We start from the raw sequence: 57,671 nt of genomic DNA, 5'->3' as shown, positions 1-57,671 counted from the left end.
TAGACGCTATGAAAATTTCAAGTCGAAACAGGAGTGGAATGAATTCAAAATAAACTCAACGAAGGCCCTTCAGCTGGCAGAACCGATTGTCCGAAAACACCAAGTGAAGCTAGCTGTAGAGAATCATAAGGATTGGACAGCTGCCGAACTCGCTCAGCTCATTCAAAGCTTTGGCAGCGAATGGGTGGGAGTGACCTTGGACTTTGGGAATAATGTGTCCCTGCTCGAAGAACCGATGCAAGTGATCCGGACCTTGGCTCCTTTTACGTTTTCCACCCATGTGAAAGATATGGGAGTAAAAGCATACTCGGATGGATTTCTGCTATCTGAGGTGCCACTGGGGACTGGAATTGTAGATTTAAAAGAAGCCGTAACCTTGTGCCAAAAGTATAATCCTGCCGTGACTTTCAGTCTGGAAATGATTACCCGAGATCCTTTGCAAATCCCTTGTTTGGAAGAAAGCTATTGGACAACCTTTGAAAATTCATCCGCACAGGATCTGGCAAAAATCCTGAGGTTGGTACGTGACGAACCTTATCCCGGGGCACTTCCTGAAGTCAAAAACCTCAACGCTGAAGAAAAACTCGCCTTCGAAGAGGAGAATGTGGTCAAATGCCTTGCCTTTTCGAAAAGTGAACTCCTGTAGAAATTCAATGTAAGTGGTGAGAAGTAAGTGGTGAGTAGGAGCCATGGACTTTACTAACTACTTACGACTTACTCTTTACCATATTTACAAATTCAAAAAACAAAACCATGTCCCAATTCGACCTCTCCCAACTCCCCGGAATCGCTCTTTTTTCACTCAAAGGCAAATCAGCCATCATCACCGGAGGCACCAAAGGCCTTGGTTTGGCCATGGCTGCCGGACTGGCCTCAGCTGGTGCCAATGTAATGCTGGTGAGTCGCAAGGCTTCCGATGGGGATGCCGCAGCTGCTGAGATTGCCGCTCAATATGGTGTCAAAGCCATGACTTTTGCCGCTGATGTGGTAGACAAATCCGCCATGGAAGCAATGGCAAAAACAGCTTTCGAGGCTTTTGGATCAATCGACATTCTGATTAATTCAGCAGGAATCAATATCCGTGGTGCAATCGATGAGTTGAGCTATGAAGACTTCACCAAAGTAATGGACGTAAATGTCACCGGAACCTGGTTGGCCAATCGCGCGGTGACTCCCTATATGAAGGAGAAAAACAAAGGCGCAATCATCAATCTTGCGAGTACATTAGGCTTGGTGGGGCTTTCTAACCGAACCCCTTACGCCTCGAGCAAGGGAGCGGTGGTGCAGATGACCCGGGCTTTGGCTTTGGAATTGGCACCTTGGAATATTACCGTAAATGCGATTTGTCCAGGGCCATTTTTGACTGAGATGAATCTTCCGATTGCGGATACAGAGGAAGGGAAAAAGTTCGTAGTTGGTGCGACTGCCTTGGGTCGTTGGGGAGAACTGAAAGAAATTCAGGGTGCTGCGATTTTTCTGGCATCAGATGCGGGGACTTACCTCGTTGGATCGATGCTGACTGTGGATGGGGGATGGACAGCGAGGTAGGCGATTTACGATTTGCGAATTTTGAATTACGAGACTTGGCATCGGAAATCAACTATTTCTCTAAAACCTTCGATTAAAATATCGAACATCGAATCTTGAACATCGAATGATGAAGTGGGGTCCACATCGGTCATCTGACAACGGTCAAAAATGTCGAACATCGAATCTTGAATTTCGAATGATGAAGTAGGTCTCAAATCGGTCCTCGGACACCCGACATCGGACGTTTTACCCAATCACCAAAGTCAAAACAAAAATCAATGAAATCGCAGTCACTCCGGCGATTAAGGTTCCCAAGCTGTGTGACATATTGCCCTGCTTGATACTCATACCAGAGAGTTGGGTGACCACCCAAAACCCGCTGTCATTAGCGTGGGAAATGCAGAGCGAGCCAGCTCCGATGGCGAGTGCAGTAAAGACTTTCATCGTTTCCGAATCAAGTCCCAGTGGCCCCAGAATAGGGGCAATAATGGAGGCCGTTGTGATCATGGCAACCGTGGTAGACCCTTGAGCTGTCTTTAGTGCAAAAGCTATCAAAAAAGGCAGAAATATGCCCCAATTCGCATCACTCATGTTTGAAGTAACCAGGTCGCCAACTCCTGAATTTTGGAGCATTTTCCCAAATACCGCACCCGCTCCGGTAATCAAAATAACCGGGGCAGCAAGCAGAATTGATTCCCCAATCCAACCGGAGGAGGATAGAAGTTTGCGGTCAAACTTTTTCGGCAAAGTGAAGGACAAAATCGCACCGATCAACAAGGCAATGACCGGAGAACCTATGAATTGAATGGCTTTGGTAAACCCGCTTTCCCCAAAAGGCTTGGTAGGATAATTTGCGATAGAGGCCAGGATAATCAGGATCAGCGGAATGATCACCGGAAGCAGCGAATTGAAAAATGTTGGGAGTTCTTTCTTTTCCAATATTTTTTCATCTGCGATTAGTTGTGGTTCTAGCGGAATCGTGACCACAAACTTGTTGACAAAGAAATAAAGCGGGATAAGTGTAGTCAGAGAAACAATCATTCCCCAAAATATCACCTGACCTAAATCCGCTCCCAAAATTCCCGCAGTGGCAATCGGTCCGGGAGTCGGAGGGACCAATGCGTGACTTGCCATAGCCCCAAGTGAAAGAGCCACAATTGTTGCTGCGTAGGAAATTTTACTTTTTGAAGCTAAGGATTTGGCGATCGGATTCATCATGATGATCGTGCTGTCACCAAAGACCGGAATCGACAAAATCCATCCACTCAGCATCAGGGATAGGTTGACAAATTTCTCTCCGATCCATTTCAGAATCCGGTCTGCAATGACGATGGCACCACCTGTTTTTTCAAGAAAAGTCCCCATGATTACTCCCAAAAGAATCAAAAGGCCCACGCTTCCCATCACCCCGCCAAATCCTTCAGAAATTGATTTGACGATAAGGTCTGTCGGCATTCGCATCATCAGCCCGTAAATAATTGCCCCTACAAAAAGTGCCAGAAATGGATGAATGTCATATTTAACAATGGCAAGTAGGATCAAGGCCAAAGCGACCAGGATAATCAGAAGTGTCAGCATTTTGGGTTTTTGTTAGGTTGAAAAGAGTGAGCAGGAACAATCCTTGTCCTCCGGCCTTAAAAATTAGAGAAAAATGCAGAAAACCCAACGGTTTTGGGGAATTATAGGATAAATGGTTCTGCTACTCCATTTTATCCGGATTTTCAGACCTGCCAGGTTTTTGAAAACCTGGCAGGTCTTCGTCCCTAAAAGTTACCTCTCTATTGGCGCTCAATGTACATCACAGCAGAATCTTCGATGTATTTGGCAGGATTGTAAGAGGCGTAAAATTTATTTTTCAGAGTTTTCAAGGAATTGTTTAGCCCGTTGATTTGGGTGGTGAATTCTGCAGGGAATCGGGTACTGTCTGAATATACCGAAATGATGTTTTCATATTGATCCATGTTGACCAGCATTCGGGAAGTAAGCTGTCCAAACCGGAGCCGGAGTGACTGAACCTTGAACATGTAGGTTTCCACCTGACCCAGCCATTTCCCTTTGGTACTTTGAGAGCTTTCGAGTAGGGTGATTTTATCGGAAATCGCCCTTCTGCATTCATTTTTGAAGGTTTCCCGGTCTATATCCAAAGTGGCATTCATGTATTTTCTTTTATACTCCAGCATACTGATGCCATAGTAGTTCATTTGGTCTTCGAGCAGGGCGGCATTCTCTTTTTGAAGCTGTTCAAGTTCCTTGTTGATTTGTGCCCATTCGTGATCGATGATTGCTTTTTGATGTTCAAACTGGCTGGTGACATTCAGGAGTTTGAGCATGGCAGGAGTTTTTTCGCTCAGGTCTTTTTCTTTTTTGCCGATCGATGTTATCAAAGCAGTAATTCCGGAAGAGGCAGTAGCTACCATAGTTCCGTAGAGGGGTACATTGCTTCCAACTGCGCTTATCAAATTCAATGAACTGTTGATCACTTCCATCATTTGATCATCTTTTCCCTGTCGGTTGTACCAGTTGTCGTAGTCTTTTTTCCAGGCGTTAAAGGTGTTGTAATTCTGGATTTTACCAATGTTTCCCAGTTGGGTATAAAAGGTCTGTGAGGAAACAAACAGGTCAAGCGGTTGAATGTCCCGTTGGATGCTGAGTAACTCTGTGAATGCAAGTTGCCCGTTGAGATTGATTTTCGTTTTTGGACCTTCTTCAAGGAATTTCAGTCGGTTATCCAACGCTATTTGAAGTTTTTCGAGGTCATTGATTTTTTCCTTGTCAGTTTGAGTGCGATTATCTGCTGCGGCAAGTTTATCCGTCAGGCGATTGACTTCTTCTTCGTTTCGCTTCAGCTTCTCATTAAGTTCTTTTAACTGTTTGTCACGCTCGGTTTTGATCTGCTCGGATATGGAGGTAGTGTCTTGCACTTGTCCAATCGCGGAAAAAGAAAATATTAAGAATAAAATGAAGAGGATAGAAAGGGCCTTTGTGTTCATAGAAGAGGTGAAAGGTGGGATTGCGTCTCGGGTTATTGCTAATTAATCGACTTCTTACAATTTCTATGCGAATCTTTTATCCTTGGGTTAAAGTCGGATTTTCTATTAAATTCATCGCGCGGCTTCGATAAATGGCTGATGATAAATTGAAACCACCCACCAATAACCCCAACCTATGCGCAATTTTCTCTCTATCCTCTTTTTGATTTTTTTATTCTGGTCTTGTGGACCAAAAGAAAAATCAGATGCCCACTTTGTCGTATTACCAAGCCCATCTTCTTTTGAAATCACCGGAAAATCAAAACTGGCCAGTTCAGACCTTGAGTCGGTTTTTCTGGTCGCAAAAGATCATTTTACCTCTGGAAAATCGCTTTCCGATTTTCAAAATGACCAGATCTCTTTTGCTCTAGAACCTGAACTTGAAGTCAAATCTGAAGGATATGTACTGGAGATTACTGATCGAAAAGTGGAAATCAAGTCCTCAAATGACGCCGGACTTTGGTATGGACTGATGACTTTGGGTCAGTTGCTGGAAGATGCAAAAGATCAAAATGTCCCGCTTCCCTTATGTACTATCTCAGACGAACCCGCATTAGCTTACCGTGCGGTTCATCTCGATGTGAAACATCATTTGGAGAAAAAGGAATACTACTATGAGTTGATGGATCGCTTTGCTGCGCAAAAAATCAATGCGGTGATTGTGGAAATCGAAGACAAGCTGAAATATGAACTTCAGCCTAAAGTGGGTTCTTCCGATGGGTTTACAATCGCTGAATGGAAAGAAATCAGTGATTATGCTATGGCTCGAAATATCCGGATCAGTCCCTTGGTGCAGGGTTTGGGGCATGCTTCATTTATCCTAAAACACAAGGAGTACGAACCTTTGCGTGATGATCCGAAAAGCGATTGGGCTTTTAATCCCCTGAATGAAGAAACGTACAAGGTTCAATTCGACCTCTATGAAGATGCACTGAGGGCATTTCCCTATGCCAATTACCTGCATGTAGGAGGAGATGAAGTACATACCACAGGAAGAAACTCCGGGAATTCCCCCTTGGAACTCCAATTGATCTGGCTTAATCGGGTAAGCGAATATGCTTCGCAAAAAGGTCTGACTCCAATCTTCTGGGATGATATGCCTTTACAAAATGCCGGCGTATATCGGTCCATTTACAATAGTAAACTAACGGCTGTGCAAGTAGATAGCATTTGGGCTGTTAATGAGCCCAACTTGAATAAATACATTGACATTTTTCCTAAAAACTGTGTGTACATGCGCTGGAACTATGACATGCCGGAATCTCCGGGAAATATAAGGGCGATCAAATGGTTTTCAGATAATGGGTTTAATGTCATGGGTGCCACTGCAGGACAAACGCGCTGGAATCTCATGCCACTGGACCAAAGTAACACCAACAACATTCGGGATTTTGCTTTGATCTCTATTCGGAATAAGGCTGATGGCTTGTTACTAACGCTTTGGGATGATGATTCTCCACATTTCGAGTTGTATCAGCGAGGGATTTCCATTTTTGCTGAATACACCTGGGCAGGGGAAAAAAGATCTAGCGATGAACTCCATCAGGCTTATCGTCAAAGAGCGTATGGGCCTGCATTGGCATCTGCAGAATATGAATTTATCAATTCACTGGAAGGACCTGTGGCGGATTGGAAAAATCTGCTGTTGGATATCAAAAAAGATCGAAATCGACTCCGAAAACTGGAAAATCCAATTGATCAGGCAGTAATTCCCTTTCCAAATTTGGATTCTGCGGGGGCTTGGAGCCAAAAACACCAAGACAAAATTACCAAAGCTGAGGCAAGCAGGCTTCAGGTCGATGAAGTTTTACGGCAAATTCAATCAGCAAAAGAATCCGCCCTTCGCAATACGTATCAACTTGAAGTATATGAGCAGGTGGCCCAGGTAATTCAGTTTTCCAATCGGGCGATCTTGACACTCGCTGAATATGACGAGCCAAGTGGAGAGAAGCGAACTCAAGCTCAGGCCAAACTCGCGGGAATGGAGGAGGAGTGGGCTTCTATCCAATCCAAAGTGGAAGAAGTTTATGGCAAAACCCGACAGCTCAATAAACCTGTCGACTACATTTTGGATCAGGACCACCATGTACACTTAGCCAATCAGGCACTGAAGTTTTCTGATTGGCAGTTTTATGTGGAGGGATTGTTTTTAGAGAAGGTGAAGGGGTTGGAGAAGTAATGTTCCTCGGCGGGTTCCTCGGGATTTGCAATCCCGAGGTGAAGTTTTAGGATTTTCAATCCGATTATACGCGTTCCTCGGAATTTGCAATTCCGAGGCCTTTTCATAGGATTTGTAATCCGTTTTTTCATTAATTTAAATTGATTTTTAACTCAATCTTTTTCATCATGGCTTTTGAATATTCAATCAAAGATCAAGGAGCTGTTCACTTTGTAACATTTACCGTAAGAAGATGGGTTGATGTTTTTACAAGATCGACTTATTCTGATCTATTTATTGACAGTTTGAGGTATTGTCAAGAAAAGAAGGGATTGGAAATATTTGCTTGGGTTATTATGAGTAACCATTCCCATCTCATTCTAAGGGCTAAAAATGAAAACTTAAGTGACATCATCAGGGACTTTAAAAAGTATACTGCCAAAATAATATTCAAGGCAATCTGTGATAATCCTCTTGAAAGCAGAAAGCATTGGCTAAAGATGCTATTGACTTTTGAAGAAAAAATTTGGTTTTGGGAAGAAGGATATCATGGAGAAGAAATTTATAGTCTTGAATTTTTCGAGCAAAAATTAAATTACATTCATTTGAATCCTGTCAGGGCTAATATTGTGGAGAAAGAGGAAGAATTCCTCTATAGCAGTGCGGGTGACTTATTTGGGACACGAAAAGGCAGATTAGAATTAAGCCAATTTGGATAATTTCTTATAATTTTCATTTGTGTTGCTCGGGACGTTCCTCGGAATTTGCAATTCCGAGGTAGTGTTATAGGATTTCAAATCCGTCTACTAACAAGGGGATTACAAATCCCCAAACAGTGCTTCAGGATTGCAAATCCTGAAGAACGGCGAACCTCGGGATTCCAAATCCCGAGAATCTGTTATAGGATTTTCAATCCGACTTAATCATAAGGAATATTGTATTTTAAATTCCTAAGGTGTTTGCCTAGTTTTCGAGTATCAAAAAAGACCGGAAATATTCCCTTCTGAATCGATGTCGACATTTTCGGACGAGGGAGTTCCGGGCAGTCCAGGCATGCGCAACATATCTCCTGCGATCGGAATGATGAATCCAGCACCGGCTGCAATTTCAAACTCCCGAATTTTGATATCAAAATTTTCCGGTCGCCCGATTTTCTTCTCATCATCACTGAGACTTTTCTGCGTTTTAGCAATGCAAATCGGCAGATTTCCATAGCCTAATTCCTCAAAACGGTTGAGTTGTGCTTTGGCAGGATTGGTCAAAATAATATTCCTGGCGCCATAAATCGTCCGGCATACTTTTTCGAGTTTGATAAGAATCGGATCAGACAATTCATAAGTTGGATTAAATTCTGCCAGAGTTTCTTCAGCAGCTTCCGCGACCAAGTGTGCTAAGTCTATACAACCTTCCCCACCTTTGGCCCAACCGAAGCTCAAGGCTGCCCGCACCCCCAAGTGTTTGCAGTGATTGAGCAAGCTCTCCAGCTCAGCTTCAGTATCGGTGGTGAATGCATTGATGGAGACGATTACCGGCAAGCCAAAACTCTTCAAACTTTCGATATGTCTTTCAAGGTTTGCAAAGCCTTTTTCCAAAGTCGCAACATCCTCCTCGGTCAATTCCGCCAAGGGTTTTCCCCCATGGTATTTGAGCGCACGGATCGTAGCTACCAATACCACCACTTTCGGAGAGATTCCTGCTTCCCGGCACTTGATGTTGAAAAATTTCTCTGCTCCGAGGTCTGAGCCAAATCCTGCTTCTGTTACCACAAAATCACTTAAACTCATCCCGGTTTTGGTCGCGAGGATCGAATTGGTGCCCTGAGCGATATTTGCAAATGGTCCACCGTGTAGGATGGCAGGATTATTCTCCAGTGTTTGAACGAGGTTGGGTTTGATTGCTTCTTTCATCAAAGTTGCCATCGCTCCTTCTGCATGCAAGTCATGTGCAAAAACAGGACTGCCGTCGAATTTATCTCCCAAATAGATCCTCCCGAATCTGGCTTTGAGATCATCCAGACTTTTGCTCATGCAGAGGATCGCCATCACTTCACTTGCGGCTGTGATGTTGAATCCGGTTTCTCGGAGTATTCCCCCCGAATTACCGCCCAAGCCAGTGATAATATTGCGCAGTGCCCGGTCATTCATATCCATCGCACGCTTCCAGAGGACCTTACGTGGATCGATATTCAGACTTCTCTTTTTACTTTGAATGTTATTGTCAATTAGTGCCGAAAGCAGGTTGTTTGCCTTTTCGATTGCATGGAAATCCCCGGTAAAATGGAGGTTGATATCCTCCATCGGTATGACCTGACTCCAACCTCCGCCCGCTGCTCCTCCTTTCATTCCAAACACTGGTCCGAGACTTGGTTCACGCAATACAGCTGTGGTCTTTTTCCCGATTTTATTCATTGCATCTACCAAGCCAATCGTGGTAGTGGTTTTTCCTTCCCCTGCGGGAGTCGGTGAAATGGCGGTGACCAATATCAGACTACTTTGGTCAATCCGGGATTCATCAATTAAATGGGAAGGAAGTTTAGCTTTGTACTTTCCATAATACTCAAGGTCATCTTCGGCAATATTCAGTTTGGAGCCTATTTCTTTAATATGGAGCGGTTTTACGCAAGTGGCGATTTGAAGGTCAGTCATTGGGTTTAAATCGGAAATTTGGGGTGATTGTTTTGTGGAACGAAAATAGCATTGTTAGGCCAAATGCTCAGGTAATATTTTCTTACAATCAAGTGTGGTTGACGTCATATCCTGTGGGCGAATTATGAGTCATTTATCAAATTCAAACAGGCCTCTAGGTGGCAGTCAGATGCTAGTCGGATGATGTAACCTTTGAAAATTCAATAAAAAAGTGAGTGGAAAAGAATCGGAGCAGCTTGTCCGGGATAACAAATTTTCAAGCAGAACAACAATAGGTAGATTCTTAGGATAATCATACTTCTAAAGATCCTGCTTTTCAGCACTACCTTCCTCAGAATTTTCAATTTCGAAGAGGAGTTTTAGGGTTTTCAATCTGTTTTATAGTTGAGAAAGGGGGGATTACAAATCCCCCCTAACTGGCTTTCATGATTGCAAATCATGCAGAATTATAGGACGGTTGTAGCCATACTACTCGCTCCTCAAGCCATTCACAGTATTCCCGAATGCTGCTCGCAGGGCCTGGAGACCAACCACTGTAAGGGTAACCAACAAGGCTAGCAGGATAACCGAAAAGAAATTCCCCAACCCCATGGGTGCCCTGTAGGCAAAGTTTTGGAGCCATTCTTTGCCAAAATACCAAGCCACAGGTATTGCCAAAACTGAAGCAATGACTACCAGAAGCATAAATTCTTTGGATAGGGTGTAGACTATTTGAGTCACATTTGCTCCTAAGACTTTTCTGATGCTCATTTCCTTTGCCCGAGATTCTATCATGAAAGAAACCAAGCCCAGCAATCCAATCAGCGAAATCAGAAGTGTAAGTCCCGCAAACAGCCTGAACATTTTTGACATGCGCAATTCTGCCTGGTAAAGTCTTTCAAAGTCTTCATTGAGGAAAAAGTATTTGAAGTCCGTTTCGAAAAAGTCAGTCTTCCATTTTTGGTTTAGCGCTTCCAGAATGGAGGAGGTTTGTCCCGGTTCAAAGCGCAGTGACAACCAATAGGAGTAATCAGGTGCCCAATCCATAGCAATGCCATGAATGGATCGCTGTAAGCCTAACTGGTGGTAGTCCCTGACGACACCGATTACAGTTCCCTGGGGGGTGGTGGAAGGGGAAACGATACGCTGACCCAAAGCTTCTTCGGGACTGTCCCATCCAAATTGTTTGACAGCCCTTTCGTTTAATACCAGGCCCTCTGTTCGGTCTGTTTCCCGCTCAGGATCGAAAAACCTTCCCGCCACCAAGTTTAATTTTAAGGTACTCAGGTAGTCTTCATCAACGGACAGAAATTCGACAGACACCGGGTTTTCCGCCTCTCTTCCTTCAGGATAGGCAATCTGTCCCACCCATCCAGGTCTTCCGGGAATCCCGTTGGAATATGTGACATCCAGAATGCCTGAAATACCGTTCAGTTCATTTTTGAGGCTTTCAATTCGATTTTTGGAAAGCCGTGAAGCATTGATCACCAAAATTTCATCCTTGGCAAACCCCAGCTCTTTTTGCTGCATAAAGTCCAACTGATTAAGTACAACGAGCGTCCCCAGTGCCAGTGAAACTGAGATAAAAAACTGAAACACCACGAGCCCTTTTCTTAAATTGATTCCGGTACTGCCGGGATTAAATTTACCCTTAAGAATCTTTACCGGCTGGAGGGATGATAGGTGCATGGACGGATAATACCCCGCCAATAAGCTGATAATCAAAAGTAAAGCCGTGATGCCAATCAGGATTTCAGGCTTTAGCAGGCTTTCCAAGGTGTAAGTTTTATTGACTAAGTCATTGAATACCGCCATCATGGTATTTGACAGCAGGATAGCAATCACCAATCCGATCACTGTCAGTACAAAAGCTTCCGTCATAAACTGCGTGATCAGTGCCATTCGGGATGACCCAACTACCTTTCTCAGTCCTACCTCTTTGAAGCGGTCGACGGAACGAGCAGTGGACAGGTTGACGAAATTGATACAGGCTATCAGGATGGTGAACAGACAAACGCCTAACACCATATATACTCTGTCTATGCTACCTATCGGCCCAAATCTGTTTCCGGCTTGTGATTTCAAGTAAATGTCCTCCATGGGTTCAAAAAACAAGAAGGCCTCAGAACCCCAAGAACGCATCATATCTCCTACTTTATCCATGTAGAGGGTTTTCGCTTTTTTCTTGAAAGCTTCCTGATCCACCCCCTCTCTGAGTAGGAGGTAGTTGCCCATATTAATATTACTCCATCCTTTTTCGGAGTAATCTGTTACTCCAGTCATGACATTAAAAGTGGCTTGAGAGAGTAAAAGGTCAAACTGTATATGTGAATTCTGTGGTACATTTTTAACTACAGCACCCACGGTGACAGGGATGCTGTCACCCATGAAAAACTCTTTATTTAACCCATCTTCACCTTTAAAAAGTTTAGCCTCAAATTCCTCAGTGATTACTGCGAAATAGGGTTTTTCCAAAGCAGAACTCACATCACCCTTGGCAGTCTCAAAGGAAAATACCTCAAAAAATTCCTTACTGGTGTAAAGCATTCTGGGAGTAAAGTTTTCATTGTCAGAGGTCACGTCCATTCTTGGCCAACCAATGGTATAGACCACTTTCTCAACTTCCGGAAATTCAGCTTCCAGCACCTGACCTACAGGCCAGCCATTATCGTTATTGTAAGCTTCCGAACCAGATTTCAGATCTACAAAAACTGTATTGACCCGGTAAATTCGGTCTGCCCGTTCATGAAACTTGTCGAATGAAAATTCATCCAAGGAATAGACCAACATAAAAATCCCTCCAGTCAAGCCCAAGGCCAGACTAAGGATATTGATAATTGAAAAAGCTTTCCGCTTTTGCAGATTTCTAAAGGCGATTTTGAAATAATTTTTCAGCATTGCAGTATGAATTGGTTAAAAGTGATGAGGTGAATGAGTTTCTGTATCCTATAGCGTAATTAATCTTATTGCTACTTTGATTTTACGCTTGGTTAGATACAGAGCTAATTTCTAGATCTCATTAAGTTTGGTTCTGCAATTTCTCTCCTAATCCTGTGCCATCAAAAATGCCTTAATTCATTCAATTTGGCGGTTTTGAAGTTTTATATCCTCTATTTCCCGAACAATTTTGCTCGATATCGGACAAATAAGTACCTATGTAGGCATGCACTTTATCAAATCTCTTTTACCAATCTGTAATGCACTTTTACCAGTCCAGAATCATAATTCCCGCAAGATGCAATGGGTAACAGTTGCTCTGGTCTTCCATTTTGAAAAAGTGGGATACCGTTCCCTAATAAAATTGGAATTATAGAAATAATGAGTTCATCAACCAGTTTGTCTTTTAGTAGTTCATTGACGATTTGTCCACCGCCATCACAAAATATGGATTTTCCGGGCTGACTTTTCAATTGTTGGACAAGGGCTTTTAGGGACCCATTATAAAATTTGGTTTTGCCTTTAACCGGATTTTCTGTTCGGGTGATGATATAGGCGTCCTTGTCAGCATGGGGAAATTCAGACACTTGATTCATAACCCAATCATAGGTTCTTCTACCCATGATCACTGTGTCTACTGTTTGTATAAAATCGCTGTAGCCGTAGTCTTCTCCATCTTTCTCGACCAGAGAAAGAAAGCTGAGGTCATCCTGAGGCTTGGCTATATAGCCATCCAAGCTGCAGGAAATGTAGATAATCAATTTTCGGTCTGCATTCATAGTAAGGATAGTTTATTGAGTCAACTAATTATTCCGATACCGCAGTCTCGTTTGTAATTAATCTTCTTTTCCATCCAGTAATTCCATGGCTCTTCTGATCCAGTCTTCATTGTCCTCGATATAGATCTGGGGTGGAATTCCCACAAATTCATATTTTCTGGCATCTTCATATCTAGTGGTGCTCATATTCAGCCGGTATCCCATTGGGGTTATTACAGGAAAAACATTTCCATAACCCTTGTACCCACCGGAATTCTGACCGAGTGTAATCACTTTGCTGTTTTGGTTGGCGAGTAAAATTAGATTCTCGCAGGTACTGGCACAACCTCTGTCTATCAGAAGCACGATTTTTTGTGGAAGACCCGGTAATTTTTCCGTGTCGGTAAATGTTTTCATGTAATTTTTATCTTCGCCAAGGAGGTTGGTAAACGTATAGCTTTTAGCTCCTAAGTTTACTCTCCTTTCATGTCCCAAGTCATCAATGGAGTCGAACATTGGCACAAAGACTCTGCTGGGAGAGTTCTCAAATTTTTGCACCAGCTTACCAAAATTTGTAATTGTCTCTAAACCATAGCTCAAAGAATCAGCTTGCATTTCCTGTAGAAATTCCTTGTAAATCCGATAATTATCCTCGGTTACATAAAGTTGGGGAAGCTCAGTATAGATGGTGTCAGTATACATCAATGGCATCAAACCACTTAGCAAAGCATCACTTCCGCCCCCATTACCCCGGACATCAATGATCAATTTGGGAAGACTCAGGATGTCTTCCTGATGGGCCAGGAGAACTGAATCAAACATTGATTTTAAATAGCCTTCAAAAGTTTTGATAGAGAGATATCCTACATCCTCCTTAATTTTTTTAAAGTCAAAAGGGCCTTTGGCTTGATTATTTATGGCTGTTTGAGCTTCATTTTGGGTACTTTCCAGGCCCTTCTTTACCCAAGAACCGAGCTTTCTTCCATCATAAATTACTGCTTCAGTATTTAGGCCATAGTACTTATAGTAGTAAAAACCCTTAAAACTGTTTTCTCCTGTCTGCTTTAATTCAAACTTCACCTGACCGGGTTGCCACAGTTTGGATTTGGAATCCAGGATAATACCGTAATAATCTCTGAAGGCATTTTGGTTTTTGACCAAGGCCACTTTGTACGAACCATCAGAGCTTTGATAAATTCCTTCAATTTCATTGGAAGTTGCTGTAGCAAGAGATTTTTCCAGAGCTGCGAGATCCAAATCGACCCGTTCTCTTTTTTGAAAATGGGGAGACCTCAAAAACTCCTGAAAAGCAGCTTCATCGGATTCATCGAAAATATAGCCGGGGTCATTGATTTGGGTATGATTGTCTTTGAAAAAATTCAGATATCGTTGGAGGTAAATCAGACAATGGTCGTCTATGGAATCATCAGAGATCTCAGATTTTATTTTCTGCACAAATGATTCATAATCTCCTCTGTTAGCCTCATTCACATTGTCATTGAATGCAGCAAAGTTCGTTTCTATATAACCTTGGAGAAATTGAAATTCACTTAAGCAAGCACATTTCTCTAGCCCTTGTGAAAAGGAGGAATTAGAGAAAATACAAAAGAATAGCATGGATAGGATCCATTGTTTTTTCCCGGCCAAAATAGATTTCCTCGAGGTGGTAATGGAGAATTCTTTTCTATGAGTTTTCATTTGTTTCACCAGTTTAACCCGGATTTTGCATTAGGTTTCGTTATGAGGGCGGTAATTGCAATAAAATCAGGCTGTTTGGAGGCTGAGGCATAGCACCGCTATGGTGAAGTCGAAAGCAGCAACGTAGTGACTGATTTTGAAGCAATTAATGCCCGCAATAGAATTGCTAATGCATAATGCGGGTTTAATTTAAAACTGATGGATTTTTTCCTCCATTGGTTGCATGAAGCTGTTTTTTCAATTCCTGGACCTTCCCGCTTGCTACTCGGTAATTGAATTGCAGAAATAAACTGCTAGCCATGCAACCATTTTTTATCCCGATCCATCATGGGTTAAAATCAAAAACTGTTTAATCCGATGGCTAGAAAAATTTTAATCTTAAACGCACTTGTATTTTCCCTGCTTTTATTTTCCTGTGAGGATAAAAGAGAAATCTTGCCGGTAGAGAAGACCGCTTCAGTAGCTTTCAGTATTCCGTCTGCCAGTATTCCTGAAAATGCAACACAAGGCTTGGAGATCAAGCTTTCCCTAAGTGTACCTGCCTCAGGTGATGGGGCAGTTGACTTGCAGTTGTTGGGAGGTAAATCCAATTCCAGATTTGTTACTCAACCTGCTTTTGATGCAAATTTCAAATTGAGACTTCCCGTATCCAAAGGCACCACAGAGCTTTCTTTCAAAGTGATCCCGGTAGATGATCATTTGTACAACGGTACAGCGGAATTTAGAATTGAACTTGTAAATGTCGTGGGGGACTTGGTAAAAGGCAGTAATAAGTTTATGGATCTCAGCATCATCGACAATGAATTGTCGGGAAAGTTGAAGTATTTCGAGACCACCGGTATGGGTTCTTACCGACAGGAATTTGAATATTCTCATCTGGGAAAAATCAATCGTGTGGCTTGGCAATCCAACCTGAATCTTGCTCTTGCAGGCCAATACCAGTACCTCTATAATGACTTGGGCAATATTGTCCGGATCAATACAGTTCCAGACCAGTCTCAGCAAATCTTTTTCTACGAGGGAGGGAAATTGAGACGGAGTGAAAAATCCAATTCCAATGACTTCACAGAGTATGATGTGTATAGTTTTGATGGCAACAATTACCTAACAGGTATTGAGTCGTTTCGAAGGATTCCGGGTGGAAGTGACCAATTGACATCCACTACTGTATTTAGCTATTTCAGCAGTGGAAGCGTACATACCATCACTACTTATGCATTTGAAGCCCCGGTCAGTTACAGGGTAATCAAAAAGGTCACTTATGAGGATTACATTCAAAAATCAAATCCACTACCATATTATCAGGATATTCCGGGTTTACCGATCCAACATTATCTTCCTCAAAGGATGATTGTGGAGGAGCACGGAACCACCTTTACCTACCAATTTGAGTATCAGTTTGACGGCAATAACCAAGTAAAGAAAAGGATAACAACAGGTCCGAGCGGAGTAGAGACGACCCAATTCCATTATTATTAAGTTGAGGGAAACGTTTAAATAGAATTACTGCTTAAATCAATCTGATCGGGGTCAAAAATTTTCCCGAATCAAGATTCCAGCCAAAAACCACATAAACATGTGATTCGACGTGCTTTATGAGAAAAATATGGGCTCCAGTTTGTACTTTTAGCCACATACATGAAGTCGACAGTTACTTGCTTTTGTGTTTTTTGGCTGGCTTTTACTTTGGAGGCCAATGCTCAGCGATACTTTAACCGATTGACGGTTCAGGACGGGCTTGCATCCAACAATGTCTATTCCATTTGGCAAGACAAAAAAGGGTACATCTGGATCGGGAGCAGCAACGGTCTTCAACGATTTGACGGTAAATTTTTTCTCTATTTCGAGATTCGTAAACCCAATCATTTACCCGCCAACCCAGTCCACCAAATCATGGAGGATAGGGAAGGGAATATGTGGATCAGGTATGGAAATGACTATGGTATATTCAATCCTGCGGATCTGAGTTTTAAAAAAATCCCATTTGAAAAGCCCCAGGATGGGTCACTTGGGGAAAGATTATGGATTGATAGCAAAGGGAATGTATTCATCGTTTTTGTCAGGAAGAAAATCCTCTATTACGATAAGGTAAAAGGGGTGTTTACAGAAGAAAATTCTCCGATCAAATTGCCTGATGGATATCGTTCCAATTCCATATTTGAAGACACAAAGACAGGATTTTACTGGATTGGCTGCGAAGAAGGAGTAGCCGTGTTTGATCCCAAAACCAAGGAGATATACCATGCTGACAATAAGCCACTGAATCTCCCCAACCTGAATAATACTACGATTAAACAGGCCACAATGTATTTTATTGACAGTGAAAGGAACCATTGGATGGTTTATTGGGATAAAGATCAAAATTTCATATCCTACAGCGAAAAAACAAAACAATACATCCAGTCTGCCGGAGATCTGAAAAACCAATCTCCGGAATACCGGGAGGTGAATAATGCCTTTGAGACCAATTCGGGAGAACTTTGGTTCTATGGAGTCAACAGTCTCTACGTGTCCAAATCAATTATTCATGAATCCTTTGATTTTCTGAGGGATAAATTCTTGAAATACAGTGAAATCTATCAGATGTACGAGGATAGGGAAGGGGGAATATGGTTGGCATCCGATGAGGGGATTTACCATTATGCCGATAATTTTCCCGATATCACCTATGGCTTCTATCCAGATGGAGATCCAAAACATACGTTTTTGGATATTGAGGAAATCCAAACCAATAAGGAACCCCAATTCTGGGTAGCAAGCTGGGGAAGGGGAATAGTGGTTTTGGATAATAAGTTCAAAGAGTTGTCTTCTCGAAAAATTCAGGAAAAAATAAAAGAAAAGTCGGAGACACAGCAAGCATGGACTTTACTGCAGGAAAGAAGGAGTAAAAAGGTATGGGTGGGTGCTCAATTAGGCTGGATTCATATCATCAATCCTGACAACCAGGAGACAAAATTGTACAATTTCCCAATATTTAAAAACTCAACTATTAGGAGCATTTCCCAGGATGTAAAAGGAAATATCTGGTTTACCACGCAACGTGGAGATTTGATTCGTTACCAAGCCGATCAGCCCATTGAAAATGCCTCTTTCCAGCTGATACGGGAATTTAAGGGCTTTGCTGTTGATCACTTAGTAGACAATCAAAATAGGGTATGGGTTTGTACTAGCAATAGCGGAGTATTTTGCCTGGATGCCGATACAGGTGAAGTCCTCAAGCATCTAAATGACAGCATCCTTTCCTCCAACAAACAGGAAAGAATCACCCAGCTGAATGACAGCATTTTTTTCTTTGGCCATTACCTTTTGAATGCCTATAACGATAAGAGTGGCGAAAACAGAATCCTTTCCTATTCAGACGGGATGATCAGCAATGAGATTCTCAAAATGCTGGTTGACAAGGACGGATTCTTATGGATTTATACCCCAAGTGGAATCTGTAGGTATAATTACTATCAAAATTCATTCACACCCTATGGTCAAAAAGACGGCCTTGGTTTGTTGGAATTGGATGGATATGGAGGCTTGGTGACCCAAGATGGTAAGCTGATTTTCACAGGATACAGTTCCTTGGTTTCGTTTAACCCCAGTCAGTTCAACAGTTCTATTAAACCGGACCGGCCATCCTTGACCAGTATCAAACTGTTTGATAACTTTTTGTTTGTGGATTCTTTGAATACTGATGCCAAACGGACCTTTCGGCATGATCAAAATGCCTTTACCTTTTTCTTCAGTTCCCTCAGTTATGCCAATCAGGATAAACTCAAATACTTTTATCGCCTATCAGATATAGATCAGGAATGGAGATCCGGTGGCCAAAACAGTATGGCTGTTTATTCTTTATTGCCTCCGGGACGCTATACACTAGAATACAGGAGTGAAAATGAAGAAGGCATTTCCTCACCAATCGGCTCATTTGTTTTTAGAATAACCCCTCCTTATTACGAGGCATGGTGGTTTAGAACACTGTTGGCAATTTTGGTCATTGCCACTGTAGTTCTGATCTACAAATTGAATTTGAATAGAATCATGGCCGTCGTTCAAATCAGAAACAGAGTAGCAAGAGACCTCCATGATGATATGGGGTCTACTTTGAGTACGATCAATATCCTGAGTGCCATGGCCAAGACTAAGCTAAATACCGATCCTGTCAAAACCAGTGAGTATATTTCCAAAATCTCGGACAACAGCCAGCGAATGATGGAGGCAATGGATGATATCGTATGGAATATCAAGCCTCAAAATGACAGCATGGAAAAGGTAATTGCCAGGATGCGGGAATTTGCCACCAATGCCATGGAAGCTAAGGACATTGATTTCAGATTTGATGTGGATGAAGATATCTACAAAATCAAACTCCCGATGGATGCCAGGCGTGACTTATTTTTGGTGTTTAAGGAATCTGTAAACAACATGGTGAAGTACTCAAAATGCAGCCGTGCTTTTATCCACTTCTCTTTGAGGAAAGGCATGCTGCAAATGCGGGTTAGAGATTATGGACAAGGCTTTGACATGGAGCAGGCTGATTCAGGTAATGGACTAAGCAACATGAAAAAAAGAGCAGAAAGTCTGGGGGGTGAATTGAGCATCACCTCCGAAAAAGGGGAGGGGACGGCCGTGGTTTTGGAAATCAGGGTATAAATTTAGAAAGGAATTATTGGCAGCAGAGGAGAGGTCATTTGGAAATCGGAGTTCAAAGTCTTTCGACTTAATTCTAACTTAATTGATTCCAATAAAACCACTCTAATATGTGATTGAGGCGCTTTTGTGACACATTTATATTTGAAATAAAAATTTCAAAAATGATTAAACTTTTGATATACGAGGATAATCCACAGTTGAGAGAAGGCTTGACTATGTTGATTGATGGGAGTGATGGTTTCCAAGTGTTAGGAGCTTTTAAAAACTGCTCCAACATCGCTTTTGAAGTGGGTTCGTACAAACCTGATGTGATTCTGATGGACATTGACATGCCGGTGGTCAACGGGATCGAAGGACTCAAAATTGTCAGGCAGATCAATACCGAAATCAGCATCTTGATGCTGACCGTTTTTGATGACCATAAAAATATTTTTGAAGCACTTCAGAATGGTGCAAATGGGTACATTTTAAAGAAAACTCCTCCAGCCAAATTACTGGAATACATACAGGAAGCGGCTACAGGTGGCGCTCCCATGACTGCCTCGGTAGCTGCCCAGGTTTTGAAGATGTTTTCGCTCATTAACATTCCGGCTGATAATGATTATAACCTAACCGAGCGGGAAAAGCAGGTTTTGCAACTATTAGTCAAAGGATATTCTTATAAAATGATTGCCTCGGAAATATTCATTGCAATGGACACTGTACGAAGCCACATCAAAAAGATCTATGAGAAACTGCACGTGAATTCAAAGTCTGAGGCAGTGGCCAAGGCCTTTAGGGATAGGATTGTCTAAAGTAGGATCAGCCTGTATTTCTGACTTTACAGGTTTTTGAAAATCCCGAAGGGGCTTATTGTATTAGCTGGAGAATACAAAAACAGCAAACATGCTAACCAGGGAAATCGCTTTTAAAATCTATGTCACCCCTTTGGGGTTTTATTACATGCATGCCCTATCTATTCTATAATAATTTCAGTCATACTGGCTTTCAAATCCCGAAGGGATGAAAAGATTATAGCTATAGACGTGTTTATCAGGTAAGATAACCCCAAAGGGGTGACATCATTTTTATCGAAAGTGGTAAAAGCGATTTCCCTGACATGCTAACTAGTTAAAGCGAGATTTTCATAATAAGAGTTAGTCTAGTTGGGGATAAGCATAGCTATTACAGATGATTGGAAAGTATAAAGTTGAATGGCATTCACTCCATCATAACTATTTTAACCAGCATAATTTACCTCAAAGTCGCCTTAACTTTGACCTTTTTGCCCAATCTGTTATTGTAAATAATTCCTTCCAGTGAATTGATGTAGGAACCCATATCATCCAATTCTGATACTTCAACAACCTTAAATTCCTTTCCTAATCCGTCTGCATAAATTTTTATTTTGTTCTTGGCATTTTTCAGTGCAGCTTCAAAAAGCTCGGTTTGAAGGGTCTCAATTTGAGCCAAATCTATATAAGTTCCGCTAGAATTGATAAAACCCGGGATTTTTTGCTTTTCGACAATTTCTGCTAGCTCGCTAATGTCCTTTCCTTTTTTTAGGATTATACCATAGGCGATCGAATAAATTAATTTTTTACCCTTGCTCTCCCCACCTTCTTCCTGATGAACATTTTGATACTGGAGTTTCGGCGCAAATTCAGAAAGTTTTCCATGTTCGATCAGTTCTTTAAAATCCTGTAACTGATTTGCATCACCAATAAAATTGATGGTGACAGCTAATTGATTGGTGATAATTTCTTTTTCTGAAATTCCAATCATTTCAATAGTTTCCGGTGAATCATTGAGCCTACAGGATGAAATAAGGATACTTGAGGCCAAAACAATTAAGATCGACTTTTTCATAAATTTTTGAAGAGTATAAGATTCATTTTAAAACAAACCCAAATTGAATCTTGAAATAGAATTTCAATTTGATTCCTTACAAACCAGGATCAATTTCTGCCTTTCGTTCAATGTAAATGGGCAAGTTGTATTGCACGAGATCAGGACTGGCTTTTTGAATTGAATGTTACAGGTTATATCTCAAAATCACACCAATATGTGATGCTCAAACTTTTTCCACCTTAGCATGCAACCTCAACCAAGCATATTCCATCTTTCCTAAAATTCGACAACAGGAACTCGAGCATGGTCCCGTACTTGGTAAAACACCAAGATGCCCCGATAGCTATCAGGGAAACATGCGAGATTACATGTGGCCTCTCAAAAACAAATTATAATCGTATGAAAAAATTAGTGCTATCCACCTTGTTTCTATCCTTCCTTTTTGCTGCGCAATCTTATTCTCAATCCTTGTTGCCGGCCCTCGAAGAAATGCCAATGTCCCAAGATGCGTATCTCAATCTCAAAGACGGACAACGGATTAACGGCAAAATAATTTACACCGTCAGCGGAAGAGGGGTCAATAAAGTTGCCATTAGGGATGACAATGGAAACAAGCATGAATACAAGTCACCTCAAATTGAAGAATTTGGGATTTTCTCCAATGGCCTGGTGAAAATGCAGTACTTGAATGAGAGTGCTTCTTCCATCAAGGCAATGTTCAAAACTGAAAGAAGTGCGGTCAAGCTCAATGATTATGTGGTTTTCAGAAATGCAACAATGAAAGGTGGAAAAGAACTGTTGTTACAATTATTGAACCCTCATTTTGATGAAAGGATTCAGGTTTACCACTCGGTAAATTCCCGAAAAACTACGCCACTGAGAAAAGGCGCTATCACCCTGACAGGTGAAATGCAACGAGCCTATCTGGTATCTAAGGACGGATTGCCTGTGGTCAAAGTCAAAAAGGGAAGTTATAAAAAGTCATTTCGGGGCTTTTTCGCAGATTGCCCAAATATGTTGACTGTCAAAAATCCGAAATTCAGGGATTTCGGCAAGCATATATATTACTACACCGAAAACTGCGGGGATGAACTTCCGGAATATTTTTGGGAAGATTGAATAACCTGATTATACGCTATTCTCCCAGTAAGCAAATTTAACAACTCATTTGGGCCGGATGTCGGGTGTCCGATGTCCGATGAAGCCTAACATTTGGTGTTTTTGGGTAATTTTTACTCTATTCAAATGCTACTGGCAGGATTCTGTAGATCCATATAAAATAATTTCTTAAGAAATATTTATCCAAGGAACAATTTACAATCCCTCAACCTTTTATCGCCGAACTCATCTGTGAATAACAATATTCCCAAATTCTTTCTTTTTTCACTGGTTGTACTAATACCCCTTTCGCTTTTCCTGTATTATTTGAAGAAAGAGGCGATGCCTTTTATTTACATGGAGGGAAAGGCATTGGGTGTTTTTTATTCCCTTTCTTTTCAGGGCGTTGCCCATTTTGAAAAAAGTCTGGATTCAATGATCAATGAATTTGACTTGGCACTGAATTACAACAGGCCGGATTCGGAAATCTCCAGATTCAACAGGAATGGGTATGTAGAATTCAGGACTCCATTTCTTTATCAGGTGCTTGAAGAATCCCGGAAATATTCTGATTCCTACAATGGGGCTGTAAGCCACATGATGCTGCCGCTGATTTTAGCCTGGGGACAGGATTTTGCCAATAAGCGCCTGATGACTGAAGATCGAATCACCGAATTGATATCCCTTTGCCAACCCGAGAATATTGAAATAAACCGTCAGTTTGCCAAAGCAAAAAAAGAAGGGGTCATGATCAACTTGAGTTACATCGACAAAGGATATCTGATTGATTTGCTGGCAGAATATTTACTCAAAAACGGTATCAGGAATTTTCAGATTGAATTTGGAACCGATGCTATTTCTTACGGTAAAAACCCCAAAAACAATGACCATAGATTGGTGACCATTCATCCTGAAGGTTCCGGTGAGTCTAAAAGTATCATTAAAGAAACAAGGCTCAGAAACAGCGCCTACAGCAGCAGCGGCAATTTCGAGAAGTTTTACGTGGACGAAAGGGGATTCAAGCATTCCCATCTCCTGGATCCCCGCACGGGAAAACCGATCGACAACAAAATCCTGTCTGCTCATGTCAAGGCTCCTACCTGTACCAAGGCAGATGCTTTGGCTACTATCTGTATGATCTTGAGCTTGGAGGAATCCCAAAGAATCATTACGTCTGATCCCACTCTGGAGGCCTTGATTGTATATAATGACAGGGGTAAATTGAACACTTGGAGGTCCAAGGGTTTTGATTTTACGAATTAGTTGGAGTCAGGTATTTCTTTTATTTGAACCAGACATTTGGTTTTTACAGTATCAATAGTGACTTAGACCTGATTTCATTCTGTACCTCAGAAACGTTAACTTTAGCTGTTGCTCTAAAAAATGAAAGATAATTTCTCCAAACAATCTGACAACTACGCAAGATTCAGACCTCCATATCCAAGTGATTTTTTTAGTTATTTAAATTCACTTGTCGAAGATAAAATAACTGCTTGGGATTGTGGAACAGGAAACGGTCAGGTTGCCTTTGAATTGGCGAAGACTTTTAAACGAGTATATGCAACAGACATTAGCCAATCTCAAATTGACCATGCTTTTAAAGCAGAAAATATTTTTTATTCTGTTCAGCCTGCCGAACGAACTCACTTTGAAAAAAATCAATTTAACTTAATTGTAACAGCGCAAGCAATACATTGGTTTGACTTTGAAAAGTTTTATTCAGAAGTACTTCGAACTGCAAGAGAGAATTCTATTATTTGTGTTGTTGGATATGGAAGAGTAAAAATTTCACAAAAAATTGACAATATAATCAATGACTTTTATTTAAATACTATTGGGTTGTATTGGGATAGCGAACGGAGATATATAGATGAAAATTATCTTACAATTCCTTTTCCATTTGCAGAAATCCAAACACCATTATTTATTAACAAACAGACCTGGAATTTGGAGCATTTAGTCGGATATTTGAATACTTGGTCTGCTGTAAAGCATTTTATCAAAGATAAAGGTTACAATCCTATTGATACTTTGCAAATGGAACTTGCAAAGTATTGGGAATTGAATGAAATAAAATCTGTTTCATTTCCAATGCTACTAAGAATAGGAAAAATAAAGTACTAAATAAGAGATGAAAGTATCTCAAAAGTGGTAATTAGAGAATCTTTAAACCTTTATAAATTCCTTTACTTAGGGATCTGTAAATTTCTTCAATTCACTCAGGATTTAATGGTCTTGGCTATAGTTGCCTAGCTTGGAGTATCCATAATATCTAGTAAAACAGAATATTATGCTTTCTTGATAGGGTCAGGGAGTACTTTTTTTCTGGGAGGAATCGTTTAGTTAAGGTGATTCTCAAACGGCAGTAAAAGTTGCTCCCCAAACCCAATTAAAAAATATCAGGAACCAAGGTGTTCAGGCCTGGCCTCTGCCCCTGCCAAAATTCCTCCATCCACATTGAGTTCTATTCCGGTGATGTATTTGGATTCTTCGGAAGCCAGAAATAAGGCCGCATAAGCCACATCCATTGGTTCTCCAAATTTACCCAATGGAATCCCATTTTCAACGGATTTGATAATCGCTTCTCTTACCTCTCCTTCTCCCAACATCGCGTCCCACATAGGGGTCATAATGGCGGCAGGATGAATGGAATTGCATCGAATTTGATAACCTTTCTCTGCACAATGAAGAGCTACTGATTTGGTGTGATTTCTGATTCCTGCTTTACTGGCAGCATAAGCTGCGGCACCCGGAATTCCTACTATCCCACTTCTGGAGGATATATTGATTATACTTCCTGCACCCTTTCGCTTCATCAATTTGATACCGTATTTACAGCCCAGCATCGTGCCATTCAGGTTGACATCCAAAACTTCATTCCATGAGGCAGAATCTACATCCTCAACATCATGGGGTCCTTTGGTTTCCAAAAATCCCGTGATTCCGGCATTGTTGACCAAAATATCCAAGCCTCCGAATTCAATGATGATTTTTTCAAAAATGATTTTCCACTCTCCTTCATGTCTTACATTCAGCGGACAGAAAAAAGCACCTTCTCCTAATTCCTTGGCTAATGCTCTTCCCTGGTCTTCAAGAATATCTGTTATGATTACGATGGCACCTTCCCGGTGAAAAAGCCTTGCAGTGGCCTCACCTATTCCTCTGGCAGCCCCTGTGATAAGGGCTGTTTTTCCTGTTAATCTCTCTTTCATATATATCTGGTTTTTGTAATTAAAAGTAAGGTGTAATCTAACTTACACCTTGATTGTGATGGGTATTGTATTGTTGAAATATCTTTAATAGCAATAATACTTTTTTAAAAAAAAGAATCGCTGGATTTCATGATTTGAAACCAGCGATCTCTGCAATTTGGGAAAGAAACTAAAACTTGATCGTTATCAGTTTTTCATCCTCCCATTTTTCAAGAAATTTCCCAAAGGCCTTCATCTGAATGGTTTCACCAATTTTGACTTGATGAAAATATCCATAACTGACTTTATACCTATTGATATCCACTGGCACTAATTTCCAAAACTTCATTTTGTTTAGTTCATATGGAATATCCTTGAAAGGAATCCAACCGGTAGTCTCCTCTACTATTTTTATTTCCTGAGCTGTATTTTTATCCACAAGGCTCACTCCCACATTTAAATTGACAAAATAGGTATCATACTGTGAGGAGCTATAATCCTTATCCGTATAAAATTCAAAGGTTATATTTTTATCCTTCTCCAGGGTTGGTATTTCAGGTTCAGGCTCAACGTATCCACATGAAAAAAGGATAGAGGAAGTTAAAAGAGCCAAAAACAGGGCATTTTTCATTTTTTTTTAGATTTAATTGGTTTCGATATACTTAAGATTTCCCCATCAATTCACGGCATGCGATGGAGGCATGGCATTGGGGACGAGATTGTCGATAGGTTTGATGGATTTCAGGTAGGCAAAAATTGCCTTCGTCTCCAGATCCGTCATATGGCTGTACATATCCCATGGCATTGGTGGCAATAATTGTCTGGCCGTCTTTATCCCTTTATATCTTCCTTCTCTAAGAGCAATTGAAAATTGTTCTTCAGTCCAAGATCCTGTTCCTGTTTCATCATCGGGCGTTAGGTTTGCTGCATAAGTGATACCCCATGGCCCGATCCATGCAGTTAGCGTCTGCGTCGCAGCTACTCCTTTTTGCTCTAGTTCAGCCCGGTCGATTTCGGGTAGGGGTAGAGCTGCAGGGTGTCCGGATAGCTGAAGTTCGAAATCCAATTCTGGCCCATTAGGCCCCATCTTCTTTGGAGTATGGCAATCATGGCAGCCGGAAACTAAGGTCAGATGCTTGCCATATTCTTCCAGTGTCGGAAATCCATTAATTGCTTCACTTGGTTTAAGTTCAGGCAGTTCTGTTTTCGCAGCCGGTTGGCATTCACTCAGACCCAAAACAGCTATAAGTGATAGCCCTAGGGGAATAATTATTCTGTTTTTCATTTTTAGAAGTTGGTTAAGTAAACAATAAATTCTAGAAGTGATGATTGGAAAAATGAGAGTAGGGTTGCTTTGTACCTGATTTTTTGTGAAGAAGGTATTTGAAAAAGTCATTCTTTTATTTCTAATAGTGGTACCTCCGTGATCATCCTATTTTCTCCATTTCACCCAAACATGTGATTTCTGTACCCTTTTGAACCGACTACTTTTGCATCAGTAGATTAAACCCGCATTATGCATTAGCAATTCTATTACGGGCATTAATTGCTTCAAAATCAGTCACTACGTTGCTGCTTTCGACTTCACCATAGCGGTGCTATGCCTCAGTCTCCAAGCAGCCTGATTTTATTGCAATTACCGCCCTCATAACGAAACCTAATGCAAAATCCGGGTTAGACAACTTTTGATACTGATATGAAAAGGTTTTTCATCGGAGCTGCATTTTTTTGGGCCTGCACTTTTACACAGCAGGCCCAACATCCTTCCTCTGAATCCCACGGGGAGGATAAGACTGCATGGGCTCCACACCTGATGGCTTCTGTAGAGAAAAGCGATTCTCAAGTAACACCTCACTCCATACAAGCTTATGATAGGGTGTTAGCAAGGAAGTATTGAATTTTTCCAGCATTTTGAATTTCACCCAATTATGTGATTTCTGGATTCAGTTAAGGCCCTGAAATTTGTCTTGTAATTATTTAAAAAAACCAACACTAGTTTTTCACAACTTTTTATAACGACACAATGAAAGCACTAAACCAATTATCAGAAGCTGAACTGTTTCAGGGTTGCCTTGAAAGGATTCCATCAATTCAAAAGGAAGTATATGAGCGATTTTCAAAAAAAATGTTTTCGCTTTGTTTCCGCTATGTCAAAGAAACGGCCGCTGCCGAAGATGTATTGATCATAGGATTTATGAAAGTCTTCGACCGGATTCACCAATACAAAGGGACAGGCAATTTTGGTGGCTGGATCAGAAGAATCATGGTCAATGAATGCCTTATGTATCTAGAAAAGGAAAAAAACCTTTACAATGAGATCGGTTTGGATGGTATTCTGCCTGCGCCGGTTCACAGTCAACCTTCTGATAAATTGGCTGTAGAAGACCTGATGAAACTTATCGATAGTCTTCCGAGTGGATACAGAACTGTTTTCAACCTATATGCCATTGAAGGATTTTCACATCAGGAAATTGCCCAAAAATTGGATATCAGTGAAAACACTTCCAAATCACAACTGAGCAGGGCAAGAGCTCATCTACAAAAGATGATCAAATTCAGTCCAGAGGAGAGAATCGAAGAATTAATGTCAGCGTAGAGGTTTGCCTTTTTTCATTAACAGTAGCCTTTTAAATCAATGCCAAATTAAGTACTTATGATACTCGAGCATGTAGCCCTTTGGACAAGAGACCTGGAAGGCCTTAAGGAGTATTATTGTTATTATTTTCAGGGAAAAGCTAATAGCCTATACATCAATACCAGAACAGGTTTCAAAAGTTATTTTATCTCATTTAGTGGAGGTGCCAGACTTGAGATCATGCAGCTTCCCGAAATTCCCGCCAATCTTAATGACAGAAAAACCAATCAGCATTTAGGACTTATCCATTTGGCCTTTGGTGTGGAAAGTAAGGCGGCTGTGGATCAGATGGCTTTGAAAATTTCAGGAAATGGATTTGAGATTTTAAAAGGCCCAAGAACTACCGGAGATGGGTATTATGAATTTGAAACCCTCGATCCTGATGGAAATCGGATCGAGGTAACTTTTAAACTTTAAGCTCGGGATAAACCGGGAATTCTGAAAAAAATGCTGGTAAATGCCTGAAAAAAACCTCCCCGGATTTGGTTCCGGGGATTAATTGCTCATCACAAATAACTTTTTATACTGTTTTCTCCGGAGTAAATTGAAATAAATCAAATGAGTAATTTTCATTTACCTATAGTTGCTCTCTTTTAAAAATCGCTCAAAATCCTGAATCTCCAACATTTCTTTGATGGCTCGTTGCTTATCCGTAGCCTGATTGTAGTAGCTTTCACAAATCCTAAAACCAATAAAGTACCCGAGGTTTCCAGGGTAACCTGTTTCAGGATTATAGGTATTGAAAAGCCAATCATCCGTATTTTCAGTAGCCATTTCCTTTTTGAATTTTTCCCACAGCTTTTGCTCGTTTGCAAATCCAAAATCAAATACCTCAGGGTTGGTGTATTTTCCAAGAATGAGATAGGTTACGAAATCAGCCGCACCCTCCATAATGGCATAGTCCAGCAAGGATCTTTCAGGTTTATTTTTCTGTTGCAAATGCACATACTCATGGAGGATAATAGGCACAGTCTGATCAAAGTCAAATATCACCAGCTGATCGAAATCCGAGAGTGATGTCAAATCGGCAAGAGGGCTTTTACAAAGGTGCTCTGTGCCAATCAACATTCCCGCATAGCCATCGGCTGTCCCTACATTATTGAGACTTCCCATCAGAAAGTAAATGGGTGGGAATATGGCTTCAGGGTATAGGTTCTTAAGTTTTTCTGCGGCCAAAATAAATTCAGGTTTTAGGCTTTCAAACTTCAATGAAGTCGACCGGATACTTTGATAATACCCTTCCAAAGTTCGAATTCTCTCCAGATACTTTCCCACATCTCTATTCATTCTGATAGTGTAGAATGTTTTCAGTCCAATGCTTCCTTCCCTGATGTAATTATTCAAAAATAAATCTGCTGCATCCTTCCCCCTCAAGGAGTCGAAATTTGCCCAAAATCTGTCTACATCTCCCGTTTCGACTTTCAGGTTTCTAGGGTCTGATAAATGCTTTCGGTTTTCTGAAATCCCTTCCATTAAGTGGCTACTTCTTTCGTCCTTGGCTAAAAAGGATAAAACGCTGCTTGTTGAGATAGCTTGGTAATCAAACAAACCAAATTCTATCGCCTTTTCGATAGCTTTAATTCCCAAGAGGGTGTCGAATTCAGTGATAGCCGTCTTGCTTTTGGTCAGCCAATAATGTGGAGTGTCTTCCTGGGCGAAAGCAAGTGTGGTAAATAAAATAAATAACACAGTTGTTGAAAAACTCAAAATCCTTTTCATACCAAGCTGATGGAAATTTCGCTTGAAAGGTTGCTTGAGTTACATTCGGTTCCTCAAAATTTGCAATTTCGAGATAAGGTTGTAGGATTTCTAATCCGACTTATCTCAAGAACATGGGATTACAAATCCCACAACAGTTCTTCAGAATTGCAAATTCTGAAGAATTGCAAATCCTGAAGAACCGCTATTCATTAAAAAATGGCTTCATTTCTTCGTGAATTTCTCCACGGAGCTTTTTCAGCTTTTCTGCGTATTCCTGGAGTTTCTTTTCCTGTTCGGTCTTGGGCACCCAAGGCTTCACTTTTTTGGGTTCGCCATTTTCATCCACAGCCACAAAAATGATGATGCAGTGGGTCTTTTTCTCGAATTTTTTCTCCGAGAATGCTCTCGAATATACTTCCACCATGATGTGGATGCTCGAGCTTCCTGTCAAAATCACCTGACAGTCGATCTTAATTAATTCGCCAATGCTGATCGGTTTATAAAAACGAATGCCACCCACATAGACCGTCACGCAATAACTTTCTGCCCAGGTTCTTGCGCAGGTATAGGCCGCCTGATCGATCCATTTCATTACGGATCCACCATGGACTTTCCCCCCGAAATTGACATCTCCGGGTTCGCTGATAAACTGAAATGTGGTTTTGTGTAATGGCATGGCTAAGAAGATTGGAATGGGTCGAAAATAAAGGTTTTAATTCGAATTGGATTCTTTTACGACGATTTCCATTCCTTCCGCTCCCGCGTAGAAGACTACAATCTCTGCTGGGATGTCTCCGTTATTTTTTCCATAATGAATCGTATTCACCACTTCAATGATGGGATTTCCGGCTTTCATTTCAAGTACATTTCCTTTGATATCCACTACAGTCAACTCGCCGGTTAGCAGGATTCCGGCATTGATAACAGGATGATAATGGTGAGGCAATTCTGAGTGTGGAGGTATTGTCACTTTGACAATGGAAATTTTTGGCTTTCCGCTTGGATAGGCAGGCAAAGAGTCTCCATTCCAGGCAAGATAAGATTCGGTGAGAAGCTCTGAACTTGGTTGGTCAGGGATGGGCTCTTTACTTTGACAAGAAAAGGCCACCAAAGAAAGAATGGACAAAAGCAACGTTCTGTAGTTGATCATAACGCATTAAGGATGTACCTGACAGGCCTCAAGCACATTGCCGTCAGAATCAAAAAACTGAAAATAGGTAACAAAGGAATCGGTGATCAGCTCGGTGGTTTTTACTCCCTTTTGAATAAGTTCAGTTCTGGATTGCCCGGCATTCTCAGTCCTAAATATTGGGTAGGAGGCGGTTTTTGAGTTGATGATAATGGGCTCGTCAGTTTGCCAAAGCGTGACACTGGTGACACTCCCTGTGTCAAGTACGATCAACCGCATTTCCGGATTTTCATAGACTGGATTTAAGCCAAGTTTTTCTTTGAACCACGCCCCGGATTTTTGAAAATCACTCACCCGCAAAATGATGGTATCGATTCCCTGAAACATAATTTTTAGATTTTATTAGCTGATCAAAATTAATAAAACCAAAGTGGTGATAATCATTGTTCCGTACCCAAGCAGGAGATTTTTTCGAAGAGCTTTACTTCCCGCATAGATTCCAATGCCCATTTTCACCAGGGTGTTTGAAATTGCCGCAAGCAAAATAGCATTGAATCCTATTCCCAAATCCAGTTTGATTCCGGTCAGTTTGGAAATGGAAATTGTAATCGCGTCGATGTCTGAGAAACCTGCCACAGCACTGGAAATCAAAGTTCCGCTGTCGCCCAGATTCTCATTTGCGTAGCTTACCACGAGCAAAATCAAACTGTAAATCAATCCAAACACAATGGCTCCTTTCAAGTCAAGGGGCTTAGAGGGAGGCATTTCGTTTGCTTCTATTTTTTTGGACTGATGCCTTAGATAAATGTATAGCGTAATCCCGATGGCGGATAAAAGGATGAGGCCTATGGCTGGGAGCAGTCGATTAAACAGTACTTGGTTGAAGATAAATGTCCAAATCAATACGCGAACAAACATGATCGAAGAAGCTGCTAAGATGGCAGTAGCACAACTTGAGGACAGATTTTCATTTTCTCTGCTTTTTTTGGCATAGATCCAGGTCACTGCGGTACTCGAAACAAGCCCTCCGACGATTCCCCCCAATAAGATGCCTTTATTTGCACCAAGAAATTTGGTTAAAATATACCCGACCAAGCCGAGTCCTGAGGTAAAAAGTATAACCCATCCAATCTCCCGCGGATTTAATACCTCGTATGGACCGTAAGTCTCATCGGGCAAAAACGGGAAAATCAACAAGGCAATGACAACAAAGCGGATGAAATCGTACATCTCCTCCGCTGTGATCATTCCCACGATCGTATTAATCCGAAACTTGGAGGAAAGTACCACCACAATCACTACGGTGATCATCAGACTGATTTCGATCAGACCGATGAATGTCATCGAACCCAAGACAAACGCCAACAAAGAACTGAATTCGGTGGTGGAACCACGGTCGCCTTGGTTTGCCGAAATCCAATAAGTAGCCGAAACAAGCAAACTGACCCCGATAAAAAGTGCTACATAGATCCATGGAGAAAAGAGGTAATAAAACAGAGCTGCGATGAATCCCAATAAAACCAAAAAGATAAAGGTTCGAATTCCCGCAAATCCATGGGAATTCTCCTTTATAGCTCTGAATTGACGCTCAAGACCAATCACCGATCCGATTCCGATGGCAATTACCAAGCGGATGAGAAATTCTTCTTTTGAAAGAGAAAAGCCTTGTTGGTCAATCAGCAGTTGTTCCAAGTTGAAATTGTTTTTGAAAAAGACCGGAATCTAGTCTTCTTCCATATAAAATTGAGCTTCTAAAAAAACCTTTTGGGCTTGATCGCCTTCTCCGAAATGATTTAGGGAAGTTAGCATACCTCCGATTCTTAAATTGCGCTCGGGGAGAGATTCTTTTTCGTTGTCATGCGCCACCATCACTACGGCATCACTTTCCTCGGAGCACAACTCATAGACTTCGTAGGAATTCTCAATCGGAACCATCGTGAAACTCGTCACCGCCCCAACTACCACGGGAACCATGATAGTGGCCCCAAGTGAGATTGATGAACTGACTTTCTTTGGAGTACCCACCAAGGTGCAGCTGATGCCGGGTTTGCCCAGTTCGAGCAGTTGATCCAAGCTCATATGTACAGGGCGATATTTTTCATAACATTTAAAAAGCTCCGAATCCAATCGGGCCAAGATCCGCTCCCGCGACTTATTGTCCAATCGGGAAATTGACATCATCAAATAAAGAATCATGGCTTGTTTGTCATGGGTTACTCCTGCCACTTTTCCGAGCTCAGCCGGTGAGACGACACCATCATGTGCATGACTGAACAGGTTAAAAAATTTCGCTCCGTTGTCAAAAGACTCAATTGCCTCGTGATAGGATGTGTAAGGGATGATCTGTTTCATTATATGCGGAATTTAGAAGAAAGGCTTATCAAATATTCGGAAATAATGGAACAGAATCAAATAATATGATGCTGATGGTAGCAACTGATTCAAGATTATTCTTGGGCTTAAAAACACCACGCTTTTTACTAATAGTGGGGAACAAAAAAGGAGGCCGTGGCCCCCTTTTGTCAGTTTAAATTTTTTCTGAAAAATGCAATGGTCTTTTCCCATGCCTGTTTGGCGGCGGCCTCATCGAACCGAGGCGTGGTATTGTTGTGAAAGCCGTGATTGACCCCGGGATAGTTGATCATTTCGTATTTTTTATTGTTCGCTTTGAGCGCTTCCTCATATGCTGCCCAACCTGCATTGACCCGTTCATCAAGTTCAGCATAGATAACCAAAAGCGGTGCATTGATCTTTGGCACATCTTCAAGGGCAGGCTGACCTCCGTAGTAAGGAACCGCCGCCCCTAAATCAGGGATTCTCACAGCCATCATATTGGCAATCCATCCACCAAAGCAGAAACCTACCACGCCGACGTTTCCATCGCAATCAGGATGATTTTTGAGGTATTCGTATGCCGCAATAAAATCCTCCAACATCGAGTTCCGGTCCAGTTTGGACTGCATGGCACGACCTTCGTCGTCATTTCCGGGGTAGCCACCCAATGGTGTCAAAGCATCCGGAGCGATGGAGATAAATCCGTCCACAGCGCAGCGTCTTCCTACGTCTTCTATGTAGGGGTTAAGTCCACGGTTTTCATGTACCACCACGATGCCAGGGAATTTTCCTTTTCCGGCGGGCTTGGAAAGTAAACCTTTGATTTGTCCTCCGCCTTTAGGTGAGTGATACATGACAAAGTCGGAGCTTTGTAAGCGTTCATCTGTAGGCTCCACAGTACGGGTATTAATGTAATCCGGCATCATGGCGCTCATCAGAGCCGCGAGCGTAATCCCGCCTACGGCATAGACTGAGAGCTTTTCCATAAAAGTCCTTCGGTCAAGTTTGTTGTGGCAATAATAGTCGTAGAGGTCAAAAGCTTCCTGAGGGATGTCCTCTTTACGGAGTTGTTCCATGGTTTTCTGGTTTTATAAGTGAGTATAAGTTATTCAATATCAAGGTGGAAAAAATGATTTTTTTCTTGGTCCTTGGAATTATGGGTTGAGCGGATATTTTTTGATAAAAAGGAAGCGGTCCTGTTTAATTCAGCCAATGAAGCCCACTTCACCGGACTGAGTACTTTGACTAGGGAAAAGACTGAAAGTTCAAAATTTGAAAAAAAAATTTCAATCCTGATCGAAAGCACACTATAAAGGATAAAGCTGTCGAAGCCTAAAAATCGAGCCCAACCCTTCATGGGCAAGTTGGGAAGATTGCAAACAAACACACAGTCGACATTCTCAAATGAGGCTGCCGTCAAAATCAGGATTGGAATCGGAGGGATAAGTGAATTGAATTAAGACTCCCGCAGAATTTTCTCCATTTTTCTCCCTTTTGCCAGTTCATCCACCAACTTATCCAGATACCGCACTTGTTTGGTCAGGGGAGTTTCAATTTCTTCTATGCGATAACCGCAGATTACCCCGGTAATCAGATGCGCGTTCGGGTTCAAATTTGCAGCGCCAAAGAAGGTTTCAAAAGTGGCTTTTTGGTCAATCAGTTCCTGCAGTTTCAGTTCATCAAAACCCGTGAGCCAAGTTATGACCTGATGTAATTCCGCCTTTGTCCGACCTTTTCTTTCCACTTTGTTGACATAGTGCGGGTAGACCGAGGCAAAAGTCATTTTTGCCATTCGCGCATCATGTTCGGGTGAAGTATTCATGAATAAGTAGTAGGCGTGGAGACTGATTCAGATCGAGTTGAATTTAGGCTGAAAAAAGGAATTTCTATGCTGTTGGCCTAAACTTCAACTGCAAGCCCTGCAGGAAATTGCGAAGAATTTGATCCTTGCATTCCCGGTATTGGGCTTGGCTTGGTTTTCGGAAAAAAGCACTCAATTCATGCTTGCTGAGTTTGAATCCCCTCAAACCGAAAACTTCCAGCATATCCTCATCCTTCATGTCGAGGGCGATTTTCAGCTTTCTCAGGATAGCATTGTTGTCCAGCGTTTTCTCTGCAACCGGGGTGGAGTCATCTTTTGGACCGCGTTTCAGGATGATCAGCCCATTGAGAAAAGCAGCCAAGTCCTTGTCTTGGAGCTTGGCAAATTCGGGCTCGTCCTCTTTTTTGAGCCAATGGTTGACCTCCTCCGCAAAAACAGATTTTCCCCCCAAATTGAAAATTTCGGCCATTTTGTGATCATGGTAGTGAAAGGTATAGCGAAGGGTTCGGAGGACGTCGTTGTTGCTCATAGGTACAAATATCTTTTATTTTCACCGCTGAGGAGCAAATCATGCGAGGATTTTTTAACCGCTAAGAACACGAAGGTTCGCAAAGAATAGATTTTTTACAAGAGTTGAACTACTCAGAAATGCCTTTCTTGAAAACCACATAGTCACATAGAAATCATAGCGAAAGACCTTGAGTAATGATAAACTATGCGCCTACTATGTTACTATGTGGTGATTTTTTTAAAAGCTAAGACCGCTAATCAACCCTGATTTTTTAAAAACTATTAGCGCTTTCTTTAAAATTATCTTTGCGTTCCTTGCGCCCCTGCGGTGAATAAATACGACCTTTGAACCAGTCAAATTTCTGCGCGCTTGTCAACCAAAGTCCTTTTCATCACCCCGCCTTTTACCCAACTCAATACGCCCTATCCGGCGACTGCTTACATCAAGGGTTTTCTGAATACCATCCAAGTACCTTCCCGTCAAGCAGATCTTGGAATAGAGGTGATTCTGAGACTTTTTTCCAAAAATGGGCTGAATCAAGTTTTTGAAATTGCAGGTGAAAAAGTCGAGGAGTTATCAGAGAATTCCGCTCGAATTCTGAGGATGAAAGCTTCCTACTTGCAGACCATCGGGACGGTGATTGATTTTCTTCAGGACAAAAATCCGACGCTTGCCTATCACATTTCTGAAGGCAATTTTCTGCCCGAAGCCAGCCGTTTTGAACAGTTGGACGATCTGGAGTGGGCGTTTGGGACGCTGGGAGTGCGGGACAAAGCCCGGTACTTGGCGACGCTTTACCTCGAAGATATCGGCGATTTGATCACTGAGGCGGTTGATCCACATTTTGGATTCAGTCGCTATGCCGAGCGATTAGGTATGTCGGCCAAGACTTTTGACGAAATGGATGAGGCATTGAACCAACCTCTGAGTTTGATCGATTCGATGTTGCTTGAGCTTTTGGAAGAGAAAATCCAGAGCTGGAATCCAGAGTCAGTGGCCTTTTCAGTCCCATTTCCGGGCAATCTCTACGGCGCGCTGAAATGTGGACAATACCTTAAAATAAATTATCCTAATATCAAGGTGTGGATGGGTGGAGGCTACCCGAATACAGAACTTCGTTCTCTGAAAGAACCCCGGGTTTTCGATTACATCGACTTCATCACTTTGGATGACGGCGAGGCTCCGATTCAGCTTTTGCTGGATTATTTGGATGGAAAAAGATTGCTGAATGAGCTGAAACGAACCTTTGTCCGAATAGATGGCGAAGTTAAATTTCTCAACAATTCAGCAGTAAAAGACCTCCCCCAGCGGGAAGTGGGTACGCCGGATTACAGCGACTTGAAGCTGCGGGAGTACCTCTCGGTAATCGAAGTGGCCAATCCCATGCACCGCCTGTGGAGCGACGGGCGCTGGAATAAGTTGACCCTAGCGCATGGTTGCTACTGGGGCAAATGCACCTTTTGTGATATTTCGCTCGATTATATCGGTCGCTATGAACCGATTAATGCGTCCATTCTATGCGATCGGATAGAAGAAATCATGGCTCAAACCGGTACAAATGGATTTCATTTTGTCGATGAAGCAGCACCTCCGGCGTTGATGCGGGACTTGGCGATTGAGATTTTGAGACGGGGTTTGGTCGTCGTATGGTGGACGAATATCCGCTTTGAGAGTAGTTTTACCGCTGATCTTTGCCGTTTGCTTCGAGCCTCAGGCTGCATTGCAGTTTCCGGTGGCTTGGAGGTCGCTTCTGATCGTCTTTTGGCACTGATCAAAAAAGGGGTAACAGTGGCCCAAGTCGCTCAGGTGACGAATCACTTTACCCAATCGGGTATTATGGTACATGCTTATTTGATGTACGGCTATCCAACACAGACTGCGCAGGAGACAATCGACTCCATGGAAATGGTGCGGCAGCTGTTTGAGGCTGGCGTGTTGCAATCGGGTTTTTGGCATCGTTTTGCTATGACTGCACACAGTCCTGTGGGATTGGATCCCAAGGCTTTTGGGGTGAAGCGCACCGATTTGGCGGAAGGTGCTTTTGCCAACAACGAGCTGGATTTTGAAGATCCGGTTGGAGTGGATCATGCACTTTTTTCTGAGGGACTGCGAAAATCCCTGTTCAATTACATGCATGGAGTTGGCTTTGATATTCCGCTTAAAGAATGGTTTGATATCAAAATCCCGCAAACCACCATCCCCAAAAACTACATCGAAAAGCAAGTTCAAGGAGAAGATTTCCCGGCTTTCAAAGACCAAAACCGCATCATCTGGATCGGCGCTCAACCGGAACTGATGGAGGCAGAGGAAGGGTTTTGTGAACTGATTTTCTCCGGAAAAAAAGAGGACTTCGCCGTCGAGCTCCCGATTGAGTTGGGAGAGTGGGTGTGTTGGCTTTTGGCCAAAGTCAGCTACGAACAGCCGCTGAATACTTTGAAACCTATCCGTGAACACTACGAGACCGAATTGGGAGATTTTGAGGAAATGCTCGAATCCGAGGTTTGGGAGATCCTCCGAGAGCATGGGTTGTTGGTTTTTTAGAAAAAAAAATACCTTTCATTTATTCATGATTCTTTTCGGGTTAATCCAAAAGCAGTTTTTGTTTAGTTTCTTTTAAACTTATCTGCTATTCTTGGATTTAGTAAATACATCTAATTCTTTTATGCAATTAATTATCCGTTTGGTTATTCTTGGCCTTTGCTTTTCCACTTCTGGATGCGCTTTCAAATCCGTGAATCGAAGCAAAAACATTTCCTACTTGCAGTCGAAATCAGAAATAAATCTGCCGGAAAAGCAGCTTAATATTTTTGCCCCCAGAAAAGCTGAAAATCTTCCCGTTCTGATCTTCTATTATGGGGGAAGTTGGAAAAGCGGTAAAAAGGAGATGTACAGTTTTTTAGGAAATAGATTGGCGAGAAGGGGAGTAGTAGCTGTAATTGTGGATTATCCTTTGAATCCCACGTTTCAAGTTCCGGCTATGGAAACAGCAGCAACTCAGGCAGTAATTTGGACATCAGAAAACATCCAAAAATACGGTGGGAATCCCGAACAGCTTTTTGTTTCCGGACATTCTGCCGGAGGACATTTGGCCACATTGGTAGCAGTGAAGAATTCCGATTTTGAAAGTTTGGGGAAAGAAAACCCACTAAAAGGTGCTGTTTTAATCGATCCGGCGGGTTTGGATATGTACACCTATCTCGTGGAGACCAAAGACGGGGAAGGGCGCAAATATCTGAATGCGTTTACCGAAGATCCTGAGATTTGGAAGCAGTCTTCACCGATTTTCCATTTGGAGAAGGGGCAGATTCCGATGTTGATTTTGGAGGGAGAAGAAACCTATCCTAGTATTCAGGCGGGAAGAGGGAGATTTATGAAAGTGGTGGAGGAGAAAAATCTGGACGTCAAGTTGGAAATCTATCCCCAAAAAAAGCACATCCCTATGATTACGCAGTTCTTTTGGACTTGGAGTCGGGGATATGATGATCTTTTGGGGTTTATGGGAGTGAAGTGAGAACGACATTGAGAGAGGGGTGTTTTTTACGCTTAAAATCTAGATTCAAGGTAAGAACCCCCGAAGCAATCCCATCGAATTAATCAATTCGGGATTTTTGAGACTGCTTCGCTCGTTCCTCACTCGCAGTGACGCTCCAACTACTTTTGAGACAGCATTGTTCTACATTTACGTCCAGTTTTACCGTCATTGCGAGGGGATTTTGGACGATAGATATTTGCGATACAGATTAAGACCCCCGAAGCAATCCCGTCGAATTAATCAATTCTGGAGACTGCTTCGCTCGTTCCTCACTCGCAGTGACGCTCCAACTACTTTTGAGACAGCATTGTTCTACATTTACGTCCAGTTTTACCGTCATTGCGATGGGATTTTGGACGATAGATATTTGCGATACAGATTAAAACCCCCGAAGCAATCTGATCGAATTAATCAATTCTGGATTTTAAAGACTGCTTCGCTCGTTCCTCACTCGCAGTGACGCTTCTTTGTTTTACATCGTTGATCAGAATTCATCGCTTTTAGCCCAAAATATGATTGTAGAAACATGGACCTAAATATCCTCTATTTTTCATATTTCAAGATTTTTTTTACTTTGGATTTGCTATGCAACAAGGAGGAGCTATTTACATTCTAACCAACAATCATAACAGAGTTTTATATACAGGAGTCACGAATGATTTGGTCCGTAGAATTTTTGAACATAGAGATGGACTGAGCCCAAAATCGTTCTCAGCTAAATATAATGTTACCAAGCTCGTTTATTTTGAATCATTTCATTCAATTGAAGAAGCTATCTCGAGAGAAAAACAGATAAAAGGAGGTAGTCGAAAGAAGAAGGAGGATTTGATAAATTCTATTAATCCGGATTGGAAAGATTTGTGGGAGGAGATCCAAAATTGGTAGACGTCATCGGTAGGGGATTTTGGACGATAGATATTTGCGATACAGATTAAAACCCCCGAAGCAATCCGATCGAATTAATCAATTCTGGATTTTAAAGACTGCTTCGCTCGTTCCTCACTCGCAGTGACGCTCCAATTGGTTAAGAGACTGCTTCGCTCGTTCCCCACTCGCAGTGACGCTCCAGTTGGTTAAGAGACTGCTTCGCTCGTTCCTCACTGCAGTGACGCTCCAATTGGTTAAGAGACTGCTTCGCTCGTTCCTCACTCGCAGTGACGCCAACTAAAAATTAACCACCCTCCCATCTTCCATCTCAATTGTGCGGTCCGTGCCGGCGGCAAATTCCGCGTCATGTGTGACAATAAGCATAGTTTGTCCAAAGTCCTTTGCCAACTCCCGGAATTTATTGTACACAATATCCGAATTCTTCTTGTCCAGATTTCCTGTGGGTTCGTCGCCCATGATCAGTAGCGGATCGTTGATCAAAGCTCTTGCAATGGCCACCCGTTGTTTTTGACCTCCGGACAGCTGATTGGCCTTTTTTCGTGCATGATCCTGCATATCAAAGATTCGCAACTTTTCCATCGCCTGGTGCTCGAGTTGTTCCCTGGAGTATTTTCCGAGTTTCAGACCCGGAATCATCACATTTTCCAAAACTGAAAACTCATTCAGCAAATAATGAAACTGAAATACGAAACCGATTTTTTCATTTCTAAGCTGAGAAAGGTAATTGGATGATTTTCCTGATATCCGCTCACCATCCATGAATAATTCACCCTTGTAATCGGTATCCATCGTGGATAAAATATACAAGAGCGTGGATTTGCCACAACCGGATTTTCCTACTACTGATACGAATTCCCCACGATTGATCTGGAAGCTCACATTTCGCAAGACCTGCGTTTCAGTAGGATTGTAGAAAAACTTATCAACGTTTTTCGCCTCAAGAACGACTTTGGATTGATCTTTCATTTTCCTCTGATAATTTCTACCGGGTCTACGCTGCTTGCTTTTCTGGCAGGAAAAAATCCTGCAAAATAGGTGGTGATCAAACTGAAGATCCCGCCGATTAGGTAATATTTTAAATTGTAATCCACGGGGAATGTTTTGATAGTGGGTAGGGCCGCCGTTTCAAAGGGAATCTGATCAATGACTAGGCAGGCCAAAAAGCCAAAAATCAAGCCCAACACCCCTCCGATGATGCCAATGGTAAGGGCGATGGTGATAAAAATCCGGTTGACATCCTGACTGCTAAACCCTATAGCCTTGAGGATGGCAATGGTGTCGAGTTTCTCGAAGATCATCATATTCAGGATATTGTAAATCCCAAAACCGGAAACGACTAGCAAAGTAATGCCCACGGCATAGCTGATTAATGTTCGGATGTTTGTCCCTGTTTCAAATTGGGCATTGACTGTCTGGATATCGTCTGCATCTATCCCGAACACATTCCCAAACTCCTTAGCCAAAGGAGGGGCAAGACTTAGGTCCTTCAGCTTCACCTGAATATCAGTGATGTAGGCAGGAGGTTCGCCGAGCATTTTTTGCACTGTCGCGATTGATGCGAAGCTGTTGACATTGTCAAAATCCCCAAGTCCGGATTGATAATATCCGGCTACTTTCAGTTGAACCCTGTTACCCTGCGCAGTGGTGACTTGGATAACATCGCCGATGTCCGCAAGCATGCGATCAGCTGCGCCTTTGCCTAGGATAATGGAATTTGTTTGATTGAGATCGGCAAAATTTCCGCTGGTCACATAATCGGTGAAAGCGAAAAGTTCGGCCTCTTTCTCCACATCTATCCCGCTGACAATCCCGGTGAGATCGATAGTACCGACATTGAAAAAAACCTGTGCCGAGATTTTGGGGCTCACGCCCAACACCCTGGAGTCCTCTTCCAAGGTCCTGATAATTGCCTCGCTATTGTGAATCGCCAAGCGGCTGGTGCTGGGCTTGATTGATCGGATGATGTTTAGTGAATTTTCAAAAGTGGAACTTTGGTCGATGGGTTGATTGGGGTTGGGGCGGATTTCGTTGTAAAATCGAATATGTGGGGTGCGATTCAGCACCAATCCATCGAGCATCGCATTCAGTCCATTCATAAAACCAAGCAAAGCCACAAACATGGTGATGCTGAACATCACCCCAGTGGCGGCGATCAGCGTTTGCTTCATTCGCGCAAACATCAAGGCTCGGGCGATCTCAAAGATCAAGGACCATTTCATTATTTTCTAGGAAGTATTAGTGGAGTTTTTTCATCAACGCCTTCCAAGATTTCGGCAAATTGGTACGTCTTGATTCCTACTTTTACCGGAATCGTATCGCCGTTTTCAGTGATCACCTGATTATCCAGCCAAAGGTAGCTTCTAGGAATAACCAGCGTTTCGGCTTTCACCTGAGTCACAATATTTGCTTCCAGCGTCAGATTAGGGTAGAGCCTGGGAGGTGATTTGGTGAAAACGGCCTCAATCGTGAAACTCTTACTTAGCGAATTCATGATCGGATAGATTCGGGTGACTTTGGCTTCGAAAACCTGATCCTTAAAACTGTCCATGGTGACCATCACAACTTGGCCTAGTTCAACTTTGGAAATATCATATTCATCGACCTGCAATTCCAGAAGAAATTCTCCGGCACTTCCAATGACAGCTAATGGAGTTTGTGGACTGACCATTTCTCCTTTTTCCTTCAAAACTGAATATACCACACCATCGATTTTGCTGGTAAGTAAGTATTCGCCAAGCAGGACGTCGCTGATGGCGAGATTTTTTGAGGCACTCCTTGAGTTGAATTCGATTTCCCGCTTCAAATCCAGGTAACGTAGCAAAGCCGATTCGTGGGAGGTTTTTGAGTTTTGAAAATTCAGAGCACGTTGCTCTACTTCTACTGCTGTACCAATTCCCTTTGCCCAAAGGCTCGTTTGCCGAACGAGCAGAAGGGAGTCGTTTTGTTTTTTGCTTTTTGCCAGATTGATGGTCAACTCCAGATCTTGAATGCGACTTTGGTTGGATTGTAGGTCTGCAAAATTTCGGGAAAGTTGCGCATTATCCCTTCCCAGTTTTTCGCGTTCGCTGAAAATTTTCAAAATGGGGGTGCCGGCTTTTACGGTGTCGCCTTCCCGTACAAAGATTTCTTCAATCGGCCCGGTAGCTAAGGTAAAAGCTTCGTATTGACCTTTTGCTTTGACCAGGCCTGAAGCATAGACCGATTCAGTCAGTGATTTTTTTTCCGGCAGGATAGTTTTTTCATCCGACTTTCCGCAAGAAATGATACTCATTGATAGTAAAATCAGTAATTGAAAATCACCAAATCCCGAAAATGAAAAACAAATCTTTTGCATACGAATTGAAGCCTGAGGAAATTCAAAGTAAACAATTTCTTCTCCCGAAAGAACTGAGAAAAATCAGTCCAGGGAGTTTTTTTATCGGCTACCTGATTTAGCTGCTTGAAGTTAGACTCTTGCGCGCGATGATGTTACAGAATAGGTGTGTCGTAGTGGGAAATGAAAGGATCTATTGCCTGTGTCTCAAAACTGACTGTCGGGACTACTCACCGAAACCTTTATTTTTTTTCTGATTACTCGATCGCCTGATAAACCATTTGACGGAACTTGTTTTCGTAATACGAACTGAAAGGTGCGACCTGTGTCATAAATATCGCGACCATGTCTTCCTTAGGATCAATGAAGAAGTAAGTGCAATAGGCACCACTCCAATAGAAGGTGCCTTCAGAGCCCAGACTTTTGGTGTCTGCCAAGTCATCGACCACTGCAAAGCCAAAGCCGAATCCTTTTCCGGGATCCTGAAAGAGATCCTTACTTTGGTTCATTGCCATTAGTTCGACGGTTTTCGAACTGAGGTAGCGCCTCCCATTCAGTTCGCCGCCATTGAGCATCATCCGGGCAAAAAGCGAATAGTCCTGAGCTGTTGAAAAGAGTGCATTAGCGCCGGCAAAAACAGTGTTTCCTGAGGTGGTAGTTTGCCTAGGTGCTTTTGTCAACTTACCATCATCATCATAGGAATGAAGGACAGTCATCCTTTTTGCCTGCTCTTCTGATAGGTTGTAGCCGGTATCCTTCATTCCCAGAGGATTGAAAAGTCGTTGCTGTAGGAATTCAGCAGTTGTCTGACCGGAAAAGACTTCAATCAGTCGCGCCAAAATATCAGGCGAAGCCGAATAGTACCATTGCGTTCCGGGTTGGGCGTATAAGGGGAGTTTGGCGTAAGCAGCTACACGAGATGCGATATCTTTGTGTTGGGTTTGATAAAGACCACGAATCACTTCTTCGTCCACTTTGGAGCTTCCCAATCCATGTGAAAATCCAGCCGTGTGACTCATCAGTTGGGCGATGGTAATGGGCGACTTGACAGGCTCCAAACCTCCTTCAGAACCCAATTTTACGTCTTTTGCAACCATGGCATCCTTGAATTCCGGAAGATACTTGTGAAGCGGATCGTTGAGGAAGAAGTGCCCTTCCTCATACAGCATCATGAAAGCCGCGGTAATGATGGGCTTGGTCATCGACTGGATGTAGAAAATTTGATCCGATCGGGTAGGAGTTTTAGCAGTAAGATCACTGTAGCCTAGGGTGGATTCGTGGACTTTTTCGCCGTTTTTATACACTAGCGTAACGACTCCCGGGAGTCTGCCTTCATCTATCTCTTTTTGAAAATAGGCGTCATATCGGTCGAGACGCTCGGTTGAAAGACTGGATTGTGCTAATCCTGAACAAACCAAGACTAGGCACAAAAGGATGGTGGAAAAGGTTTTTTGGATCATTTTGATTGAATATGGTCGGCATAATTCTAAATTTAATCAAAAACCAGATCCATTCATGTCTTACCTTGAAACTTCCTACACCACCCACGACGGACTGAAACTTTACCTCCAAGCTTGGATGCCTGAAAAACCAAAGGCTGGAATGCTGCTCGTTCATGGTTTGGGAGAGCATAGCGGCCGGTATGGGCATATCGTTGAAAAGCTGAATGTATTGGGTGTGGCAGTTTTTACTTTTGATGGAAGAGGACATGGAAAATCAGTAGAAGGAAAGCCAACAGCCTACTTTGATTCTTATGAAGATTACCTGAAGGACATCGATGCACTTTTTGGTAAAGTCAAAGCCTATTTGCCCGGCCTTCCTGCTTTTCTTTATGGACACAGTATGGGTGGAGGATTGGTGGCAGCTTATATACTGAAATTTAAGCCTGAAGCCAAAGGTGTGATTCTAAGTTCGCCGGCAATAAAAGAGGCGGAAGGGACATCCTACTTCTTGATCACAATTTCCGGTCTAATCAATCGCCTTTTACCCAAGCTTAAAGTCCTCAAATTGGACATTTTGGGAATTTCCCGAATTCCCGAGGAAGTGGAAAAATATAAAAAGGATCCCTTGATCTATCAGGAAAATATCCCGGCGAGGACAGGCTATGAGCTCTACCAAATGATGCAGTTTATTCAGCAGAAAGCAGGTGAATTTGGTCTTCCTTTTCTATTGATTCACGGAGAGGCAGATCGACTCACCAATCCAAATGGATCGGAATTATTATTTGAAAAGGCTAAGTCAGCCGATAAAACCCTCAAGATTTTTCCCGGAGGCTATCATGAATTGGTCAATGATTCTGATCGGGAGGAAGTGATGCAGGTGATTGTGGATTGGGTGGGGGAAAGGATTTAGCTTTTTGAATACCCACTGAGGAAAAGTAGGTATGCAGGACCAGATTTGATTCGTCCGGTTTTCCACTCGAAGGTTTCTCCTCCCTCAACTTTTGCAATCAATTGCTGCATTTCTTCAGTGGAGTAAGTTCGGAGGCTAGAGACCATACCATCCCACCAAGTAAAAATCGGAACCAATGGAATCAGATAAGTAAAAAGTATTCTTTCCGCTGAAAAAGGTCTGATAAATGGGGTGGTTAATAGGACAGTCAAAGGCGAAAAAAACATAGCTAAAATACTGGGTAAACTTCGTTCTTGGCCTTCCACGATCAAAATAGGCTGTTTGGTTTTCACCGCATCTTGGAGGATTTGAACGGCTTTGTCGGGTTGGAAATGATGAAAAGACAAAAACATCGTTCTTAATCCTTTTAGATTTTCCGGCACATTCCGTGCGTCGATGGGTTCTGAAAAAGATTCAAAATTTACTGCTTGGCTCTTCGTAAACTGAAATGCATGGAAATTAGGATAGAGATCCGTCAGGATGATTTTGATTTTAGGATTTATCTTGATCAATTCCTCGTTTAATGTAAGTAAACCGCCTCCTCCGCCAGATGCAAGGTCTATGATTTTTGTTGTGTTGGATTTTTCTAATAGAGACCTTATTTGGGGGAGGATCGGGATAAACATTTTAGTTTTGTTTGCCAAAAACTGCAAAAAATCAGTCATAAAATTTCTGATCAAATATGGAAACCAAGCCTGATCCCCAAACTCAAATAAATGAATACGTCCCATAGTTGAAAGGTTAATTTGGAAACCTACCCTCAATCCCAGACTTCTTTTCGTCTTATTTTTGAATTTAATTAAAAAATGAAAGTTAGAAGTTTAAGTCATCAGATTTCTCTCAATAGCCCTTTCACATCCAATTGCCTCGTGTACATCGTCAGTTCGACGTTTTCATCTTTCGGCTAAAGTGCTTTCGGGTGGATAGGTTAAGTGAGTCGATTCCGCTCAATTCTATCCTTAGCTGCTATCAAAAGTTGGTGAAGTTTTTTCTCTAATTCTCTTTTTGGAGGTAATTCTGTCCAATATTCGGCAACCATTATTCCGTCTTTATGCATTTCCAGTAATTCAACCTGTTCTTTGTTAGTCTCGGCGCAAAGAATCAAACCTACTGGCTCTTTTTCGCCTTCTTGCCTTTCAAATTTGTTAAGCCATTTTAAGTAAAGATCCATTTGCCCCTTAAATGCGGCCTCGAATTTCCCAATCTTCAATTCAATGGCTACCAGTCGCTTGAGATTTCTATTGTAAAAGAGTAGGTCTAAATAAAAATCCTCTCCATCTATGATCATTCTTTTTTGGCGTTCCATAAAGGCAAAACCTTTTCCCAGTTCTAAAATGAATGTTTCCAATTCATGAAGAATGGCTCGCTCTAGATCATTTTCCAAATAAATGTTTTTTAAATCCAGAAAATCCAGCAAATAAGGATCTTTGAAAGTGTGATGAAGGGAATCATCAATCTGAGTTTGTTGGAAATTAGCGATTTCTGATCGTTCAAAAGCTTTTCGCGAAATTTGGTAGCGGAGGTCTCTTATACTTAGTTTTTGGTTTGATGCTAATTGAGTATAATAGATTCTTGCTTGTGTTTCTTTCAAAGGAATGATGACCAAAAAGTGGCTCCAACTCAATTGTCGTGACAGTGTAACGACAATTTGAAAATCCGGAAACTCTTCGGCAAATTGAATCATTCTGCGGACATTTTTTTCCGTGAAATTACGGCCATAGTTTGCTTCTAGTTGGGCAGATATAGTGGCTACGATTTGCTTTCCATATGAGGCTCGTTCATTGTTTAGGATTTCATTACTGATCCTATTGCCAACATTCCAAAACAAAAGCGTCAACGCACTATTAGCAACTTTTGCTATTTGTTTCTGACTCTGTTCGATCATTTCCGACAAATCCTGGAATAGATCAACGTTATGCAAGTTTTGGGTTTTCTTGGTCATAGTTCAGGTCATTTCTATTGTCTTCATTTAGGTTTTCTCGCCCAAGTGAGTCTCCGCACTCACTTGAATTCTATTTAGTAAGCAAATCGAATAGTAATTAAAGCTCTCCCAAAAGTCCCTTCACATCCAATTGCCTCGTGTACATAGTGAGGTCTCCATTTTCATCCAAAGGCCAGTCTACTTTTGGTCGATCCCAATACAGTTCCACCCCGTTTTCATCGGGATCATCCAAATATAGCGCTTCCGAAACGCCATGGTCAGCAGCGCCGGTGAGTGGATAATTGGCTTCAGTGATGCGTTTAAAGATCACGGCAAGATCTTTTCGTGTTGGGAAAAGAATGGCAGTATGAAAGAGTCCAGGGGCATTTTTCGGTGCCGGTTTCCCCCCTTTGCTTTGCCAGGTATTCAATCCGATGTGGTGATGATAGCCTCCCGCAGAGATGAAGGCGGCATCCTTCCCGTACATCATTACGAGCTCAAATCCCAGCAATCCACAGTAGAAATCCAGCGATCGCTGAATGTCTGTGACTTTTAGGTGTACATGCCCGATTCGGGTAGCGGCGGGGATAGTGTATATTTCCATGTTCTTATTTCTTCATCATTCAACATTCATCATTCGATATTCATTATTGCTTCATTTTATCTCACAGATGGCACGGATGAGCACAGATGTTATTTCCTTTTCCTGAAGATTACATATGCGGAAAAGAACACCAAGATTTAGAAAATTCATTTTTGAAAGTTTAGGCCTTAGAATTTGAACATCAGGATCAAACTCAAGTCAAGAGCTTCGTAACGCGTATTTCGTTACTCGTACTTCAATCTACCATCTCGGCCTGATCCCCGGTGCGGTTGGGAATCTCAAGCTTTTGTAATATTCCAGATCACCTTCGGGCTGTTCGATTTCCTCCGGAAAAGGACGCTTCGCAAAAGTCTGGAAATAAAGCAAGCAGGAATTTCTCCACCATTCGGCCTCTGAGACCTGAACGGCCAACAATTGCCTCACATGATCAAATCGCTCAGGATCGATCTCAGATTCCAAAGAAGACCAAGATTCCTGCATTTTTCTCGCGGTTTTTACACCCTGATCGTAATGAAGGCCGATTTCTTCCCAAAGTGTATTCCCTGATTTCAACTCAAAATCCCAAGGAAGATGATGAAACCAAAGCAAATATTTCTCCGGTATTTGATTCGGATCAGCATACGCGTTCACCAGTTCGGGAGCATATTGGCCCAAGGCATCACTGCCACTTGCTGTGCGGTCAAAACCGATTCCCATACTATCCGCCTGATGATAATAGAGCGCTGTCCAGTCCGGTCTTCCGCCCGTCACCCAAGGTCCCGGACCGTAATGATGATCCCAGCCCATGATATGGTGAAGCCCCAAGGGCATCATGTAATTGACGGCTGCTTCATGCGATCCGAGTAGGATTTCATTGATTTTTGATAAAACCTCCGGTTTTTGACCAAAGGTCATTTTTGTCCATTCATCTGCAATTTGGGCTGAGGTCAAGGAGTGATCCCATGCCTGTCGTCCAAATGCATACCAGTTGGCCTGTCCGAAAAGATGCCCGGTCCAATTGCGGTCGGTTCCGATATTGGATACGCCCGCCATCAGTGTCAGCTTTTGTCCGGAGTCGCTACCATCGATGATACCAGCCACAGTGGAGGCAGGGGTAGGACGGTAGGTTTTGCTGCGCAAAACTTCTTCCCACATCGGAGCAAGGAAGACCAACTGGGTAGCTTGTCCGAGGTATTCCTGAGTGATTTGAAACTCAATCCCGAGATTGGTACTCTTGACAGCTCCAAAGAGCGGGTGAAAAGGTTCACGTGGCATGAAATCTATCGCCCCATTTTTCACTTGGATGATCACGTTCTCCCGGAATTTACCATCCAAAGGTTCGAATTCGAGATTGGCATGTTTGTGCCGGTCCTCATCCAACTCATGTGAATAGACGAAAGCTCTCCAAATCAAGATGCCATCATGTGGAGCCAAAGCGTCGGCCAAGACATTTGCACCTTCGGCATGATTTCGTTGGTATTCATGTGGGCCGGGTTGACCCTCAGAATTAGCTTTGACTAGGTAACCCCCAAAATCGGGGATAAAGGAGTACATCTCGTCCGTTTTATTTTTCCAAAAAGTGATTACCTCCGGATCGAGTGGATCGGCGGTTTTTAATCCTCCGATTTCGATCGGAGCAGAAAAGCGCGCAGTAAGAAAAACCTTAATGCCATAAGGTCTGAAAATGTCTGCCAAAACTTTGGCCTTTTTCATGAAATCAGTGGTGAGAATCCGGGCATTTGCATTGACATTGGTGAGCGACACGGCGTTGATTCCGATGCTTGCATTTGCCCGTGCATAGTCGATGTAGCGGGGATCGATATAGCCAGGAAGCCTGTGCCAATCCCAAATCGAGAAACCTGCATACCCTCTCTCCACTGTCCGATCCAGATTGTCCCAATGGTTGAGCATACGAAGGGTAACTTTTGGACTGTCTGATTTTTGGAGGCGGGGATCAAAAGCTCCGGTTTGAATGGTTTTCAACCAATCAAAGACACCATAGAGGACACCGATAGGTCGGTTTCCCACGATGGTGAAATAGGTTTTTCCCTGAAAATCGATTGGCCCCATCCAAAATCCATCTTCGCCCAATTCCCGAATGTCAGCCTGTTGCTGCAATCCGAGTACTTGCGAAAGCTGTTCTCGTGTTCCCAACCAAACCTTGGTTTGAGCCAATCTTTCCTTTGAATAAATCGGTGTTTTTCCCAGCATCTTTTGACCTGCTATATCCAGTTCCTTTCGGATGACATCGTAAGTTGGGCTTTCACCAAAGAAAAAAAATCCGGAGAAAAGCGGATCGATCTGAGTCTTTAGTTGTGGATTTTCCACCGGACTGTAATCCAGCCAAAGTCCATAGCCATCTTTGGCATTGGCATCAAAGAATAGCAGGCAACAAATGAAACTACACAACAAGGTTTTCATGGGCTTAAATATTTGAGGATTTGAAAATGACCAAAAATGCAAGGAATTCCAATTTGAACTCCGCAATGGATTTCTGACAACTGCCGTCACTTCAGCCCAAACTTGTGTCGAAATCCCCTTGGCTTTCCTATCTTCGAAGCCTAACTTTTTCCCATGGATCATAAACCTTTCATCATCTACAAATCCTCCGCCGGCTCGGGTAAGACCTACACGCTGACCTTGGAATACCTCAAACTTGCATTGGCAAATCCCGGAGCATTTCGGCAGATTCTCGCGGTGACTTTTACCAATAAAGCTACTGCCGAAATGAAGGAGCGGATTCTCAAGGAGCTGAATCGTCTCCGAACGACTGTGAATCCGGGGGAAAAAATGGATGAAGAGCTGATGAAAGCACTTCAGGTGGATGAAACCGGCCTGAAAGTGAAAGCTTCCCAGACCTTGACAGCGATTCTGCATGATTATGGGCATTTTTCGGTCAGCACGATTGACAGTTTCTTTCAGAAAGTGGTGCGGGCATTTGCCAGGGAAATGGATCTCAATGCCAAGTTTGAGGTTGAGTTGGATCAGCAAGCGGTACTCGATCGCGTAGTGGATCGCGTGGTGATGCTGGTGATGGAAGATGAATTTCTCCACAAGTGGCTGGTAGACTACGCCTCTGATCAGATCCAAAACGGCAAATCCTGGGATATTCGACGAAATATTCGCGAGTTGGGAGGGCAGATTTTTCAGGAGGACTTCAAGCGGTATTCTGCTGATATTCGAAGTTTTTTAAAGGAAAAAGAAAACATTTCCCGACTTCAGGTTTTTGCTCGGGAACGGAGGGCCGAACTGATCAAAATCGCCGAGGCGATCAATCTGAAAGCCAATGAAATCCGAGCTGGTTTAGGTTTGGAATGGAGCGACTACAACCGTGGATTTCTTAGCAGGTTTGATAAACTGGGTAAAAAAGAAACTCCGATTTCTGATTTTTCAGATGCCCATCTGGCCAAAGCAGCAAGTCCGGAAGCTTGGGCTACAAAGACAAGTCCTAAAAAGGACTTGATTGAGCAATCATTCTACGCCGGATTGGGAGAACTTTTGGGAAAAGTAGAGCAGCTGACTTACCAGTGGAACACCTTGTTGGCGATCTCCAAAAACATCTACGTGTATGGTATTTTCAGAAATCTCCTGGAGGAACTGACCCTCATCAAGGATGAAGAAAGCATTTTACTGATTTCCGATGCCAATGAGTTTCTCAAGGAAATCACCAAAGAAAATGACGCTCCTTTCATCTATGAAAAAGTCGGAAATCAGTACCGAAACTATCTGATTGACGAATTTCAGGACACTTCCGGATTCCAATGGGCAAGCTTCAAGCCGCTGCTGGAAAACTCCCTTTCGCAGGGTAACACCAATCTTTTGGTAGGGGATGTGAAGCAGTCGATCTATCGCTGGAGAGGCGGAGAGATGAAGTTGCTTTTGGAGCAAGTGGAGCAAGAGATGGGTGTTTTTGGGATTCAACATGAAAATCTGGACACCAATTTTCGAAGTCTGCCAACTATCATTGACTTTAATAATGCGCTTTTTAAACGGCTTCCGGCCTCCTTTGAAGCGACACTTCAGGATCAGTACGGAGTGGCTGATCCATCGATTCTTTCGCGCGCATATTCGGACGTAAATCAGAAGATTTCTCCAAAAAAGGCAAGTTCTGAATTTCAGGGTAAGGTGAAAATTGAGTTTTTGGCTTCGGGTAAGGAAGAAGAGGAGGAGGGAAATTTTTCCGAGCGGGTGCTGGATAAGCTTCCGGCCATGGTGTGCGAACTTCAGGACCACGGCTACAGCCTACGTGATATTGCCTTTTTGGTGCGTACCAAAGCGGAAGGGGAAGCCATCGCAGATATTCTGATGCGGGAAGGGGCGACGAATATTGATTCTGCCTATCGCTTCGATGTGCTTTCTGATGAATCGATGTACCTGAGCAAATCTGCGGCTGTCAAAGCCCTGGTGGCGGGATTGAAATACCTCCAATATCCCGACGATGTGGTACAATTTAAGACCATGTGGTACTATCGGGCAGTTTTGCAGGATGAACCTGTCAACCACGAGCTTTTGGCCTTGGATCAAATTCCGGATTACTTGAGGGAAAAGGTGGAGTCTTTTCGGCAGCGCGAGACGCTTTTGCTCCAGCTTCCATTGATGGAAGCCTTGGAGGAGTTGATATCCGCCTTGGATTTGATGGAAAATGGACTGGAAAAAGCCTACATCTCAGGTTTCAAAGAGGCCGTCTATGACTTCACCGCATCCAATCGCTCTGATCTCGCGGGGTTTCTGGATTGGTGGGAGGATAATCAATCCAAACGCACCGTCAAGATTCCGGAAGGTCATGATGCCATGCGGATTTTGACCATTCACAAGTCCAAGGGATTGCAGTTTAAAGTGGTGCTGATGCCGTTTTTGAAATGGACAATCTTTGATGTGACCAAGGGAAATGTGGTTTGGTCACCTTTTGAGGACAAGGGCCATAATCTCGCGGCCATCATTCCGCTCACGCTCAATAGCAACCTATCCAAATCTGACTTCCATGAGACCTATTCCGAAGAAGCGATTTTGGCATATTTGGACAGCTTGAATATGATTTATGTGGCGCTAACGCGGGCTGAGGATGTTTTTTGGGGATTTGTTCCCTACAAGGAAAAGATCGGCTCACTCAATATTCTGGAGGTTCATTTGCAGCAGATTCTTCAAAATGGAATAGAAACCGGGGAAGGATTGAGCCTTTCGGAGTATTTTGATTCGGAAACCAAAATCTTTGAATTGGGTGATTGGCCAAAAGTGAAGCCGGAGAAACCCCCAGTGCTTACTGTACCGGAGTTGCGCTGGGCCTATCAAAACTGGACTGAGCTTTTGAAAGTGAAGAAGTATGCAGTGGACTTTTCCCAGGAAGGAATGGAACAGCGCAAAAAACGCAACTTCGGCTTGCTTGTCCACGAGATTTTGGAGAAATCCATCGATTTGGAAGCTGCAAAGTCCATTTTGCAGGCCTTTTACTTCGAAGGAAGACTCAGCGAATCTGAAAAATCAGAGGTTGAAACACAGTTGATTGGACTTTTCAAAAACTCACTTTTTTCATCTTGGTTTGTCGGTGAAGGCATTCTGCTCGCAGAGCAGGGAATATTACTTCCCGGAGGAAAGCAAAAACGTCCCGATCGAATTATCCTGAGGGAAAGTGAATCTGTCATTGTCGATTTCAAAACGGGTGAGGAAATGGAACACTATGGAAACCAAGTGCGGGAATATATGGAATTGGTGAAAAAACTTACTCAAAAGCCTGCCAAAGGCTTTTTGTGCTATTTGGAAACTGGAAAAATCGAAGAAGTCCATGCATAGTTTTCTAAAAAATACTGCAAAGGAGATTCTTGAAAAACACGAAAATCTTCAAAACCTCAGTATCGTCCTTCCCAACCGAAGAGCCGGTTTATTCTTTACACAGCATTTGGGAACTTTGATCTCCGAACCGACTTGGATGCCGGAGGTGAAGACGATTGAGGATATATTTTATCAGTATGCGGGTCAGCGTCCTGCCGATGACTTGACCCTGATCTTTGAGTTGTATCGGGTTTATCGGGATTTACATCCGAATCCGGAAGATTTTGACCGTTTTTTCTTTTGGGGAGAAATGATCCTCAAAGATTTCAACGACGTGGATCAATTTATGGCAGATGCCAAACGATTGTATCATCAGTTGGCTGAATTCAAGGAATTTGAGTCCGATCAGAGTTTTTTGACTGAAGGTCAGGTAGAGTTGATTCAGCAGTTTTGGAATTCCTTCATTCGGCAGGATCGCATGCATCAGGAGAAGTTTTTGAAGTTCTGGGAATTGCTCAATCCACTTTATCAGTCATTTCAGGCTTCCTTGGATGTATCGGGTTTGGCCTATTCGGGAAAGCTTTACCGCAAAGTAGTCGAGGCGCTCGATCAACTCGAAAAGCCGGAAAAACACACGATTTTCATCGGTTTCAATGCATTTACCGGCACTGAAGAGAAACTGATCAAGCATTTTATCTCTAGGTTTGGGGCTGAAATTTTCTGGGATTTGGATGGCTATTACCTTATTGACAAAAATCAGGAAGCCGGACTTTTCTTCCGTGAATACCAAAGAGACAAGGTTTTGGGGCCGACATTTCCCGAAATAATTCCGACGCAGATTCAAAGCCGAAACGCTAAAATCCATACGTATGCCACGCCGCTCAAAACCAATCAGGCAAATCTGGTCGGGACGATTTTGGAGCAGGTGAAAGGCGAAGAAAACTGGGAAGAGACTGTGGTGATTTTGCCGGATGAGCAGATGCTATTTCCGATACTTCATTCCCTTCCTGATCAGATTGACAAAGTCAACGTCACGATGGGCTATCCTGTCAAAAATTCACCTGTGTATGCCTTCTTGGAGGCTGTCCTGGAGATGCAGCGATTTATTAAAATAGAAGATGGAAAGGTGCTTTTCTATCATCAGGCCGTCAGAAATCTGCTTTCATCCATTTACTTGAAAACTGCCAATCCGAAATTTTGTGAAGATTTACTGTTGGATATTCAGGCGAAAAATCAGATTCATATTTCGCAGGAAAATCTCCAAAAGGGTGGTGAATTTTTCGCGCTGATATTTCAAAAGCTCGAAAGTGATCAGTTGTTTGCCTATCTGTCCAAGTTGATGGAGGATTTGGCCGAAAGACTGAAAGAAGAACCTTTGCAGCGGAGTTACCTGTATCAATGCTTTAAGCAACTGACCCGATTGCGGGAGGTTTTTGCGAAGCAGGATGCACTGCGTGTCAATCGGGAGTTTTTCATCCGGCTTTTCCGTCAGGTTTTCAGAGAGGTGAAGTTGCCATTTGAAGGGGAACCGCTACAGGGACTGCAGGTGATGGGGGTGTTGGAGACTAGAAACCTAGATTTCCGGCGGGTAATCATCTGCAATATGAATGAGAGCAGTTTTCCGCCTTCAGCCGGATTGAATTCTATGATTCCGTTCAATATTCGCCGGGCGTTTGGATTGCCTGTACAAGAGCAAAACGACGCGATCTATGCCTACACTTTTTACCGACTGCTTCACTCTGCAGAGGAGGTGCATATGATTTACACTACGGCAGCCGAACAGGGGAAAGCCGGAGAAAAGAGCCGCTACATCCAACAGATGATGGTGGAAATGGGCTTGGAGATCAGGGAGGAGGTGATTTTTGTTCCAATCGACCAAAAGTCTCCGGAAGAAATCAGCATTCCAAAAGTGCCAGAGGTTTTGGGACTTTTGGATAGGTATCTAATCCGACCTGACGGCACATCCGAAACTGCCTTTTCGCCCTCAGCACTGAGTGTTTACCTCGATTGTCGTCTCAAGTTTTACCTCCAATACCTTGCAGAACTAAAAGAAAAAGATGAAGTCAGCGAAGACATCGATGCAGGGGTTTTTGGGAATTTGGCGCATTACAGCATGGAAAATCTCTATCAAGGCTTTATGGAGCGAAAGAAAAGGGATGTGCTTGAACCGGGAGATTTTAAGGATTTGCAGCGTCTTTGGGTGTTTCCTGCCATTGAACAGGCAGTTCGTACGCATTATCACCTAGAAGATGCGGCTGAAACCAAGCTAAACGGGCAAATGGCTATCGCGCGTGATGTACTCCAAAAATACATCAACCGGATTTTGGAGATTGATGCCGCTTCTGCTCCTTTCCGTTTGGTTTCTTTGGAAAAGGCTAAAAAATATCAGGCTAAACTACTGATTCAAACCTCACAGGGCAGCCGTGAGATTGCCTTACGGGGAATTATTGACCGAGTTGATGAACTGAATGGAGCGATTCGACTGATAGATTACAAATCGGGAGGCGATAAAAAGGAGTTTCCGGATATTCCATCGCTTTTTGACCGAGAAAACAAAAAGCGAAACAAAGCAGCGATGCAGACCATGTTTTACGGACTGCTTTATCAAGCGACTTACCCTGAGAATACGGCGGTACTCAAACCGGCTATTTTCAATTTAAGGGAGCTATTTTCTGATGATTTCAATCCGTATTTGCAATTGAAGCAAGCCTATAAAACCGGAATTGAGCTAAATGATTACCGTGATTATCAGGAAGCGTATGAGGAAGGATTGAAGGGGCTATTGGAAGAGATGTACGATCCGGAAGTTCCATTTTCTCAAACGGATGACGTGGAGAAGTGTAAGTATTGTCCTTACAAGGAGATGTGTGGAAAGTAGGGGGCAGTAGGCAGTCTCAGTAGGCGGAGTGGAAAGGTAGTAGGGTCACCCTGAGTAGCTTGCCCGCCGCGGCGGGGAGTCGAAGGGTTTTGTAAGTGGTAAAAAGTGAGTAGTTAGTAGAAAAGCAGGTAGTCTCAGGTGGCAGTTTTTTTAATTTTTACTCTACAATCATTTCAAATTTTTCATGTTTGACTTCCGATTTATCTTTATTTATAATTCTTAAATTATTGGTTGTGACACTGAAATAAACTGTCTCTGACCATTCCCAACTTTCTTGTTCTCTCAAGTTTACCGCACTTGCTTCATAATAAACAGAAATTGAATCTCCTTTTATGGTTAGCACAATTTTGTCGAGAGTGTCTTGAATTGTTGCAGTGTAAGGAGTTGTTGGGCAATTTGAATTTTCTAATTCAGATAAAACATCTTTGTCACTTGAAAACCATTTTCTTAAAAAGCCAAGATGAGTTTCTGAACATTGATATCCTAGTCCTAGAGAGGTGATTATCTTACAATCTAAATTGCTTCTATCCGCATTCGCATCTCCATCCCACCAACATTCGTTGCCAATAAAGGTCGAAACATATCCAATCGCTGCTTTTTCTTGATTGGTCATAGCGTTTATATATTCTAAATCACTACTGTCCGAGAAACGGTTTTAAAATTTAGGGTAAGCTTCTTAGGAGAAGCCTACCCTTTTTGCTGTATTTTAGGTTTACCACAACTTCAAATTACAGCGGATGAAAAATACACATTTCTTCGGACAGCCGATTTTT

At 42.5% G+C, this 57,671-nt stretch carries 48 protein-coding genes (1 of these 48 running past the window's edge); 20 read left to right on the top strand and 28 right to left on the bottom strand.

The features are described 5' to 3' along the window. Nucleotides 1-646, top strand: partial view of a sugar phosphate isomerase/epimerase gene (locus Q8M62_RS10810; RefSeq protein ID WP_304902340.1) — the 3' portion only. 446 nt of this gene lie to the left of the window's left edge; only the last 646 of its 1,092 coding nucleotides appear in the window; its start codon lies beyond the left edge, outside the window; its stop codon occupies nt 644-646. 107 nt (nt 647-753) lie between these two features. Next, a complete protein-coding gene (locus Q8M62_RS10805) occupies nt 754-1,548 on the top strand; it encodes an SDR family NAD(P)-dependent oxidoreductase (RefSeq protein ID WP_304902341.1) in 795 nt (264 codons plus the stop codon). Nucleotides 1,549-1,776: 228 nt separating this feature from the next. On the opposite strand, the gene Q8M62_RS10800 is transcribed toward Q8M62_RS10805, so the two are convergent. Together Q8M62_RS10800 and Q8M62_RS10795 are read right to left on the bottom strand one after the other, a co-directional pair. Continuing rightward, nucleotides 1,777-3,108, bottom strand: coding sequence for a GntP family permease (locus Q8M62_RS10800; RefSeq protein ID WP_304902342.1), 1,332 nt, complete (start codon nt 3,106-3,108; stop codon nt 1,777-1,779). 200 nt (nt 3,109-3,308) lie between these two features. Next, entirely contained in the window at nt 3,309-4,520 is a 1,212-nt protein-coding gene (locus Q8M62_RS10795; RefSeq protein WP_304902343.1) for a hypothetical protein, read from the bottom strand. Nucleotides 4,521-4,695: 175 nt separating this feature from the next. Between Q8M62_RS10795 and Q8M62_RS10790 the strand changes: the two genes are divergently transcribed. Both Q8M62_RS10790 and Q8M62_RS10785 read left to right on the top strand, forming a co-directional pair. Further along, nucleotides 4,696-6,738, top strand: a complete 2,043-nt coding sequence (locus Q8M62_RS10790; protein WP_304902344.1) for a family 20 glycosylhydrolase — start codon at nt 4,696-4,698, stop codon at nt 6,736-6,738. A 167-nt stretch (nt 6,739-6,905) separates the two neighbouring features. Next, nucleotides 6,906-7,436 carry a transposase gene (locus Q8M62_RS10785; RefSeq protein WP_304902345.1) on the top strand — a complete coding sequence of 177 codons (531 nt, stop codon included), beginning with the start codon at nt 6,906-6,908 and terminating at the stop codon, nt 7,434-7,436. 258 nt (nt 7,437-7,694) lie between these two features. Here the strand turns inward: Q8M62_RS10785 and Q8M62_RS10780 are convergent, their stop codons facing one another. The 4 genes from Q8M62_RS10780 to Q8M62_RS10765 form a co-directional block, all read right to left on the bottom strand. Continuing rightward, nucleotides 7,695-9,362, bottom strand: a complete 1,668-nt coding sequence (locus tag Q8M62_RS10780; protein WP_304902346.1) for a formate--tetrahydrofolate ligase — start codon at nt 9,360-9,362, stop codon at nt 7,695-7,697. 468 nt (nt 9,363-9,830) lie between these two features. Beyond that, nucleotides 9,831-12,239: an ABC transporter permease gene (locus tag Q8M62_RS10775; protein WP_304902347.1), complete on the bottom strand. Its 2,409-nt coding sequence runs from the start codon at nt 12,237-12,239 to the stop codon at nt 9,831-9,833. A gap of 275 nt (nt 12,240-12,514) precedes the next feature. Beyond that, nucleotides 12,515-13,057 (bottom strand): dihydrofolate reductase family protein, encoded by a 543-nt coding sequence (locus Q8M62_RS10770; RefSeq protein ID WP_304902348.1) that lies wholly within the window; start codon nt 13,055-13,057, stop codon nt 12,515-12,517. A 57-nt stretch (nt 13,058-13,114) separates the two neighbouring features. Then, entirely contained in the window at nt 13,115-14,734 is a 1,620-nt protein-coding gene (locus tag Q8M62_RS10765; protein WP_304902349.1) for a S41 family peptidase, read from the bottom strand. 357 nt (nt 14,735-15,091) lie between these two features. Here Q8M62_RS10765 and Q8M62_RS10760 point away from each other — a divergent pair, with 357 nt between their 5' ends. From Q8M62_RS10760 to Q8M62_RS10750, 3 genes are all read left to right on the top strand, one after another. Continuing rightward, nucleotides 15,092-16,213, top strand: a complete 1,122-nt coding sequence (locus tag Q8M62_RS10760; protein ID WP_304902350.1) for a hypothetical protein — start codon at nt 15,092-15,094, stop codon at nt 16,211-16,213. 159 nt (nt 16,214-16,372) lie between these two features. Then, nucleotides 16,373-19,375, top strand: coding sequence for a two-component regulator propeller domain-containing protein (locus tag Q8M62_RS10755; protein WP_304902351.1), 3,003 nt, complete (start codon nt 16,373-16,375; stop codon nt 19,373-19,375). Nucleotides 19,376-19,536: 161 nt separating this feature from the next. Then, nucleotides 19,537-20,169, top strand: a complete 633-nt coding sequence (locus tag Q8M62_RS10750) for a response regulator transcription factor (RefSeq protein ID WP_304902352.1) — start codon at nt 19,537-19,539, stop codon at nt 20,167-20,169. Nucleotides 20,170-20,608: 439 nt separating this feature from the next. Here Q8M62_RS10750 and Q8M62_RS10745 read toward each other — a convergent pair whose 3' ends face one another. Next, entirely contained in the window at nt 20,609-21,223 is a 615-nt protein-coding gene (locus Q8M62_RS10745; RefSeq protein WP_304902353.1) for an SIMPL domain-containing protein, read from the bottom strand. Between the two features lie 381 nt (nt 21,224-21,604). Here Q8M62_RS10745 and Q8M62_RS10740 point away from each other — a divergent pair, with 381 nt between their 5' ends. From Q8M62_RS10740 to Q8M62_RS10730, 3 genes are all read left to right on the top strand, one after another. Then, nucleotides 21,605-22,324: a hypothetical protein gene (locus tag Q8M62_RS10740; RefSeq protein WP_304902354.1), complete on the top strand. Its 720-nt coding sequence runs from the start codon at nt 21,605-21,607 to the stop codon at nt 22,322-22,324. A gap of 231 nt (nt 22,325-22,555) precedes the next feature. Further along, a complete protein-coding gene (locus Q8M62_RS10735) occupies nt 22,556-23,566 on the top strand; it encodes an FAD:protein FMN transferase (RefSeq protein WP_304902355.1) in 1,011 nt (336 codons plus the stop codon). A 120-nt stretch (nt 23,567-23,686) separates the two neighbouring features. Continuing rightward, on the top strand, nt 23,687-24,427 hold the full coding sequence (locus tag Q8M62_RS10730) for a class I SAM-dependent methyltransferase (protein WP_304902356.1): 741 nt from the start codon (nt 23,687-23,689) through the stop codon (nt 24,425-24,427). A 275-nt stretch (nt 24,428-24,702) separates the two neighbouring features. On the opposite strand, the gene Q8M62_RS10725 is transcribed toward Q8M62_RS10730, so the two are convergent. The 3 genes from Q8M62_RS10725 to Q8M62_RS10715 all read right to left on the bottom strand — a co-directional run bounded on the left by Q8M62_RS10725 (nt 24,703) and on the right by Q8M62_RS10715 (nt 26,779). Then, nucleotides 24,703-25,515: a glucose 1-dehydrogenase gene (locus Q8M62_RS10725; protein ID WP_304902357.1), complete on the bottom strand. Its 813-nt coding sequence runs from the start codon at nt 25,513-25,515 to the stop codon at nt 24,703-24,705. A gap of 169 nt (nt 25,516-25,684) precedes the next feature. Beyond that, the gene (locus Q8M62_RS10720) at nt 25,685-26,125 is read right to left on the bottom strand and encodes a hypothetical protein (protein ID WP_304902358.1); all 441 of its coding nucleotides are present in this window, start codon (nt 26,123-26,125) and stop codon (nt 25,685-25,687) included. A 45-nt stretch (nt 26,126-26,170) separates the two neighbouring features. Then, nucleotides 26,171-26,779, bottom strand: coding sequence for a c-type cytochrome (locus Q8M62_RS10715; protein WP_304902359.1), 609 nt, complete (start codon nt 26,777-26,779; stop codon nt 26,171-26,173). Between the two features lie 411 nt (nt 26,780-27,190). On the opposite strand from Q8M62_RS10715, the gene Q8M62_RS10710 reads away from it, so the two are divergent. The 3 genes from Q8M62_RS10710 to Q8M62_RS10700 all read left to right on the top strand — a co-directional run bounded on the left by Q8M62_RS10710 (nt 27,191) and on the right by Q8M62_RS10700 (nt 28,546). Further along, entirely contained in the window at nt 27,191-27,391 is a 201-nt protein-coding gene (locus Q8M62_RS10710) for a hypothetical protein (RefSeq protein WP_304902360.1), read from the top strand. A gap of 126 nt (nt 27,392-27,517) precedes the next feature. Continuing rightward, on the top strand, nt 27,518-28,090 hold the full coding sequence (locus tag Q8M62_RS10705; protein ID WP_304902361.1) for an RNA polymerase sigma factor: 573 nt from the start codon (nt 27,518-27,520) through the stop codon (nt 28,088-28,090). Nucleotides 28,091-28,147: 57 nt separating this feature from the next. Continuing rightward, nucleotides 28,148-28,546 (top strand): VOC family protein, encoded by a 399-nt coding sequence (locus tag Q8M62_RS10700; protein ID WP_304902362.1) that lies wholly within the window; start codon nt 28,148-28,150, stop codon nt 28,544-28,546. A 156-nt stretch (nt 28,547-28,702) separates the two neighbouring features. Here Q8M62_RS10700 and Q8M62_RS10695 read toward each other — a convergent pair whose 3' ends face one another. The 9 genes from Q8M62_RS10695 to Q8M62_RS10655 form a co-directional block, all read right to left on the bottom strand. Then, nucleotides 28,703-29,848 carry a DUF2268 domain-containing putative Zn-dependent protease gene (locus tag Q8M62_RS10695; protein WP_304902363.1) on the bottom strand — a complete coding sequence of 382 codons (1,146 nt, stop codon included), beginning with the start codon at nt 29,846-29,848 and terminating at the stop codon, nt 28,703-28,705. 184 nt (nt 29,849-30,032) lie between these two features. Then, the gene (locus Q8M62_RS10690; RefSeq protein ID WP_304902364.1) at nt 30,033-30,506 is read right to left on the bottom strand and encodes an acyl-CoA thioesterase; all 474 of its coding nucleotides are present in this window, start codon (nt 30,504-30,506) and stop codon (nt 30,033-30,035) included. 36 nt (nt 30,507-30,542) lie between these two features. Further along, nucleotides 30,543-30,980 (bottom strand): cupin domain-containing protein, encoded by a 438-nt coding sequence (locus tag Q8M62_RS10685; RefSeq protein WP_304902365.1) that lies wholly within the window; start codon nt 30,978-30,980, stop codon nt 30,543-30,545. Nucleotides 30,981-30,986: 6 nt separating this feature from the next. Then, nucleotides 30,987-31,346 (bottom strand): VOC family protein, encoded by a 360-nt coding sequence (locus Q8M62_RS10680; protein WP_304902366.1) that lies wholly within the window; start codon nt 31,344-31,346, stop codon nt 30,987-30,989. A gap of 15 nt (nt 31,347-31,361) precedes the next feature. Further along, complete coding sequence (locus Q8M62_RS10675) at nt 31,362-32,651, bottom strand: MgtC/SapB family protein (protein ID WP_304902367.1); 1,290 nt, start codon at nt 32,649-32,651, stop codon at nt 31,362-31,364. Between the two features lie 30 nt (nt 32,652-32,681). Then, entirely contained in the window at nt 32,682-33,311 is a 630-nt protein-coding gene (locus tag Q8M62_RS10670; protein ID WP_304902368.1) for a hypothetical protein, read from the bottom strand. 170 nt (nt 33,312-33,481) lie between these two features. Continuing rightward, nucleotides 33,482-34,369 (bottom strand): dienelactone hydrolase family protein, encoded by an 888-nt coding sequence (locus Q8M62_RS10665; protein WP_304902369.1) that lies wholly within the window; start codon nt 34,367-34,369, stop codon nt 33,482-33,484. Between the two features lie 380 nt (nt 34,370-34,749). Then, complete coding sequence (locus tag Q8M62_RS10660) at nt 34,750-35,115, bottom strand: DUF2200 domain-containing protein (RefSeq protein WP_304902370.1); 366 nt, start codon at nt 35,113-35,115, stop codon at nt 34,750-34,752. A gap of 64 nt (nt 35,116-35,179) precedes the next feature. Further along, a complete protein-coding gene (locus tag Q8M62_RS10655) occupies nt 35,180-35,644 on the bottom strand; it encodes a DUF1456 family protein (protein WP_092730538.1) in 465 nt (154 codons plus the stop codon). A 351-nt stretch (nt 35,645-35,995) separates the two neighbouring features. Here Q8M62_RS10655 and Q8M62_RS10650 point away from each other — a divergent pair, with 351 nt between their 5' ends. The 3 genes from Q8M62_RS10650 (at nt 35,996) to Q8M62_RS10640 (ending at nt 40,043) form a co-directional block, all read left to right on the top strand. Next, a complete protein-coding gene (locus Q8M62_RS10650) occupies nt 35,996-38,167 on the top strand; it encodes a radical SAM protein (protein ID WP_304902371.1) in 2,172 nt (723 codons plus the stop codon). Nucleotides 38,168-38,288: 121 nt separating this feature from the next. Then, the gene (locus Q8M62_RS10645; RefSeq protein WP_304902372.1) at nt 38,289-39,137 is read left to right on the top strand and encodes an alpha/beta hydrolase; all 849 of its coding nucleotides are present in this window, start codon (nt 38,289-38,291) and stop codon (nt 39,135-39,137) included. A 606-nt stretch (nt 39,138-39,743) separates the two neighbouring features. After that, a complete protein-coding gene (locus tag Q8M62_RS10640) occupies nt 39,744-40,043 on the top strand; it encodes a GIY-YIG nuclease family protein (protein ID WP_304899855.1) in 300 nt (99 codons plus the stop codon). A 279-nt stretch (nt 40,044-40,322) separates the two neighbouring features. Here Q8M62_RS10640 and Q8M62_RS10635 read toward each other — a convergent pair whose 3' ends face one another. From Q8M62_RS10635 to Q8M62_RS10625, 3 genes are read right to left on the bottom strand one after another with little or no spacing between them, the layout of a single operon-like run. Continuing rightward, a complete protein-coding gene (locus Q8M62_RS10635) occupies nt 40,323-41,012 on the bottom strand; it encodes an ABC transporter ATP-binding protein (protein ID WP_304899856.1) in 690 nt (229 codons plus the stop codon). Continuing rightward, nucleotides 41,009-42,265, bottom strand: coding sequence for an FtsX-like permease family protein (locus tag Q8M62_RS10630; RefSeq protein ID WP_304899857.1), 1,257 nt, complete (start codon nt 42,263-42,265; stop codon nt 41,009-41,011). Before Q8M62_RS10630 ends, Q8M62_RS10635 begins: the two co-directional genes overlap by 4 nt. Next, nucleotides 42,265-43,317, bottom strand: a complete 1,053-nt coding sequence (locus Q8M62_RS10625) for an efflux RND transporter periplasmic adaptor subunit (RefSeq protein ID WP_304899858.1) — start codon at nt 43,315-43,317, stop codon at nt 42,265-42,267. Before Q8M62_RS10625 ends, Q8M62_RS10630 begins: the two co-directional genes overlap by 1 nt. A 41-nt stretch (nt 43,318-43,358) precedes the next feature. Between Q8M62_RS10625 and Q8M62_RS10620 the strand changes: the two genes are divergently transcribed. Next, the gene (locus tag Q8M62_RS10620; protein ID WP_304899859.1) at nt 43,359-43,481 is read left to right on the top strand and encodes a hypothetical protein; all 123 of its coding nucleotides are present in this window, start codon (nt 43,359-43,361) and stop codon (nt 43,479-43,481) included. 135 nt (nt 43,482-43,616) lie between these two features. On the opposite strand, the gene Q8M62_RS10615 is transcribed toward Q8M62_RS10620, so the two are convergent. Continuing rightward, the gene (locus tag Q8M62_RS10615) at nt 43,617-44,819 is read right to left on the bottom strand and encodes a serine hydrolase (protein ID WP_304899860.1); all 1,203 of its coding nucleotides are present in this window, start codon (nt 44,817-44,819) and stop codon (nt 43,617-43,619) included. Nucleotides 44,820-44,874: 55 nt separating this feature from the next. Between Q8M62_RS10615 and Q8M62_RS10610 the strand changes: the two genes are divergently transcribed. After that, the gene (locus Q8M62_RS10610) at nt 44,875-45,711 is read left to right on the top strand and encodes an alpha/beta hydrolase (protein ID WP_304899861.1); all 837 of its coding nucleotides are present in this window, start codon (nt 44,875-44,877) and stop codon (nt 45,709-45,711) included. On the opposite strand, the gene Q8M62_RS10605 is transcribed toward Q8M62_RS10610, so the two are convergent. The 4 genes from Q8M62_RS10605 to Q8M62_RS10590 form a co-directional block, all read right to left on the bottom strand. Then, nucleotides 45,708-46,481 carry a hypothetical protein gene (locus Q8M62_RS10605; RefSeq protein ID WP_304899862.1) on the bottom strand — a complete coding sequence of 258 codons (774 nt, stop codon included), beginning with the start codon at nt 46,479-46,481 and terminating at the stop codon, nt 45,708-45,710. The two genes, Q8M62_RS10610 and Q8M62_RS10605, sit on opposite strands and share 4 nt — an antisense overlap. A gap of 197 nt (nt 46,482-46,678) precedes the next feature. Continuing rightward, entirely contained in the window at nt 46,679-47,692 is a 1,014-nt protein-coding gene (locus tag Q8M62_RS10600) for a YhcG family protein (protein ID WP_304899863.1), read from the bottom strand. A 97-nt stretch (nt 47,693-47,789) separates the two neighbouring features. After that, a complete protein-coding gene (locus Q8M62_RS10595; RefSeq protein ID WP_304899864.1) occupies nt 47,790-48,275 on the bottom strand; it encodes a VOC family protein in 486 nt (161 codons plus the stop codon). 240 nt (nt 48,276-48,515) lie between these two features. After that, on the bottom strand, nt 48,516-50,675 hold the full coding sequence (locus tag Q8M62_RS10590; RefSeq protein WP_304899865.1) for an alpha-glucuronidase family glycosyl hydrolase: 2,160 nt from the start codon (nt 50,673-50,675) through the stop codon (nt 48,516-48,518). A gap of 153 nt (nt 50,676-50,828) precedes the next feature. Here Q8M62_RS10590 and Q8M62_RS10585 point away from each other — a divergent pair, with 153 nt between their 5' ends. Then, entirely contained in the window at nt 50,829-54,041 is a 3,213-nt protein-coding gene (locus tag Q8M62_RS10585; RefSeq protein WP_304899866.1) for an exodeoxyribonuclease V subunit beta, read from the top strand. Continuing rightward, on the top strand, nt 54,034-56,898 hold the full coding sequence (locus Q8M62_RS10580; RefSeq protein ID WP_304899867.1) for a PD-(D/E)XK nuclease family protein: 2,865 nt from the start codon (nt 54,034-54,036) through the stop codon (nt 56,896-56,898). The genes Q8M62_RS10585 and Q8M62_RS10580 overlap by 8 nt, the downstream gene beginning before the upstream one ends. Nucleotides 56,899-57,055: 157 nt before the next feature. Here Q8M62_RS10580 and Q8M62_RS10575 read toward each other — a convergent pair whose 3' ends face one another. Then, entirely contained in the window at nt 57,056-57,511 is a 456-nt protein-coding gene (locus Q8M62_RS10575) for a hypothetical protein (RefSeq protein ID WP_304899868.1), read from the bottom strand. Nucleotides 57,512-57,671 lie beyond the last annotated feature (160 nt).

This window comes from Algoriphagus sp., from assembly GCF_030694375.1.
In the GTDB taxonomy this organism is placed as follows: Bacteria; Bacteroidota; Bacteroidia; order Cytophagales; family Cyclobacteriaceae; genus Algoriphagus.
Note: the sequence above shows the minus strand (reverse complement) of the source record. Positions and strands in the feature narration are given on the sequence as shown.

Bases quoted from the DNA above. Each gene is read 5' to 3' on its own strand.
- Q8M62_RS10710 (WP_304902360.1), top strand. From the start codon at position 27,191: ATGAAAAGGTTTTTCATCGGAGCTGCATTTTTTTGGGCCTGCACTTTT.
- Q8M62_RS10715 (WP_304902359.1), bottom strand. From the start codon at position 26,779: ATGAAAAACAGAATAATTATTCCCCTAGGGCTATCACTTATAGCTGTT.
- Q8M62_RS10605 (WP_304899862.1), bottom strand. From the start codon at position 46,481: ATGGGACGTATTCATTTATTTGAGTTTGGGGATCAGGCTTGGTTTCCA.
- Q8M62_RS10655 (WP_092730538.1), bottom strand. From the start codon at position 35,644: ATGAGCAACAACGACGTCCTCCGAACCCTTCGCTATACCTTTCACTAC.
- Q8M62_RS10685 (WP_304902365.1), bottom strand. From the start codon at position 30,980: ATGATCAACTACAGAACGTTGCTTTTGTCCATTCTTTCTTTGGTGGCC.
- Q8M62_RS10785 (WP_304902345.1), top strand. From the start codon at position 6,906: ATGGCTTTTGAATATTCAATCAAAGATCAAGGAGCTGTTCACTTTGTA.
- Q8M62_RS10690 (WP_304902364.1), bottom strand. From the start codon at position 30,506: ATGCCATTACACAAAACCACATTTCAGTTTATCAGCGAACCCGGAGAT.
- Q8M62_RS10775 (WP_304902347.1), bottom strand. From the start codon at position 12,239: ATGCTGAAAAATTATTTCAAAATCGCCTTTAGAAATCTGCAAAAGCGG.
- Q8M62_RS10745 (WP_304902353.1), bottom strand. From the start codon at position 21,223: ATGAAAAAGTCGATCTTAATTGTTTTGGCCTCAAGTATCCTTATTTCA.
- Q8M62_RS10760 (WP_304902350.1), top strand. From the start codon at position 15,092: ATGGCTAGAAAAATTTTAATCTTAAACGCACTTGTATTTTCCCTGCTT.
- Q8M62_RS10645 (WP_304902372.1), top strand. From the start codon at position 38,289: ATGCAATTAATTATCCGTTTGGTTATTCTTGGCCTTTGCTTTTCCACT.
- Q8M62_RS10575 (WP_304899868.1), bottom strand. From the start codon at position 57,511: ATGACCAATCAAGAAAAAGCAGCGATTGGATATGTTTCGACCTTTATT.
- Q8M62_RS10730 (WP_304902356.1), top strand. From the start codon at position 23,687: ATGAAAGATAATTTCTCCAAACAATCTGACAACTACGCAAGATTCAGA.
- Q8M62_RS10765 (WP_304902349.1), bottom strand. From the start codon at position 14,734: ATGAAAACTCATAGAAAAGAATTCTCCATTACCACCTCGAGGAAATCT.
- Q8M62_RS10755 (WP_304902351.1), top strand. From the start codon at position 16,373: ATGAAGTCGACAGTTACTTGCTTTTGTGTTTTTTGGCTGGCTTTTACT.
- Q8M62_RS10585 (WP_304899866.1), top strand. From the start codon at position 50,829: ATGGATCATAAACCTTTCATCATCTACAAATCCTCCGCCGGCTCGGGT.
- Q8M62_RS10805 (WP_304902341.1), top strand. From the start codon at position 754: ATGTCCCAATTCGACCTCTCCCAACTCCCCGGAATCGCTCTTTTTTCA.
- Q8M62_RS10695 (WP_304902363.1), bottom strand. From the start codon at position 29,848: ATGAAAAGGATTTTGAGTTTTTCAACAACTGTGTTATTTATTTTATTT.
- Q8M62_RS10625 (WP_304899858.1), bottom strand. From the start codon at position 43,317: ATGAGTATCATTTCTTGCGGAAAGTCGGATGAAAAAACTATCCTGCCG.
- Q8M62_RS10800 (WP_304902342.1), bottom strand. From the start codon at position 3,108: ATGCTGACACTTCTGATTATCCTGGTCGCTTTGGCCTTGATCCTACTT.
- Q8M62_RS10670 (WP_304902368.1), bottom strand. From the start codon at position 33,311: ATGAAACAGATCATCCCTTACACATCCTATCACGAGGCAATTGAGTCT.
- Q8M62_RS10590 (WP_304899865.1), bottom strand. From the start codon at position 50,675: ATGAAAACCTTGTTGTGTAGTTTCATTTGTTGCCTGCTATTCTTTGAT.
- Q8M62_RS10680 (WP_304902366.1), bottom strand. From the start codon at position 31,346: ATGTTTCAGGGAATCGATACCATCATTTTGCGGGTGAGTGATTTTCAA.
- Q8M62_RS10705 (WP_304902361.1), top strand. From the start codon at position 27,518: ATGAAAGCACTAAACCAATTATCAGAAGCTGAACTGTTTCAGGGTTGC.
- Q8M62_RS10660 (WP_304902370.1), bottom strand. From the start codon at position 35,115: ATGAATACTTCACCCGAACATGATGCGCGAATGGCAAAAATGACTTTT.
- Q8M62_RS10595 (WP_304899864.1), bottom strand. From the start codon at position 48,275: ATGGAAATATACACTATCCCCGCCGCTACCCGAATCGGGCATGTACAC.
- Q8M62_RS10635 (WP_304899856.1), bottom strand. From the start codon at position 41,012: ATGAAAGATCAATCCAAAGTCGTTCTTGAGGCGAAAAACGTTGATAAG.
- Q8M62_RS10665 (WP_304902369.1), bottom strand. From the start codon at position 34,369: ATGGAACAACTCCGTAAAGAGGACATCCCTCAGGAAGCTTTTGACCTC.
- Q8M62_RS10790 (WP_304902344.1), top strand. From the start codon at position 4,696: ATGCGCAATTTTCTCTCTATCCTCTTTTTGATTTTTTTATTCTGGTCT.
- Q8M62_RS10725 (WP_304902357.1), bottom strand. From the start codon at position 25,515: ATGAAAGAGAGATTAACAGGAAAAACAGCCCTTATCACAGGGGCTGCC.
- Q8M62_RS10610 (WP_304899861.1), top strand. From the start codon at position 44,875: ATGTCTTACCTTGAAACTTCCTACACCACCCACGACGGACTGAAACTT.
- Q8M62_RS10580 (WP_304899867.1), top strand. From the start codon at position 54,034: ATGCATAGTTTTCTAAAAAATACTGCAAAGGAGATTCTTGAAAAACAC.
- Q8M62_RS10740 (WP_304902354.1), top strand. From the start codon at position 21,605: ATGAAAAAATTAGTGCTATCCACCTTGTTTCTATCCTTCCTTTTTGCT.
- Q8M62_RS10780 (WP_304902346.1), bottom strand. From the start codon at position 9,362: ATGACTGACCTTCAAATCGCCACTTGCGTAAAACCGCTCCATATTAAA.
- Q8M62_RS10600 (WP_304899863.1), bottom strand. From the start codon at position 47,692: ATGACCAAGAAAACCCAAAACTTGCATAACGTTGATCTATTCCAGGAT.
- Q8M62_RS10750 (WP_304902352.1), top strand. From the start codon at position 19,537: ATGATTAAACTTTTGATATACGAGGATAATCCACAGTTGAGAGAAGGC.
- Q8M62_RS10795 (WP_304902343.1), bottom strand. From the start codon at position 4,520: ATGAACACAAAGGCCCTTTCTATCCTCTTCATTTTATTCTTAATATTT.
- Q8M62_RS10615 (WP_304899860.1), bottom strand. From the start codon at position 44,819: ATGATCCAAAAAACCTTTTCCACCATCCTTTTGTGCCTAGTCTTGGTT.
- Q8M62_RS10720 (WP_304902358.1), bottom strand. From the start codon at position 26,125: ATGAAAAATGCCCTGTTTTTGGCTCTTTTAACTTCCTCTATCCTTTTT.
- Q8M62_RS10770 (WP_304902348.1), bottom strand. From the start codon at position 13,057: ATGAATGCAGACCGAAAATTGATTATCTACATTTCCTGCAGCTTGGAT.
- Q8M62_RS10700 (WP_304902362.1), top strand. From the start codon at position 28,148: ATGATACTCGAGCATGTAGCCCTTTGGACAAGAGACCTGGAAGGCCTT.
- Q8M62_RS10620 (WP_304899859.1), top strand. From the start codon at position 43,359: ATGAAAAACAAATCTTTTGCATACGAATTGAAGCCTGAGGAAATTCAA.
- Q8M62_RS10630 (WP_304899857.1), bottom strand. From the start codon at position 42,265: ATGAAATGGTCCTTGATCTTTGAGATCGCCCGAGCCTTGATGTTTGCG.
- Q8M62_RS10640 (WP_304899855.1), top strand. From the start codon at position 39,744: ATGCAACAAGGAGGAGCTATTTACATTCTAACCAACAATCATAACAGA.